The 53,655-nt window shown below is 64.8% G+C and carries 69 protein-coding genes (2 of these 69 cut by a window edge); 8 read left to right on the top strand and 61 right to left on the bottom strand.

Features of this window, described 5'->3' with window-relative positions:
* The 20 genes from AB0N75_RS02150 to AB0N75_RS02055 form a co-directional block, all read right to left on the bottom strand.
* Positions 1-266, bottom strand: the 5' end (the start) of a protein-coding gene (locus AB0N75_RS02150; RefSeq protein ID WP_364644373.1) for a MotA/TolQ/ExbB proton channel family protein. Its footprint begins 556 nt before the window's first position; 266 of the gene's 822 nt are visible here — the first part of the coding sequence; its start codon is at positions 264-266; its stop codon lies beyond the left edge, outside the window.
* Positions 267-584 carry a flagellar FlbD family protein gene (locus AB0N75_RS02145; RefSeq protein ID WP_364644370.1) on the bottom strand — a complete coding sequence of 106 codons (318 nt, stop codon included), beginning with the start codon at positions 582-584 and terminating at the stop codon, positions 267-269.
* 242 nt (positions 585-826) lie between these two features.
* Entirely contained in the window at positions 827-2,551 is a 1,725-nt protein-coding gene (locus AB0N75_RS02140; RefSeq protein ID WP_364644367.1) for a DUF222 domain-containing protein, read from the bottom strand.
* A 213-nt stretch (positions 2,552-2,764) separates the two neighbouring features.
* Positions 2,765-3,943 (bottom strand): flagellar hook protein FlgE, encoded by a 1,179-nt coding sequence (locus AB0N75_RS02135; RefSeq protein WP_364644364.1) that lies wholly within the window; start codon positions 3,941-3,943, stop codon positions 2,765-2,767.
* A 90-nt stretch (positions 3,944-4,033) separates the two neighbouring features.
* Positions 4,034-4,549 carry a flagellar hook capping FlgD N-terminal domain-containing protein gene (locus AB0N75_RS02130; RefSeq protein ID WP_364644362.1) on the bottom strand — a complete coding sequence of 172 codons (516 nt, stop codon included), beginning with the start codon at positions 4,547-4,549 and terminating at the stop codon, positions 4,034-4,036.
* A gap of 13 nt (positions 4,550-4,562) precedes the next feature.
* Positions 4,563-6,176 (bottom strand): flagellar hook-length control protein FliK, encoded by a 1,614-nt coding sequence (locus AB0N75_RS02125; RefSeq protein ID WP_364644359.1) that lies wholly within the window; start codon positions 6,174-6,176, stop codon positions 4,563-4,565.
* Complete coding sequence (locus AB0N75_RS02120; protein WP_364644356.1) at positions 6,173-7,078, bottom strand: C40 family peptidase; 906 nt, start codon at positions 7,076-7,078, stop codon at positions 6,173-6,175. Before AB0N75_RS02120 ends, AB0N75_RS02125 begins: the two co-directional genes overlap by 4 nt.
* A 2-nt stretch (positions 7,079-7,080) precedes the next feature.
* Positions 7,081-7,503: a flagellar FliJ family protein gene (locus AB0N75_RS02115; protein WP_364644353.1), complete on the bottom strand. Its 423-nt coding sequence runs from the start codon at positions 7,501-7,503 to the stop codon at positions 7,081-7,083.
* A gap of 2 nt (positions 7,504-7,505) precedes the next feature.
* Positions 7,506-8,834 (bottom strand): FliI/YscN family ATPase, encoded by a 1,329-nt coding sequence (locus tag AB0N75_RS02110; RefSeq protein ID WP_364644350.1) that lies wholly within the window; start codon positions 8,832-8,834, stop codon positions 7,506-7,508.
* A complete protein-coding gene (locus tag AB0N75_RS02105; protein WP_364644347.1) occupies positions 8,831-9,490 on the bottom strand; it encodes a FliH/SctL family protein in 660 nt (219 codons plus the stop codon). The genes AB0N75_RS02110 and AB0N75_RS02105 overlap by 4 nt, the downstream gene beginning before the upstream one ends.
* Positions 9,480-10,499, bottom strand: coding sequence for a flagellar motor switch protein FliG (fliG, locus tag AB0N75_RS02100; RefSeq protein WP_364644344.1), 1,020 nt, complete (start codon positions 10,497-10,499; stop codon positions 9,480-9,482). Before fliG ends, AB0N75_RS02105 begins: the two co-directional genes overlap by 11 nt.
* The gene (gene fliF, locus AB0N75_RS02095; RefSeq protein ID WP_364644341.1) at positions 10,496-12,127 is read right to left on the bottom strand and encodes a flagellar basal-body MS-ring/collar protein FliF; all 1,632 of its coding nucleotides are present in this window, start codon (positions 12,125-12,127) and stop codon (positions 10,496-10,498) included. Before fliF ends, fliG begins: the two co-directional genes overlap by 4 nt.
* On the bottom strand, positions 12,127-12,432 hold the full coding sequence (gene fliE, locus AB0N75_RS02090) for a flagellar hook-basal body complex protein FliE (protein WP_364644338.1): 306 nt from the start codon (positions 12,430-12,432) through the stop codon (positions 12,127-12,129). Before fliE ends, fliF begins: the two co-directional genes overlap by 1 nt.
* Complete coding sequence (locus AB0N75_RS02085) at positions 12,432-12,824, bottom strand: flagellar basal body rod C-terminal domain-containing protein (RefSeq protein ID WP_364644335.1); 393 nt, start codon at positions 12,822-12,824, stop codon at positions 12,432-12,434. The genes fliE and AB0N75_RS02085 overlap by 1 nt, the downstream gene beginning before the upstream one ends.
* On the bottom strand, positions 12,824-13,165 hold the full coding sequence (locus AB0N75_RS02080) for a flagellar basal body protein (RefSeq protein ID WP_364644332.1): 342 nt from the start codon (positions 13,163-13,165) through the stop codon (positions 12,824-12,826). Before AB0N75_RS02080 ends, AB0N75_RS02085 begins: the two co-directional genes overlap by 1 nt.
* A gap of 125 nt (positions 13,166-13,290) precedes the next feature.
* Complete coding sequence (locus AB0N75_RS02075; protein ID WP_364644330.1) at positions 13,291-13,680, bottom strand: hypothetical protein; 390 nt, start codon at positions 13,678-13,680, stop codon at positions 13,291-13,293.
* The gene (fliS, locus tag AB0N75_RS02070) at positions 13,673-14,137 is read right to left on the bottom strand and encodes a flagellar export chaperone FliS (protein WP_364644327.1); all 465 of its coding nucleotides are present in this window, start codon (positions 14,135-14,137) and stop codon (positions 13,673-13,675) included. The genes AB0N75_RS02075 and fliS overlap by 8 nt, the downstream gene beginning before the upstream one ends.
* On the bottom strand, positions 14,116-15,507 hold the full coding sequence (gene fliD / locus AB0N75_RS02065; protein WP_364644324.1) for a flagellar filament capping protein FliD: 1,392 nt from the start codon (positions 15,505-15,507) through the stop codon (positions 14,116-14,118). The genes fliS and fliD overlap by 22 nt, the downstream gene beginning before the upstream one ends.
* Positions 15,508-15,637: 130 nt before the next feature.
* A complete protein-coding gene (locus tag AB0N75_RS02060) occupies positions 15,638-16,795 on the bottom strand; it encodes a flagellin (protein ID WP_364644321.1) in 1,158 nt (385 codons plus the stop codon).
* 164 nt (positions 16,796-16,959) lie between these two features.
* Positions 16,960-17,775, bottom strand: a complete 816-nt coding sequence (locus AB0N75_RS02055; protein ID WP_364644318.1) for a sigma-70 family RNA polymerase sigma factor — start codon at positions 17,773-17,775, stop codon at positions 16,960-16,962.
* A 235-nt stretch (positions 17,776-18,010) separates the two neighbouring features.
* On the opposite strand from AB0N75_RS02055, the gene AB0N75_RS02050 reads away from it, so the two are divergent.
* Genes AB0N75_RS02050 through AB0N75_RS02035 form a run of 4 tightly spaced genes read left to right on the top strand, consistent with a single transcriptional unit; the run spans position 18,011 to position 21,244 of the window.
* The gene (locus AB0N75_RS02050) at positions 18,011-18,496 is read left to right on the top strand and encodes a flagellar protein FlgN (RefSeq protein WP_364644315.1); all 486 of its coding nucleotides are present in this window, start codon (positions 18,011-18,013) and stop codon (positions 18,494-18,496) included.
* 10 nt (positions 18,497-18,506) lie between these two features.
* Positions 18,507-19,940, top strand: coding sequence for a flagellar hook-associated protein FlgK (gene flgK / locus AB0N75_RS02045; RefSeq protein ID WP_364644312.1), 1,434 nt, complete (start codon positions 18,507-18,509; stop codon positions 19,938-19,940).
* Positions 19,941-19,943: 3 nt separating this feature from the next.
* A complete protein-coding gene (gene flgL, locus AB0N75_RS02040) occupies positions 19,944-20,864 on the top strand; it encodes a flagellar hook-associated protein FlgL (RefSeq protein WP_364644309.1) in 921 nt (306 codons plus the stop codon).
* Positions 20,861-21,244 carry a flagellar assembly protein FliW gene (locus AB0N75_RS02035; RefSeq protein WP_364644307.1) on the top strand — a complete coding sequence of 128 codons (384 nt, stop codon included), beginning with the start codon at positions 20,861-20,863 and terminating at the stop codon, positions 21,242-21,244. Before flgL ends, AB0N75_RS02035 begins: the two co-directional genes overlap by 4 nt.
* Positions 21,245-21,435: 191 nt before the next feature.
* Here AB0N75_RS02035 and AB0N75_RS02030 read toward each other — a convergent pair whose 3' ends face one another.
* Complete coding sequence (locus AB0N75_RS02030; RefSeq protein ID WP_364644304.1) at positions 21,436-22,368, bottom strand: tRNA pseudouridine synthase A; 933 nt, start codon at positions 22,366-22,368, stop codon at positions 21,436-21,438.
* A gap of 177 nt (positions 22,369-22,545) precedes the next feature.
* On the opposite strand from AB0N75_RS02030, the gene AB0N75_RS02025 reads away from it, so the two are divergent.
* Positions 22,546-23,130 (top strand): DUF2243 domain-containing protein, encoded by a 585-nt coding sequence (locus tag AB0N75_RS02025; protein ID WP_364644301.1) that lies wholly within the window; start codon positions 22,546-22,548, stop codon positions 23,128-23,130.
* Positions 23,127-23,954 carry a cytochrome c oxidase assembly protein gene (locus AB0N75_RS02020; protein ID WP_364644298.1) on the top strand — a complete coding sequence of 276 codons (828 nt, stop codon included), beginning with the start codon at positions 23,127-23,129 and terminating at the stop codon, positions 23,952-23,954. Before AB0N75_RS02025 ends, AB0N75_RS02020 begins: the two co-directional genes overlap by 4 nt.
* Positions 23,955-24,022: 68 nt before the next feature.
* Here the strand turns inward: AB0N75_RS02020 and rplQ are convergent, their stop codons facing one another.
* The 32 genes from rplQ to rpsJ form a co-directional block, all read right to left on the bottom strand.
* Positions 24,023-24,586, bottom strand: coding sequence for a 50S ribosomal protein L17 (rplQ, locus tag AB0N75_RS02015; RefSeq protein WP_364644296.1), 564 nt, complete (start codon positions 24,584-24,586; stop codon positions 24,023-24,025).
* A gap of 65 nt (positions 24,587-24,651) precedes the next feature.
* The gene (locus tag AB0N75_RS02010) at positions 24,652-25,656 is read right to left on the bottom strand and encodes a DNA-directed RNA polymerase subunit alpha (RefSeq protein ID WP_127511086.1); all 1,005 of its coding nucleotides are present in this window, start codon (positions 25,654-25,656) and stop codon (positions 24,652-24,654) included.
* 157 nt (positions 25,657-25,813) lie between these two features.
* On the bottom strand, positions 25,814-26,215 hold the full coding sequence (rpsK, locus tag AB0N75_RS02005) for a 30S ribosomal protein S11 (protein WP_005267760.1): 402 nt from the start codon (positions 26,213-26,215) through the stop codon (positions 25,814-25,816).
* 46 nt (positions 26,216-26,261) lie between these two features.
* On the bottom strand, positions 26,262-26,636 hold the full coding sequence (gene rpsM / locus AB0N75_RS02000) for a 30S ribosomal protein S13 (RefSeq protein WP_127511084.1): 375 nt from the start codon (positions 26,634-26,636) through the stop codon (positions 26,262-26,264).
* Between the two features lie 159 nt (positions 26,637-26,795).
* On the bottom strand, positions 26,796-26,909 hold the full coding sequence (gene rpmJ / locus AB0N75_RS01995) for a 50S ribosomal protein L36 (RefSeq protein ID WP_005267758.1): 114 nt from the start codon (positions 26,907-26,909) through the stop codon (positions 26,796-26,798).
* Positions 26,910-26,983: 74 nt separating this feature from the next.
* Positions 26,984-27,205, bottom strand: a complete 222-nt coding sequence (gene infA, locus AB0N75_RS01990) for a translation initiation factor IF-1 (protein WP_005267757.1) — start codon at positions 27,203-27,205, stop codon at positions 26,984-26,986.
* A gap of 258 nt (positions 27,206-27,463) precedes the next feature.
* On the bottom strand, positions 27,464-28,498 hold the full coding sequence (locus AB0N75_RS01985; RefSeq protein WP_364644290.1) for a P1 family peptidase: 1,035 nt from the start codon (positions 28,496-28,498) through the stop codon (positions 27,464-27,466).
* A gap of 117 nt (positions 28,499-28,615) precedes the next feature.
* Positions 28,616-28,873, bottom strand: coding sequence for a hypothetical protein (locus AB0N75_RS01980; RefSeq protein WP_364644288.1), 258 nt, complete (start codon positions 28,871-28,873; stop codon positions 28,616-28,618).
* Between the two features lie 61 nt (positions 28,874-28,934).
* On the bottom strand, positions 28,935-29,780 hold the full coding sequence (locus AB0N75_RS01975; protein WP_364644285.1) for a metal-dependent hydrolase: 846 nt from the start codon (positions 29,778-29,780) through the stop codon (positions 28,935-28,937).
* Positions 29,781-29,894: 114 nt separating this feature from the next.
* Positions 29,895-30,722 carry a type I methionyl aminopeptidase gene (map, locus tag AB0N75_RS01970; protein ID WP_127511080.1) on the bottom strand — a complete coding sequence of 276 codons (828 nt, stop codon included), beginning with the start codon at positions 30,720-30,722 and terminating at the stop codon, positions 29,895-29,897.
* Positions 30,723-30,748: 26 nt separating this feature from the next.
* The gene (locus tag AB0N75_RS01965; protein WP_364644282.1) at positions 30,749-31,324 is read right to left on the bottom strand and encodes an adenylate kinase; all 576 of its coding nucleotides are present in this window, start codon (positions 31,322-31,324) and stop codon (positions 30,749-30,751) included.
* Complete coding sequence (gene secY, locus AB0N75_RS01960) at positions 31,321-32,634, bottom strand: preprotein translocase subunit SecY (RefSeq protein ID WP_364644279.1); 1,314 nt, start codon at positions 32,632-32,634, stop codon at positions 31,321-31,323. The genes AB0N75_RS01965 and secY overlap by 4 nt, the downstream gene beginning before the upstream one ends.
* Positions 32,635-32,830: 196 nt before the next feature.
* A complete protein-coding gene (gene rplO, locus AB0N75_RS01955) occupies positions 32,831-33,286 on the bottom strand; it encodes a 50S ribosomal protein L15 (RefSeq protein ID WP_127511077.1) in 456 nt (151 codons plus the stop codon).
* 2 nt (positions 33,287-33,288) lie between these two features.
* Positions 33,289-33,501, bottom strand: a complete 213-nt coding sequence (gene rpmD / locus AB0N75_RS01950; RefSeq protein ID WP_127511076.1) for a 50S ribosomal protein L30 — start codon at positions 33,499-33,501, stop codon at positions 33,289-33,291.
* The gene (gene rpsE / locus AB0N75_RS01945) at positions 33,501-34,205 is read right to left on the bottom strand and encodes a 30S ribosomal protein S5 (RefSeq protein ID WP_364644276.1); all 705 of its coding nucleotides are present in this window, start codon (positions 34,203-34,205) and stop codon (positions 33,501-33,503) included. Before rpsE ends, rpmD begins: the two co-directional genes overlap by 1 nt.
* Complete coding sequence (gene rplR / locus AB0N75_RS01940; protein WP_127511074.1) at positions 34,202-34,585, bottom strand: 50S ribosomal protein L18; 384 nt, start codon at positions 34,583-34,585, stop codon at positions 34,202-34,204. Before rplR ends, rpsE begins: the two co-directional genes overlap by 4 nt.
* 3 nt (positions 34,586-34,588) lie before the next feature.
* Complete coding sequence (gene rplF, locus AB0N75_RS01935) at positions 34,589-35,125, bottom strand: 50S ribosomal protein L6 (protein WP_364644273.1); 537 nt, start codon at positions 35,123-35,125, stop codon at positions 34,589-34,591.
* A gap of 18 nt (positions 35,126-35,143) precedes the next feature.
* On the bottom strand, positions 35,144-35,542 hold the full coding sequence (rpsH, locus tag AB0N75_RS01930; protein ID WP_364644270.1) for a 30S ribosomal protein S8: 399 nt from the start codon (positions 35,540-35,542) through the stop codon (positions 35,144-35,146).
* Positions 35,543-35,625: 83 nt separating this feature from the next.
* On the bottom strand, positions 35,626-36,195 hold the full coding sequence (gene rplE, locus AB0N75_RS01925; RefSeq protein WP_127511071.1) for a 50S ribosomal protein L5: 570 nt from the start codon (positions 36,193-36,195) through the stop codon (positions 35,626-35,628).
* A complete protein-coding gene (rplX, locus tag AB0N75_RS01920; protein ID WP_136784915.1) occupies positions 36,195-36,560 on the bottom strand; it encodes a 50S ribosomal protein L24 in 366 nt (121 codons plus the stop codon). Before rplX ends, rplE begins: the two co-directional genes overlap by 1 nt.
* A gap of 3 nt (positions 36,561-36,563) precedes the next feature.
* The gene (gene rplN / locus AB0N75_RS01915) at positions 36,564-36,932 is read right to left on the bottom strand and encodes a 50S ribosomal protein L14 (RefSeq protein ID WP_127511069.1); all 369 of its coding nucleotides are present in this window, start codon (positions 36,930-36,932) and stop codon (positions 36,564-36,566) included.
* A gap of 389 nt (positions 36,933-37,321) precedes the next feature.
* Positions 37,322-37,621, bottom strand: a complete 300-nt coding sequence (rpsQ, locus tag AB0N75_RS01910) for a 30S ribosomal protein S17 (RefSeq protein WP_127511068.1) — start codon at positions 37,619-37,621, stop codon at positions 37,322-37,324.
* Positions 37,618-37,965, bottom strand: coding sequence for a 50S ribosomal protein L29 (gene rpmC / locus AB0N75_RS01905; protein ID WP_364644264.1), 348 nt, complete (start codon positions 37,963-37,965; stop codon positions 37,618-37,620). The genes rpsQ and rpmC overlap by 4 nt, the downstream gene beginning before the upstream one ends.
* 2 nt (positions 37,966-37,967) lie before the next feature.
* Positions 37,968-38,384, bottom strand: a complete 417-nt coding sequence (gene rplP / locus AB0N75_RS01900; protein ID WP_127511066.1) for a 50S ribosomal protein L16 — start codon at positions 38,382-38,384, stop codon at positions 37,968-37,970.
* The gene (gene rpsC, locus AB0N75_RS01895) at positions 38,385-39,221 is read right to left on the bottom strand and encodes a 30S ribosomal protein S3 (protein WP_364644262.1); all 837 of its coding nucleotides are present in this window, start codon (positions 39,219-39,221) and stop codon (positions 38,385-38,387) included. It abuts the gene before it with no gap.
* Positions 39,222-39,587, bottom strand: a complete 366-nt coding sequence (gene rplV, locus AB0N75_RS01890; RefSeq protein ID WP_364644260.1) for a 50S ribosomal protein L22 — start codon at positions 39,585-39,587, stop codon at positions 39,222-39,224.
* Positions 39,588-39,625: 38 nt separating this feature from the next.
* The gene (gene rpsS / locus AB0N75_RS01885) at positions 39,626-39,907 is read right to left on the bottom strand and encodes a 30S ribosomal protein S19 (RefSeq protein WP_074701289.1); all 282 of its coding nucleotides are present in this window, start codon (positions 39,905-39,907) and stop codon (positions 39,626-39,628) included.
* Between the two features lie 12 nt (positions 39,908-39,919).
* Positions 39,920-40,759, bottom strand: a complete 840-nt coding sequence (rplB, locus tag AB0N75_RS01880) for a 50S ribosomal protein L2 (RefSeq protein WP_127511064.1) — start codon at positions 40,757-40,759, stop codon at positions 39,920-39,922.
* A gap of 30 nt (positions 40,760-40,789) precedes the next feature.
* The gene (gene rplW / locus AB0N75_RS01875) at positions 40,790-41,095 is read right to left on the bottom strand and encodes a 50S ribosomal protein L23 (RefSeq protein ID WP_127511063.1); all 306 of its coding nucleotides are present in this window, start codon (positions 41,093-41,095) and stop codon (positions 40,790-40,792) included.
* The gene (rplD, locus tag AB0N75_RS01870) at positions 41,092-41,721 is read right to left on the bottom strand and encodes a 50S ribosomal protein L4 (RefSeq protein WP_364644257.1); all 630 of its coding nucleotides are present in this window, start codon (positions 41,719-41,721) and stop codon (positions 41,092-41,094) included. The genes rplW and rplD overlap by 4 nt, the downstream gene beginning before the upstream one ends.
* Before the next feature lie 4 nt (positions 41,722-41,725).
* Positions 41,726-42,379: a 50S ribosomal protein L3 gene (gene rplC / locus AB0N75_RS01865; RefSeq protein WP_364644255.1), complete on the bottom strand. Its 654-nt coding sequence runs from the start codon at positions 42,377-42,379 to the stop codon at positions 41,726-41,728.
* 16 nt (positions 42,380-42,395) lie between these two features.
* A complete protein-coding gene (rpsJ, locus tag AB0N75_RS01860) occupies positions 42,396-42,704 on the bottom strand; it encodes a 30S ribosomal protein S10 (RefSeq protein ID WP_003803825.1) in 309 nt (102 codons plus the stop codon).
* A 537-nt stretch (positions 42,705-43,241) separates the two neighbouring features.
* On the opposite strand from rpsJ, the gene AB0N75_RS01855 reads away from it, so the two are divergent.
* Positions 43,242-44,777, top strand: a complete 1,536-nt coding sequence (locus AB0N75_RS01855) for a family 1 glycosylhydrolase (RefSeq protein WP_364644253.1) — start codon at positions 43,242-43,244, stop codon at positions 44,775-44,777.
* A 7-nt stretch (positions 44,778-44,784) separates the two neighbouring features.
* On the opposite strand, the gene AB0N75_RS01850 is transcribed toward AB0N75_RS01855, so the two are convergent.
* Positions 44,785-44,922, bottom strand: a complete 138-nt coding sequence (locus AB0N75_RS01850; RefSeq protein WP_364644251.1) for a hypothetical protein — start codon at positions 44,920-44,922, stop codon at positions 44,785-44,787.
* A gap of 118 nt (positions 44,923-45,040) precedes the next feature.
* Here AB0N75_RS01850 and AB0N75_RS01845 point away from each other — a divergent pair, with 118 nt between their 5' ends.
* Positions 45,041-45,421, top strand: a complete 381-nt coding sequence (locus AB0N75_RS01845) for a VOC family protein (protein ID WP_364644249.1) — start codon at positions 45,041-45,043, stop codon at positions 45,419-45,421.
* A gap of 139 nt (positions 45,422-45,560) precedes the next feature.
* Here AB0N75_RS01845 and tuf read toward each other — a convergent pair whose 3' ends face one another.
* The 7 genes from tuf to AB0N75_RS01810 all read right to left on the bottom strand — a co-directional run.
* A complete protein-coding gene (tuf, locus tag AB0N75_RS01840; RefSeq protein ID WP_364644247.1) occupies positions 45,561-46,751 on the bottom strand; it encodes an elongation factor Tu in 1,191 nt (396 codons plus the stop codon).
* Positions 46,752-46,987: 236 nt separating this feature from the next.
* Complete coding sequence (fusA, locus tag AB0N75_RS01835) at positions 46,988-49,102, bottom strand: elongation factor G (RefSeq protein ID WP_364644245.1); 2,115 nt, start codon at positions 49,100-49,102, stop codon at positions 46,988-46,990.
* Positions 49,103-49,165: 63 nt separating this feature from the next.
* Positions 49,166-49,636, bottom strand: a complete 471-nt coding sequence (rpsG, locus tag AB0N75_RS01830) for a 30S ribosomal protein S7 (RefSeq protein WP_127511056.1) — start codon at positions 49,634-49,636, stop codon at positions 49,166-49,168.
* Position 49,637: 1 nt separating this feature from the next.
* Positions 49,638-50,012, bottom strand: coding sequence for a 30S ribosomal protein S12 (gene rpsL, locus AB0N75_RS01825; protein ID WP_127511055.1), 375 nt, complete (start codon positions 50,010-50,012; stop codon positions 49,638-49,640).
* A 276-nt stretch (positions 50,013-50,288) separates the two neighbouring features.
* Positions 50,289-52,385: an acyltransferase family protein gene (locus tag AB0N75_RS01820; protein ID WP_364644240.1), complete on the bottom strand. Its 2,097-nt coding sequence runs from the start codon at positions 52,383-52,385 to the stop codon at positions 50,289-50,291.
* 86 nt (positions 52,386-52,471) lie between these two features.
* Complete coding sequence (locus AB0N75_RS01815) at positions 52,472-53,263, bottom strand: IclR family transcriptional regulator C-terminal domain-containing protein (RefSeq protein WP_364644238.1); 792 nt, start codon at positions 53,261-53,263, stop codon at positions 52,472-52,474.
* Positions 53,264-53,289: 26 nt separating this feature from the next.
* Positions 53,290-53,655: the 3' portion of a 3-oxoacid CoA-transferase subunit B gene (locus AB0N75_RS01810; RefSeq protein WP_364644235.1), read on the bottom strand. It continues 279 nt past the right edge of the window; 366 of the gene's 645 nt are visible here — the last part of the coding sequence; the start codon falls outside the window, past its right edge; the stop codon is at positions 53,290-53,292.

Here is a 53,655-nt window from a genome sequence, read left to right as displayed (position 1 = left end):
CGAGCCTTCTCGGCCAATTCGACCACCCGGTCAATGACTACCTGCGGCTTCGCCACCTTGCCGGTAAAGGCCCGCGGCAGCGTCTTAAGCGCTTGGAGGCCGTCCTTGAGCGTGGTGCTGGCCAGACCCACGGCAATCGTGGCACCGAAGACCAAGATCATGGGGGCAGGGATGAGGAGCGCCTCAACGTGTGCACCCTCGAGGGTGATCATGGCGTAGAGCGAGCCGAAGGCCAGCAGGAGGCCAATAAGTGTTGCGGGATCCATTTACGTATTCCTAGGGCGCAGCGGCACAGTGTTATCGGAGTCCCCGGAGTCGTCGCCGGAGGCGGGTGCCGTAGGGGGCACAAGGCCGAGTTGGGGGTGGCTGTGCTGGTGGACTGAAGGCGGCAAATCGCGGGCCAGATGCAGCACGTAGGCGCGGTAACTGGCGATCATCTCGATGACCTGGCTCATCGTCTCGGTGACGATGTACTTTGCACCGTCCACCATCACCAGCGTGGTGTCCGGGTTGGCGTGGATGCGCTCAATCAGGTCAGGGTTGACCGCAAACTGGCTGTCATTCAGCCGCGTTACTACGATCATCAGCCCATCCCAGGTTTCTCGAGGGCTCCGGTGAGCCGCTACCTACTACCTTCGACCGCGCGCGCCCGACGGTTAGCTAAGCGGGCTGGTTGTCAGATGTGTCACTCTGCGCTGGCGGGCCAGAACACCCCGTTCCTGCCGTTGCTCGACACCTTGATTACCCGATAACAAGTGTTGCTCAAGCAGCGATGGCAGGGACCGCCCCTCCCCTTTTGCGCGGCGCCCGCATCGCACCAAAGGCATCAGGTACCGCAGGGACCAACTTCTCTGAGTGGGGTGTGGAGTGGTTGGGGCGGGATGTGGGTTTGCCAGTACGTGTTTCGTAGCGGTCTGCGGTCGGGGTCGATGTAGTCGGGAGGGGTGAACCACGGGATCCCGTCTGCAACGTTGATTTCCCAGTTGCCTTGCTCGATCAGGTCGTGGTGGAGGCCGCAGAGGCAGACTCCGTTGTTAACGTCGGTGCGGCCGCCGGCCCACCAGGGCACGATGTGGTGTGCTTCGGTCCAGACCGCGGGCATGGTGCATCCCGGAAAGGCACACCCTTTGTCCCGGATCAGGAGTGCACGGCGGATCGCGCGGTTGAAGAACCGCTGCGAGCGGCCCAGATCCAGGACCTCCCCCTTTGAGCCGAGAATGGCGGGGATGATTTCGGCATCGCAGGCCATCCGGCGCACCGTTTTCGCCGACACCGGCCCGTTGAACACCGCGCTGCCGCCGCCCGAGAGCAACCCAGCCAGCTGTTCATAGCCGGCCGTGACCATCACCTGCGTGCGGTGCCCGCCCGAGTCCGGGAGCTGGCCGGTGTTCAGCGCGATCCGGCAAGCACCGACCAAGCCGGCCAGCAGCTTTTGCGCCCTGGTGAAGTCGTCCATTCCCGCAACGACCGCCGGATCCGCCGCGCCGCCAGGTGACTCTGCTTCCACAAGGTCGCCACCTTCCGCTCGCAGCGGAGTGGACGAGGCGGAGCCTATCCCGGTGTAGTTGGCGTTTTCGCTTCCAGCTACCGCCGCAACGCCGGTCCCGGTCTCCGTGGTTCCGCTGTCGCGCGAGCTGTTGGCGGCGGTTTCGATGGCGTCGGATTGGATGCGTGGGTTCGCGGCGCTGTTCATCACCGTGGCGAGGGCTTCGTACTGGTCGTCGGTGGTGTTGATGACGAACTGGTGCAAGCCGCGCCGGCGTCCGCGGTAGAACATGCCCTGCCGGGACCGCAGTTCCTCGTCTGAGGGCGCGGCGCCGTCCTGATCGACAGCTGTTTCCCAGGTCTTCGCGACAATCGCCAGCGTGTCGGCGTCGCTCTCGGCAGCCTGTCGGACCAGCGATGACTCCATCGCTTCCAGCGTCGTGGGATCGGCGGCGTGGCGGGCACGGGCGATCGAATCGGTGACCAGGGCCGCGGCGTTGGCGCTGATCTCGCCGGCGGTCATCGCCTCAGCCAGCATCGGCAGCGCCGGGGCGCCGGGTTCACCGTCGAACCGCACCGGCGCGGTCACCACGGCTCCGACCCGCAGCCGTCGCCGCGCTTCGACGATGCCGATCCCCAGCCGGGAGCGCAGATATTCGGCGTTGTTCCGGAACTCGGTCTTCCGCCGGCTCTGCTTCTTCACTTCGGCGCTGCCGACTCCGTTGGCTTGGCTGACCTCGTTACCGTTGGCGGCGGTAGCCCCGGCCGGATTGGCCCACCCCGCAGCACCGGAGGCATCAGGCGCATCCGCAAGGGCACCGGTCCCGGCTGCGGTTTCCCCGTTCGCGGCGATGTCCGCCCGCTCCACCGCATAAGCGCCGGCGGCCTGCAAGAACTCCACGACCTTCGAAACGTCCTCGACCGCCGCCACCGTGCCTGCCAACTCCCGGGTGCTCAGCGAACCGGACCCGGCAGTGAAGCACGCGGCGACATCCTGCAGCACGGCGCGTACCCCGGCGAGAGATTCCTCCATCTCCCCGGTCCGGTCCAACGGTGCGAGTGCCATACCATAATTTTATTCGTACACACCTTCGAATCACCATCGAAACAGCCCAATGTGTAGGGATAGTGGGTGCCTAAACGGCAACCGGCGGTCGGAAGAATACAACGCGCTGGCAACGAAAAAGCGGCCGCCTGCGAACGGTGCAGACGGCCGCTGCAGCTGCCCGCGAACGGTCGGGCAGTTGCACTTCGGTGGTGGCTTATGGGCTCCGAAATATTAGCGCTTCAGGTTTGTCAGTTCCTGCAGCACTTCGTCGGAGGTGGTGATGATACGGGCGTTGGCCTGGAAGCCACGCTGCGCAACGATCAGGTTGGTGAACTCCTGGGACAGGTCCACGTTGGACATTTCCAGCGAGCCGCCGGCCAGCGTGCCGAGGCCGCCTGTGCCGGCAGTGCCCAACTCAACCTGGCCGGAGTTGGCCGTGACGCGGTACGACGACGAACCAGCCTTCTCCAGACCGCCCGGATTAGTGAAGTTGGCCAGCGCTATGCGTCCCACAGCGGCCTGTCGGCCATTGCTAAAGGACCCCATCAGGGTGCCGTCAGATGCCATCGTAAAGGACTCGAGCGCGCCAGCCGCGTAGCCGTTCTGGCTGTCAAGCTTCACGGTGGACATACCGGCGTAACCGGTCAATGTCGCAAGATCGACGGTGATGCCGCCTGAGACAATCGACGTATCGGACGCTGCAGCGAGTGCACCATTTGCGTCGAACGTGACAGTGGCAGTACCGCCTCCGCCTGTCACTACCCATTCTCCAGGGTTTGCCGTCTTATCGAACGTCAGCTGAAGCGTGCTCTTGGTGCCGTCCGCACCAAAAATCTCTATGTCGCGGACCAGCGGCGCGTCTGGGTCTGCAGCCTCCGACGGCAAGTTGCCGCTGACCTTGGCTGTAGTTGTTGCTGATGCCGCGGAGACGGTGGCCGGGGAGAGTTGGATGGTGTTGATCGGCCCACCTACTGGGATATTTCCAGCGGCGTCAGCCATCCAGCCCTGCAGGATCGCGCCATCCGGAGAAACGAGATTGCCGTTCGAGTCCAGTTCAAATGCGCCGGCGCGGGTGTAGAACTGTTCACCGCCCTTGCTGGTGACGAAGAAGCCGTCGCCGGAGATCATCATGTCGGTGGCTTTGCCGGTGGCCTGCGAGGAGCCCTGGGTGAAGTTGGTGGAGATGCCGGCAACCTGCACGCCGAGGCCCACCTGGGCCGGGTTGGTGCCGCCGGCCTGGGCCTGCGGGCCGCCTGCGCCCTGGGTCATCTGGGACAGGGTGTCCTGGAACTGGACCGAGGAGGCCTTGAAGCCGGTGGTGTTGACGTTGGCGATGTTGTTGCCGGTGACATCCAGCATGGTCTGGTGCGAGCGGAGACCGGAGATTCCGGAGTAGAGCGAGCGGAGCATGATCAGCGCCTTTCGGATCGTGGAACGGACGAGTGATTCAGTGACTGGAAAAATCTGTTGCTTGCAAAAGCTGGGTTAGGACACAACAAGTCAGGCGGCGCCCCCACTGGTCCCCGAGCCCTCGGTGCCGGAGCCAACCGAGGAGGCACCGGCGTCGTCAGCGCCTTGACCAGCGCCGGGGTCCCCCGGCGTTGCGGCGTTGATGCCGGCAACCAGATCCAGCGGGATCTCCTTGCCGTCCACGATCACCTGCGGGACCGGCCCGGCGTAGGACACCGAGCTGGCCGTGCCGGTGATCAGGGAGCCGTCCTGGCCGTAGTAGCTCACCTGCTGGCCGACCAGCGCCGCGGCAACGCCGCGCATCTGCAGCGAGAAGTTTTCCTCGCTGGTGGTGGTCATGGTCGCGATGCTCTCCATCATGGCCAGCTGGGTGCTCTGCGAGATCATCTGGTTGGTGTCCATCGGCGAGCTGGGGTCCTGGTTCTGCAGCTGGGTGACCAGCAGGTGCATGAACATCTCGCCGTCCATGGTCTGCTTCGGCGCGCGCGTCGGGGGCGCGGTATACATCCCGGTGGCCGCGACGGGCGTGACTGAGTCGGTGGGCATGGTTCTCCTTGTCTCAGGCCAGCACGTCGAGGCTGGTCGAAATCCCGTAGGGACGTCTCAGGGCTGATGGATCGGTGGTGTCAGCGGCGGCGCCGGCGGATGTTTCCGAGAGCCCGTGCTGGCCTTGCGAACCGCCGGCGGGCCGGCCGTCGGGGCCGAACTGCGTGCCGGGTCGGTCATCGTTCGGCCGGTTCTGGTTGGACAGATCCAGATTCGCGTTCATGCCGGTCGACGCGAGATCGCGCTTCAGGTCGGCCATGATGGCACGCAGGGCGTCGCGGCCCGCGTCGTTCGGCGCGAACAGCTCCACCCGCACACCCTCCCCCGTCACATGGGCGCGAACCGTGACCGGTCCCAGATTGTCCGGCGTGACGCTGATGGTCATCACGTGCTCACCCGGCTTGGCCTGCGCCAAGGTGAACAGCGGCCGGGCCACCTGCGCGGTGAAGGGCAACTGCTGGTGCGGCGGTACTGGAGCGGGCGCCGAGGCCGGAGCCGTCGCCGCGGGTTGGGACACCGGAGCGGGCTGGGCTGCGACCGGAACCTGGCCGTAGGCCGGCAGCTGTTCCGCCTCACCACGGGCACCGTTGGCCGAAGCCGTGGCTGCCACGGCCGCTGCGCTTGCCCCTGCGGTCGCAGCAGCTCCACCCTGAGCCGCGCTGCCCGGGAGCATTTGTCCGGGAAGTACGACGCCGGTGGGCAGCTGTGCAGCTGTGCTCGCCTGCGTGGGTGGCTGGGCGGGGGCGGTCTGCGCGAGCGAACCAGCCGACTGGTTCTGCGGTGCTTCCCCATCGACGGCTGCGGGCGCGGTGGCGGCTAGGGTTCCTGGGGCATCCGCGGCGGACGCGGCGGACGCAGTTGCAGCACCCGGAGAACCGGTTGCGTCCGTGAGGGTGGTGGCTCCGAGAGCATCCGGAGCTGTGCCAGCGCCGACCGGGGCTCCGGTTCCCGGTGCGGCCGGGCCAGTCCCGTCAACGGGGCCGGCAGCAGACTGGCCAGCAGCAACCGCCGTGCCGGCGGCCGCCTGCGGCGCAGCAGCAGTGACCGCGGTCGCCGCACCAGCGGCTGTCCCTGCGCTGCCGGCCGGAGCGGTAAGCGGGTCGGCCCAGTCGCCGGCGCCGCCGGTACCCGCCGTGCCCGCTGTGCCCGCCAACTGGGTGGCCAGCGCACCGGCGGAGGCAGCCGCCGTCGGCGTTCCAGCAGCTTCACCCATCGCGGGAGCACCAGTTGCGGCGTCGCCAGCCAACAGGGTTTGACCGCCAGCCAGCGGCCACACCGCAGGGACGCCGAGGTTCTGCATCGCAGCAGCGGTTCCGTCAACGGCTTTAGTGTCGCCAGCGGCGGCGGACGGCCCGGTCGTTGCCTGATCGCCGGCTCCAGGCTGCATCGCACCAGTGCCAGTCTGGGCCGCCGCAGATCCGGTCTGTCCAGCGGCCCCGGCGGCCGGGGCGCGGCCCCCGGTGGAGGCAGCGGCGTCGTGCTTGGAAGGCTTGTAGGCCGAACCATGCTGGAGCGCGTCCTGCATGGCGGAGTCAAAGCCGGGACCGGAGGAGCGCGAACCGGACGCGTTGGCGCGGGACGGCGAAGCGGAGGGGGCGATGGGAAGGGAGTTCACGGGGAGGCTCATGCTCTCTGTCCTGTCGCCATGGCCGCCTGCGCGGTGGCCAGCAAATCGGTCAGCTGTCCGGAACCGGAGGAGCCCTGGCCATTGAGCAGGGAGGCCAGGCCGGTGTTGCCTGCCTGGCCGGACAGCATGGCGCTGATCGCGCCGGCAGTGCCGTTCTGGCCCGTCAGCACCGAGCCCAGCCCGGTGGACGTGGAGAGCTGCGCGGCGCCGATCAGTTCGGTCAGCGCGCGCTGCTGGTCGGCGGTCGGTGCAGTTGAGCCGGAAGCAGCTCCGGCGGTGTCAACACCGCCAGCGGCCTGGACCGTTGGCTCATCGGGCAGGATGCGGCGGATGGTGGTGATGTTGGAGTCGTTCTCCCACGCGTCACGGACCTTGATGGTGTCGCCGGGCTGCGGGGCATCGATGGCCTTGCCGTTGCCCAGGTAGATGGACACGTGGCCGCCGTCGAAGCTGAAGAGGAGGTCGCCGGGCTTGGCGTCGGCCATCGAGGCTACCGGGGTTCCTTCCTTCATCTGGTCCCAGGTGACCCGCGGCAGGTCGATGCCGACGTCGCGGAAGGCGTGCTGCACGAAGGAGGAGCAGTCCAGCCCGACGGAGGCATCGTTGCCGCCCCAGACGTAGGGCAGGCCCACGTACTTCTCGGTGGCAGCGATCAGTTCGGCGGCGGTTCCGCTCGCGGCGGTTCCGCTCGCGGCGCCCGCAATCCCGGCCGTGCCGGCGGCACCGCCGACCGCCGAGCTGCCCGTGGCGGCGGTGAGCGCGTCGGCAAAGGTGCCGGCCGCGCTGCCGCCGGCGCTGCCGCTGCCGGACGTGCCGGAAGCGGCCTCAGCGGCAACGGCGGGCTGGGTGAGTTGGGTCAGGGTGGACTGGATCTGCTGGATCCGGCCCATCGTGTCGGTCATGCTCATCGTCCGTCACCGCCCCGGCCGCCGATGGACAGCTCGTCCAACACCAGCTGCTCGCGGCGGAGCTCTTCGACGGACTCGGCCTCAAGGTGCCGGGTCTCCAGCTTTTCCAGCCCCACGGACTGCTTGCGCACTGCGAGGAACTCCTGCTGCGCCTGGTGTGCCTCGTGCTGCCGGGTGCGGTCCAGGTTCTCCAGATCGGCCAGCATGCTGCGCGAGGCGGACCGGGCGGCGGCCACGGCGTGCAGCGTGGCGGCGTCGGAGACCTCGCTGATGATCTCGCCGAGCTCGTTCCGGGCAGCCACCACCCGGGCACCGGACTCGCGGGCCCGGTTGTTCGCGGCGGCGAGGTTGCCGGCGGCCTGGTCCTGCTGGAGCTGGCGCAGCCGCAGCAGTCCGGCCAGGGGGAAGGATCGAGCCATCTCTACATACCTCCGAGGGTGCGGGTCAGGCGGTTCAGCTGATCCCAGGACTGGGCGGCGGGCGTCTGGTCGTCCATCCGCTGCTGCAAGAACAGGTTGATGTCGTCTTCGTGCTGCACGGCCGCATCCACCATGGGGTTTGATCCGGCCTGGTAGGCGCCCACGTCCAGCAGGTCCTGCGCCGCCTTGCGGGCCGCGAGTACCTTGCGCAGGGCGCCGGCGGCGCGGGAGTTCTCCGGCGTGTTGACCTTGGATGCCACCCGGGAGATCGACCCCAGCGGGTCCACCGACGGGTAGTGCCCGGAGACCGCGAGCTTGCGGTCCAGCACCACGTGCCCGTCCAGGATGGAGCGGGCGGAGTCGGCGATCGGTTCGTTGTGGTCGTCGCCGTCCACCAGCACCGTGTACATGCCGGTGACCGAGCCGGTCTCCGCCGTGCCGGCGCGTTCCAGTAGCCGGGCAAGTACGGAGAAGGTCGACGGCGGGTAGCCGCGGGTGGCCGGAGGTTCGCCGACGGAGAGGCCGATTTCGCGCTGGGCCATGGCCACGCGGGTGAGCGAGTCCATCATCAGCATCACGTCGGCGCCGCGGTCGCGGAAGGACTCGGCGATCCGGGTTGCGGTGAAGGCGGCGCGCAGCCGCATCAGCGCGGGCTCGTCGGAGGTGGATACCACCACAATGGACCGGGCCAGCCCGGCTTCGCCCAGATCGTCCTCGAGGAACTCGCGGACTTCTCGGCCGCGCTCCCCCACCAGCGCGATCACGGAGACCTCGGCGTCGGTGCCGCGGGCGATCATGGACAGCAGCGAGGACTTGCCCACGCCGGAGCCGGCGAACAGGCCCATGCGCTGGCCCTTGCCCACCGTGGTCAGCGTGTCCAGCACGCGCACACCCAGCTGCAGCGGGGTCTCGATCCGTGCCCGGTGCATGGCGGACGGGGTGTCGTTGTCCAGCGGAACCAGTTGATCGAACACCAGCGGGCCCTTGCCGTCGATCGGCCGGCCCATACCGTCCAGCACCCGGCCGAACAGCCCGGCACCGGTCGGCACCAGCACCGGAACGCCCTTGGCCTTGGCCGGGGTGCCAGTGTTGATCCCGGTAAGCCGGCCCAGCGGCATGCAGCGGATGCTATCCCGGTTGGTGGCCACCACCTCGGCCTCCACGCCCTGGCCCTCGCCGATCACCACCAGATCCCCAATGGCGCAGTCCAGGCCAATGATTTCGACGCCGAGGCCCACCACAGAGGACACCATCCCGTAGCGCTGCGGCGCGGCAGCGGCCAGCGCGTCGGCGAACCGGTCGGCGCGCGGGCGCCAGGCCACGGCGGTCACTGCCGCACCTCCAGCAGCGCGGCCCTGGCGCGGCCAAGCGCGGTACCAATCCGCGCGTCCAGGAAGCCGTCGGCGAATTCGGTGACCGCGTCACCGGGGGCCAGCGAAGAGTCGGGGCTGAAACCCACGCCGGCCTGGCTGCGGGTCTCCGGCGCCAGCATGGTCAGGTCGGTCGGGTTCATCCGGACGGTGTGCACGCGGGAGGCATCCACTCCGGCCAAAGCCCGGGTGATGGCCGAGCGGGCGGAGGCATCGCCGTCGGATAATTCATGGCCCAGGATGGCCTCAGCCAGCTCGATGGCTGCCGCGGCCAGCGTGTTCTGCGCGGCGGCCAGCACCGGTGCCGCGCGTCCTTCCAAGGCGCGCGTGGCAGCACCTAGCGCGGCAACGGCCTGCTGCACGCGGTCACGGCCGTCGGCCATCATGGCCGCGTGGTCCTGCTCCATGGCCAACTGGCGTGCGCGCATCATCTCGGCGCCCTCGCGCATGCCGGCGGTGTAGCCGGCGGCGTGGCCGCGGACCTTGGCCTGCTCGAACGCCCGCTCCTGCGCCTCGTCGTCGCTGCGCAGCTCGGTGTAGGCCACCTTGGAGAAGTTCTTCGCCCCGGTGTTCAGCTCCGGGAAGCTCAGCCTGGAGAACGTCGCGTCAGTAGACATATTCGTCTTCCTCCACGCCGCGCTGGACCGTGATGATGCCGCTGGCTTCCAGCTCGCGGATGGACCGCACAATGTCCGCGCGCGCCTCTTCGATCTGCGACATGCGCAGCGGGCCGGTGGCGTTGATCTCGTCGTCGAGGATGTCGCGGTTGCGTTCGGAGACGTTCTTGCGGATCAGTTCGGTGACCGGTTCGCTGGCGCCCTTCATCGCCACCGCCAGCACCGCGATCTCGATGCCGCGCAGCACCTGCTGCACGTCGCGCGGTTCCAGCTTGGTGATGTCTTCGAAGGTGAGCATCCGCGAGCGGACTTCCTCCGCCAGCTCCGGGTCGCGTTCGTCCAGTGCCTCCAGCAGCGCGCGTTCGGTGGCGACGTCGGCCCGGTTGATGATGTCCACCAGCGGCTGCACGCCGCCCACCACCTCCACCTGCTGGCGGGGCACGACGGCGCCGGCCCGCACCTTGAGCGTCTCGGCCACGATGGTCACGGCCTCCGGCGTGGCGGTGCCCATGGTGGCGATGCACTGGGCCACCTCGGGCCGGACCGACTCGTCCAGACCCGCAATCACCGCGGAGGCCTGCTCCGGGCGCATGTGCGCCAGCACCAGGGCAATGGTCTGCGGGATCTCGCCGCTGAGCAGCGTGATCAGCTGGCTGGGATCGGCCTCGTCCATGAACTCGAACGGCTTGCCGGCCATCGAGGTGGCCAGCCGGTCCAGCACGCCGGCGGCTTTCTCCGCACCGAAGGAGGCCGCCAGCAGCCCGGCGGCGAACTCCTTGCCGCCGCGCGGCCGGCGCCGGCCCTTGACCGTCATGTCGTGGAATTCCTTGAACGCCTCTTCGGCGGTCTCGGGATCCACCCGGCCCATGCCCACCAACTCGGCGGTGATCAGTTCGGCCTCCGCCTCGCTGAAGCGCTTCATCACCTCGGCGGCCCGGGCCTGCTCCATCTGCATCAGCACCACCGCCACCTTCTGGGTGCCGGTCAGGGCGGTCAATAGCTCGCTCATGCGTTCTGCTTTTCATCCATCAAGGACCGCAGGAAGTCCGCGGTCTTGTCCGGTTCCTGGGCGGCCAGGGCATCGATCTCCGCGCGCTTGCGGTTCATGTCCTTCTGCTCGTCGGACAGTTCCGGCGGACCGGTGAGCTCCAGCGCCGTGGTCGACGGGGCGACCACCGGGATGGGCTCCACGATCACGGGCTTCGGCGCCGGCAGCTGCAGGTCCTGCGGGGCCTCGATTTCCGGCTGGAAGTCCTGCAGTTCGCCCAGGTCCACCGGCTCGCGGTTCTGGCGGCGGGACCAGCGGGCATAGACCAGCAGGGCTATGATCACCAGCAGCACAATGCCCGCGGTGATGATGGCGGTGCGGATCAGCTCGGCCTGGCGCGCGGCTTCCTCGGCGGCCTGTGCGGCGGCCAGGGCCTCGGCGGCATCCTGTGCACCGGCGGTGTTGAATGGCACCAGTTCCACGGTGACCTGGTCGCCGCGGTCGGCGTTGATGCCGGCGGCGGTGGTGACCAGTCCCTCGATGTTGGCCAGGTTCAGCGCACCGGCGGCGTCGGCATCCAGCGCCACCGAGACGGTCTGGCGGTTGATCGCGCCGGCCGGGATGGCCCGGGTCTCGGTGACCTTGTTCAGCGCGTTGTTCTTGGTCTCCGACTCGGATGTAAAGGTTCCGTCGCCGGCGGCGTCGCCGGGTACGGCGATGTTGTCCGGGCCCAGCACGCCGGCCGCTCCGCCGCCGGATCCCTCGTACTCTTCGGTCTCCGTGGACTCGTTCAGCGCGGGCGCGCCGTCCGGCGTCGTGAAGGTCTCTTCCACGCGTTCGGCGGACTCGTAGTTCATGTCCGCGGCCACCACCACGGAGGAATTGCCCGGTCCGACCACGCGGTCCAGCATGGTCTGCACGGAGGCGCGGACACGCTCTTCGTAGTCGGAGGCCTGCTTGTCCGCGGATCCGGTGGCGCCCACGCCGACGGCGGACAGCACGGTGCCGGCGGCGTCGATCACGGCCACGTTGTCCGGCTTCATCCCGTCGATGGACGCGGAGGTCAGGTGCACGATGGCCTGGACCTGGTCGGCACCCAGCGTGGTGCGCTCGGTGTCCACGAACACGGAGGCGGTCGGCTCGCCCTTTTCTGAGACGAACACCGTCTCCTCCGGGATGGCCAGCCGCACGGAGGCGGTCTTCACGCCGTCGACCGCTTCAATGGTGTTGGCCAGTTCGCCTTCCAGTGCGCGCTTGTAGGTCACCGACTGCTGGAACTCGGAGGAGGTCACGCCCATCTCGTCCAGCAGCGAATACCCGCCGGTGGAGGAGCTCGGCATTCCGGCCGCGGCGGCCTTGAGCCGCTGGTCGTAGACGTTCTCTTCCGGGACCAGGATGGTGCCGCCGCCGTTGGTCAGCTCGTACGGGACCCCGTCGGTGCGCAGCTGCTCAACGATGGTGTTGGCGTCGGCTGCGGCCAGCCCGGAAAACAGCGGTGTGTAGGAGGGCTTGGACGCCCACGCCGTCAGGGCGGCGATGCCCAGCACGACGACGGCGATGCCGATGATCGCGATGGTGCGCTGCGCGACGGTGAACTCGCGGATGGTTTTGCCCAACCGCGAGATCCAGGAGGAGACTGTGGCGGGCATTAGGCCTGCATCCTCATGATCTCGTTGAAGGCGTCAACGCCCTTGTTCCGGACCGCGGCCACCAGTTCCAGCGTTACCGCGGCGCGGGTGGAAGCCAGCGTCGCGTTGTGGATGTCGTTCAAGTCGCCGGTCACGGCCTGGATCGCCAGTTGGTTGGAGGTCGACTGCAGCTGCTGCAGGTTGTCGACGGCACCGGTGAGCGAGGTGGCGAAACCCACGCCGTTGGTGGACTGCTGCGCATCGGCGGTGGGCAGGTAGCCAGTGCCGGTCACGCCCTGGATCGGCGGAATGGAAGAGAGCGGCATCAGTTGCGTCCAATCTGCAGGGCGGCCTCGTAGGTGGACTTCGCCCGGTCAACCACGGCAGCGTTGGCCTGGTAACCGCGCTGGGCCATGATCAGGGCGCCCATCTGCTGGGACATATCAATGTCCGGGTAGCGGACGTAGCCGTCCTCGTCGGCCAGCGGGTGGTCCGGCTGGTGCACCATGGTGCCTTCGGCGTCACCGAACTCGGCGCCGGCCACATACACGCCGGAGACGCCCTGGCCTTCCTGCGCCACCACATAGCGGGCCTGGAAAGCGGCGCCATCGGTGCTGGTGGCGTTGTTGGCGTTGGCCAGGTTGTCGGAGACGGCGTCCAGCCACTTGCGGTGGACGGTCAGGCCGGTACCGGCGATTCCAATGGCATCGAAGGTCATTAGTTGGTCCTCATCGCCGTGCGGACGCCGCTGAACGGACTCTCCGCGGCCCGGGCTGCGAACTGGTAGCGCAGCACAGTTTCAATGTTGGAAAGGGTCTCGGTATCCAGGTTGACGTTGCTGCCGTCCAGCCGCGTAGGCTCCAGCGAGCGGTCCATGCTGGCGGTGGTGCTGCCGTCTCCGCGGGCTACCGACTTGGCCAGCGCTTCCTCGAACTGGACGCGCTGGGCATGGTAGCCGGGGGTATTTACGTTCGCGATGTTGTTGGCGATGGCACGCTGGCGCATGGCGAGGCCGTCCAGGGCGCTCTGCATGGCAGCCCCCGTCACAGATTCGAACACAGCAAGACCCGTCTTACTACTGGCATGTGGTCGGCCGATCCATGGCCTGTTCGGTGAGCTATCCGTGCTCACTATCCAGCTATCGGCACGCAGACGGGAGTGCGTTAGGTAAATCTTGAGATTGGTTAACCGTTTACATCTAGGTAGACGGAACGGCCCGAGGTGGCGCGGGTGGGAACCGCCTCCAGGAACGCCAGTTCCTGCCGGTTCTGCCGCATGTCGGCGCGCAGTTCGCGGATCGCTTCTTGCTGTGCCGCGGCCAGTTTGGTGGCGCGCTCCACCAGTTCATTCGGTATGGGGCCCAGCCCCTGCGGCGCCTTCCACAGCACGACGGCGGTGCGCCGGCTTGCTTCCGGATCCTCGCCTTCGCTGGTGGCTTCGGCAGCACTTGCCAGCGTCAGCTCCAGCTCATCGAGCACTTCGATCCAGCGGTGCAACGCCGCAATACCGCTCTCCGGCAGTTCAGACTCTCGAAGCTCCGACTTCGGGAGCGCCGGTTCTGAAAACTCAGGCAATTCCAAGTTCGCCACCCATACCGGCGCCGCGGGCACTCTGTGCCGGGAGCTGCTCGGCTGCCTCATGCCAGGCCTCGCGCAGCGGTTCCAGCAGCTCGATGCACTCGCGGGTCCGCGCGGCATCGCGGTGGATGTTCGCGTTCAGCATCGCGTTCAGCGTGTAGGTGTAGAGCGCCTTCAGACTCTCTCCCCCATCCCACACGTCGGTCTTCAGCGAGGACATCAGCTCGGACACGATGGCCTGCGCATGGATCAGGTTCTCCGATGCCACTGACCACTGCTGGTTCTGCTGTGCAGCGTCAGCCCTGTTCAAGTCCAACAGCAGTCGGTCGTACAACATGGTCAGCAACCGTGCCGGCGTGGCGGACATGATCGCGTCACGCTGGAACTGGTTCCGCTTTGCCTGGGCGCCGAACCCCGGCCCGTACGTCAGTGTCATTTCTTCGAGCTCCCCCATGCCGGCAGGGTGGCCAGCTGCGAACTCAGCCAGTCGCCCTGCGATTGAAGCTTTTGCAGCGTTACTTCCAAATTCGACCACGTCGCGGAGAGAGTCGATCGTCGCATTTCCAGACGTCGGTCCCACTCGTCCACTTGGGTATTCAGCGCCTTCACTTCGGATTGCTGGCTCTGAATCCGCAAGGTAATGGCGCCCTCGTACGGGTCCGAAGCCGCTTTGGCGGCTGTGGCAACTCGCGAGGAAATTTCCTGGACTACTTTCTCGGCCCATGCAGGATTCTCCTCCAAGGCAGCCGCGAACTTCTCCGCATCAAACTCGACAGTGCCATCCTTGGTGATGCTGATGCCGATTTCCGACGGCGATCTGCCCTCAACCGGCCCGGTGGCCGCCCGCATAATCCGCTGCTCGATGTCGCGCACGCTGCTGTCCGAGGTGAAGATGCCGCCCTTGGCAACCGTCGTTCCCGTGGAGGTCGAGGTCGACACCGACGAGTTCGTGGAGATATAGGAGAAGAGGCTGGCGAGCCCATCGACTAGATCGCTGGCCTTCTTGGCGATCCCGGCATTGTCACGGTTGATCGTAACCGTCACCGGCTCAGTGCTCACGGCGGAGACGATGACTTCCACGCCTGGAACGAGATTCTTGAACGTATTCGACGACGACGTGATCATCTCTTCCGCGTCAGTTATGCCCTTCCAAAGGACAACTTGCGCGTCTTGGGCCTTTCGGAATTCGAAAGCGCCATCAGCCGAAAGCAAATCGACGGACGTACCTTCTTGCATTGTCTGGTGAATCTTGAAGGCACCGTCAGACCCGGTGTCCGTCGCGCTGAACTGGACGCGGTACTGTTGCTTCCCGCCAGCGTCCGCCCCGGCTGCCACTTTCATGGCACTGACGCCAGCCCCGGAAGAGTTGATGGCCGCGACGACCTCATCGAGTGACTTGCCCGATGTATTGATCTCCACGCGGCTTTCATCCACCTGGCCGTCGCGAAGCGCAATCGTAAGCATGTTGGCCGTTTCTGGCCATTCACTCATCAAGGCGGAGACTGAGACCTGGGCTTGAGCAATCTGCTTGACGTCGAATTGGATAGCCCCGCTCGCGGCCGCCTCGCCAGCCTTGACTGACACCTTGTCCGAGCTGCTAGTGGCCTTGAACAAATTTAGAGCACCGGGCTTTGATGACTTCTCAGCAAGCGACCCAAGCGTGGAGACACGAGTATTGAGCTGCTGTAACGCTGACATCAGCGACTGAGTCGAGGACACTTTGCTCTTCAGAAGCAATTGTGGGCGCGACTCTAGTTGCATGAGCTGGTCGATCATGGTGGTGGTATCGATACCACTAATCAAACCGTCGATTGCAAACGCCATCTCGCTCCCACTGGGGTCTTGAATTACCTCGAAATAAGAATCAACGAATGCTGTTGCTTGGCGGTGATGGGTGTGAGGTCCAGTTCGTTCCCCTCACCGCCAAGCCGCATTCAGCCGTTAGCTAATCGAATTAGCCGAGGAGCTGCAGCACACCCTGGTTGATCTGGTTGGCCTGAGCCAGCATCGCGGTACCAGCCTGGGACATAATCTGGCTCTTGGTGAAGCTAGCCATCTCCAGTGCCATATCGGCATCGCGAATACGAGACTCCGAAGCGGACAGGTTCTCAGCCGAGATGTTGATGTGCTTAATGGAGTGTTCGAAGCGATTCTGCGATGCGCCCATCTCTGAGCGAGCGGTCGAGATCGCCTTGATCTGCTCGTCCAACAGGTTAACCGACGTTTGCGCGGCTGCGTTGGAAGTGAAGGAAAGTCCAGCGGCTTCGGTGCCATCTACGCCATCAGTCAACCCTGCACCAGCGGTCGTCGTTCCCTCAGTGATGGTGAAAGCTGTGACGACTCCGGTGTTGTCAGCGATGGTGAATCCATTGATGTTATCGCCATAGACCGAGTAGGAGTCGCCGGCCTTCGCCTGCAACTTTGCGAGAATCTGCTCAGACGAATCAGTCTTTGCGATGTCCACGTCGAACGTTGCAGGAGTGCCGCCCGCCGCCGCGAAGGTGTAGGTTTCGTCCTCCGCACCGAACTTGAAGCCATTGAAGTTCACGGCTCCCGTCAGAGCGGTGCCGGTTGAGTCAACCCCCTTGAGGGTGTCCGTCAGAGCGGCAACGTTGGCGGTGCTCAGATCTACACCGATACGACTGCTCGAGTTACCATCGGCGCCGACCTGGAAGCTGAGCACGCCGGCTGTTCCATCCAGAAGTTTCGTGCCGTTGAAGTTCGTCGACTCAGAAATGCGCCCCAGTTCTGAGACGAGGCCGTCAACTTCCGTCTGAATTGCCTTTCGCGCATCAGGATTGTTGGAATCGTTGCCGGCCTGAACTGCTAGATCCCGCATGCGCTGCAGAATGGAGTGGACCTCGGTAAGGGCACCTTCAGCAGTCTGGATAACGGAGATGCCATCCTGGGCGTTGCGGGCAGCAACGTTCAGGCCGTTGACCTGCGAACGCAGGCCCTCGGAGATGGACAGACCGGCTGCGTCATCGGCAGCGCGGTTGATGCGCAGGCCGGTGGACAGCTTCTCCAGGGACTTGGAAATGTCGTTCTGGGTGTTGGACAGGTTGCGGTACGAGTTCAGGGCCGCAACGTTGGTGTTAATGGCGAAAGCCATGATGAAACTCCTCCATGAGATGGTACAAATTCACCGGCCCGTCCATGGGCTGGCAACTGTAGCTATCGGAGGGAGTTGTGGGTTGGTTAGGAGAATTTCGAAAATTTTCCGGAACTCCGGATCTCCATGCGGCGCTGGCGCGCCTTAGTCGATCAACGACTGGTTTAGGAGAGGGCTGTTTGGTGCTGGCGGGCGAAGCGAGTGATGCCGCCGACCGTCTGATCGGCCAGAGCCGTCAGGTACGCATTCCTCCGGGAGGGCGCAATCCGCGACTCGGGCACATAGGAGGCACCGCCGTCGTCGGAATAGTGGGTATGGAGGCCGTCGCGGAGCAGGCGGATAGCCTCAGAGCGCTGCTGCGAGACGGCGGAGTGAGTGGCGCCGACTTCTCCGGCGATCTCTTTGACAGACCGATCCTCGAAGTAGATCTGCTCCACGATGTAGCGCATCTTCGGGGGAAGGTTGTGCACCGCCGCCTTGAGGAAGGTGAGGCGTTCCTCTGTGAGCAGAGAGCCTTCGGGGGACGCGGTTTCGGATACCAGGAGTTCAGCCGTGGTGTCATCCAGCGCGGAAACCGTCCGGGAAGCGTCGTCCAGTGCCGCCTCGGCGGTCTCGCGGTCAACTCCGAGGGCAGCGGCAACTTCGTCGACGCTCGGGTAGCGGCCCAACTCTGCGGTCAGTGTTTCGCGGACGGACAGAGTTTCTTTGATGCGCTTGCGTACCGAGCGGGGAGCCCAGTCGATGGCCCGCATCTCGTCCGCGAAGGCGCCGATGATCCGCCGTCGGGCGAAGGCGCCGAAGGGAACGCCCATGGTCGGGTCGAAGGCATCCGCTGCAGTTATGAGGGCGACTGAGCCGGCGGAGGCCAGGTCGTCGCGGGAAAGATGAGTGGCTTTGGCACACACTTCGGAGACCAAATATCCGACGAGCGGGAGGTTTTCAACCACCAGTTCGTTACGGTCAGCACGTTCCACTGACATGTCCCCCTCCGTGCCAAGACTCGTGATGCATCATTCTGTACCACCGAGGGGTGCGGCCCCGGAAGAACGATTCATCTCTCGGTGAAACCTATCATCAAATGTTTCTAACGCACAGGGTATTTGGGCCGATAGATAGGAATGTAGCCGTGCCGTTACTTTCAGTTCATCTAGTGGCGGCTTTTTGATGCGGAGCGTGGGGGCGTGACCGCAAAATCAACCAGGGGAGGTGCCTGCCATGGGAGCCCATGAACTGTCCGCCATGCTGTGGCACGAACGCGAGTTTCTTGAATTGTTGGTGTTCAAACTCGAGGAGGAGCAGTTGCTCCTGACCGCCGGCAAGTCCCGCTGGCTGCAGCACGCCACCCGCGAGGTGGAACAGGTGCTGGAACGGCTGCGCGACGCCGGCCTGGCCCGCACGGTTGAAGTGGCTTTACTGGCCAGAGAGTGGGGCATGCAGGAAGGTGCCACGCTGCGTGAGCTCACCGACCAGGCTCCGGAAGGCCCTTGGGGAGAAATCTTCAAAGGTCACTTGCAGGCACTGACGCAGCTGACCCTGCAGATCCGCGAGCTGCGCGACGTGAACGAGAAGTTCCTTCGCGCCGCGGCCCGTTCCACTCAGGAAACGCTGGCTAATTTGAATCCCGACGCCGGGACCTACGACTCCCACGGAACGGCAGGTGTTTCGGGTAACCGATCCCAGCTGTTCGACACAACGATCTGAGGTTTTCGCAGTGAGCACCTTCAGCGGCCTGAACACCGCATACACGGGACTGGTGGCCGCCCGCCAGGGCTTGAACGTCGCGGGCCAGAACATTGCCAATGCCAACACCGAGGGCTACACCCGTCAACGGATCAGCACGTCGTCGATCGGCGCGCTGGAACGCACCGGATTGCTGACCGGCGGAGTGCAGATCGGCCAGGGAGTATCGGTCGACGCGATCGCGCGACTGGGCGATATGCATCTGGATACGCGGGTACGGTTCTCCGTGGGTGTTGCCGGGTATTCGTCGGTCCGCGCGTCAGCGGTGTCCGATTTGGAGGCGTCCCTCCGTGAGCCTGGCAAGAATGGCATCTCCACACAGCTCCAGGAATTCTGGGCCTCTTGGCAGGACCTGTCCAACCGTCCTAACGATCCTGCGGCTGGCAGCGTCGTCTTGGAGGAAGCCAACATCCTGGCTGGCCAGATCAAAAGCGGTTACCAGGAAGTCCGCGAGCAGTGGTCGCGTGTGCGGGCCAATGTCGACACCATGGCCAGCCAAGTCAACAGCGCAGCCGCCCAGGTTGCAGGTCTGAACGAGAAGATTCGCTTCGCTGTCGCCAATGGTGGTTCGGCGAACGAATTGATCGACCAGCGCAACCTGCTGACGACGGAACTGGCGTCGTTGACTGGGGCCACCGTTCGCCAGAGCAGCGACGGGCAGGTGGATGTGCTGATCGGCGGTAATGCACTTGTCGCGGGCTCAAGCGCCCACAGCATCAAGGTCTCCGAGGGCTCTGCCCGGGACATTAGCGACGGGACAGGCGTCGTCCTCGAATGGAAAACTCGAGACGCCAGCACTCCAGTAGTGCTCGGCGGAGGAGAGCTCGCCGGAGCCATCAGCATCTTGGGTAGCGACTCCGACAAAGGACCGCTGAAGAAAGCTGCGGATGAATACAATCGTTTTGCTGCTGAGCTGACTGCAACTGTCAATTCCGTTCATTCCACTGGTTCTACCTCAACCGGCGATCCCGCTGGGGCCTTCTTCGCTCACGACGTCGATCCTGCCGGCAAACCGACCAATGCCGCAGCCACGCTACGAGTGATCCCGGTGAGAACTGCTGAACTCGCGACTGCCGCTCCCGGGGCAGGCAACCTGGATGGCTCGATCGCAGACAAAATCTCTCAGCTGGGTGTCGGACCCGAATCTCCCGACCGAACCTGGGAGGGCATCGTTACGAGGATCGGCGTCGAGGCCAAGACCGAGCTTCAGCAGTCCAATCTCGCCAACCTTGCCGCACAGTCTGCCTTCACCCTGCAGCTGTCCAACGCATCTGTTGACTTGGATGAAGAGAACGTGAACTTGCTGTCCTACCAGCACGCGTACCAAGGCGCCGCTCGGGTCATGACGGCGATCGATGAAATGCTGGATACGTTGATCAATCGCACCGGATTGGTGGGGAGGTAGCCCATGATTTCACGAGTCACTAACCAAACGATGAGCAGCTTTGCGCAGCGCAACCTGCAGGACAACATGGCGCGCATGGCCAAGTTGCAGGAGCTGGCAAGCGGCGGACCGCTCATTGCGCGCCCGTCGGATGATCCGGTCGGCACCGCCGACTCAATGCGCACCCGGGCAGACGTGCGCGCGAACGAACAGTACAAGCGCAACATCGACGACGCCAACGGCTGGCTCACCACGATCGATTCGGCCTTGGGCACAGTCACTGGTCTATTGAACAAGGCCCGTGATCTGACCATCCAGGCGTCCAACAGCTCTCTGTCCCAGACGGCACGTGAAGCGATCGGCCTTGAGCTCGCAAGCATCAAGGAAAGCCTCCTTGATGCGACGCAAACGAAATATCTGGGCCGCAGCGTCTTCGCCGGGAACTCCGACGCCCAAAAAGTTTTCACCGATACCGTCACCGCGGGTGGGTCCACCGAATACACACTTATGGCCCCAGGAACGAGCGGCGTGGAACGTCGTATCGGGGCCGCAGAGGGCCAAACAGTGCGGGTGGATGTCGACGCCGCCAAAATCTTCGGCGAAGACGCTTCCGGAGACACCTCGGTATTCGCGCTGTTGGATTCAATGGTCGCGAAGCTCAATGGCACTGGAGATATCAGTGCTGATCTGAACTCTATAGATTCCCGACTCAATGCCGTGATCAACGGCCGCGCCGAGGTCGGCACCCGCCATGCCCAGATCATGAAAGCCCAGGAGACGAACTTGGACGAAGCAGTTTCGCTGGAAGCCCGCCGCTCCGGGATCGAGGATCCCGACATCGGCAAGGTGGTCCTGGACCTCAAGATGCAGGAAGTGGCCTATCAGGCCGCCCTGCAGGTCACTGCCCGCGTGCTGCAGCCGACGCTGATGGACTTCCTGCGATGAGCGCTTCGCTGACCTTTGTTGCTCCTCCCCCGGGCCTGGCTCCGCTGGTGAACTTCACCTTGGACGAGATCGATGGCGCGGCCGGCTTGTATTCTTTGCAACCGGTGGCCGAACCTGCCAAGCGGCTGTTCGTACTGGACGCCGCGACTTACCTGAACCAGTACACGCCCGTGATTTCCGACGACGACCGAGCCGCGTTGGACCTCAACGCCTCCGAGGACGCCATGGTGCTGGTCGTCGCCAACCCGGCCGAAGCCGGCACTACCGTGAACCTGATGGCTCCGATCGTGGTCAACGTCCACACCGGCCTCAGCGCCCAGGTCATCTTGGAGGGCCAGGACTGGCCGCTCCGTGCAGAACTGACGCCGAAGGCAGCCTAGCAACAGCTGTGTCTTCTGCTGCCTACCCGCATAGTGGTGGGAGAAGTCAGACGTCTCAAACTATTGAGCTTTACGCATTTGCCGTGCAAGCTTTATCCAGCACGGTCCAACGGACGTGCAGGGGGATCCGGGATTACACCCGTTGAATGGCTTCCGGCGGCTCATGGGGGAACCGCCGGAAGCAATCCACCTCAGCCCTCGTCAGGGTCCGAGCGCTTGGCCCTGGTTTGCTCGGCGCGGCGAAGCAGTTCGCCACCGTCGGGATAGAGGACTTCTTCCAGCACCAGCGGATGCGGCGGGGCCAGCTTGGTCTTCGAATCGCGGACCTTTGCCAGCATCCGGTCCCGCAGCCATTCCGCCGGATGCTCGCCGGTGCCGACCATCAGCGAAGCTCCGATCAGGGAACGGACCATGTTGTGGCAGAACGCGTCGGCTTGCACCGCCGCGACCACCACGCCGTCGGCATCGCGCTTGAATTCAAACTTCTGCAGTTCCCGGATAGTGGTGGCGCCTTCGCGCGGCTTGCAGAAGGCCAGGAAGTCGCCGATGCCTAGGAGTTTGGCGGCGGCCTCGTTCAGCAGGTCGACGCCGAGAGCCTTTTTGTGCCAGAGCGTGGTGTTACGGGAGAGCGGATCCCAGAGCTCCGCGTCGTCAGCAATCCGGTAGCTGTAGCGGCGCCACAAGGCCGAGAACCGGGCGTCAAAGCCCGCCGGGGCAATGACCGCCCGCCTGACCTCAATAGCCCCGGCGAGGTCCCGGTAGGGCACCGGTGCGCCCACGCGGCCGCCCAGCACCTTGGCCAGCACGCCGCGCAGCCTCCGTACCAGAGCGAGACCGGGGTCTATCTCCTGGCCGCGGGCGAGTCCGTCCCACTCCCCTGCTGTCAGGTCGAAATGCACCACCTGCCCACGGGCGTGTACGCCGGCGTCGGTGCGGCCAGCGACGGTGAGACGGACCGGCCGGCGGATCATCGTCTCTAGCGCTTCCTCAATGGCCCCCTGGACGGTCAGCCTGCCTGGCTGCATTGCCCACCCGCTGAACGGGCCGCCGTCGTACGCCACATCCATCCGGACGCGCAAAAGATCGCCGCCCCGGTCAGGGACGGCGGAGGTGTTCAGGTGCATGGCTTCAATGCTACGGGAGCCATACGCAGTATCCGGAAGCTGAAGCACGTCCGGAAGAGTTTGCAGGCGACCACAGGTGCAGCGATCCATTGACTGTCGACGCCCGGGGCCATCCGGTCTATGTTGCTGGGAACAGTGCCCGTGCCGCGGGCGGGACTGCCGAAGTTGGGAGGAGCCATGGCTGGAAGCACTGGAGCCGGGACGTCCACGGATCACAACCGCAGGATCGCCCTGCCCGGCATCGTTCTGGGGGTTGGGCTGGGCGGTTTCGTGGACGGAATCCTGCTGCACCAGATTCTGCAGTGGCATCACATGCTCACGAGCGCGGACACTGCCAACATTGACGTCGGATCCTACCCCGCAACCACAGTCCACGGCCTGCAGATGAACACGCTGTGGGACGGCTTGTTCCACACGGTGACTTGGCTGGCGGTGCTGATCGGGCTGGGACTGCTGTATTCGCGCGTCACGTCCTCGCGTGGACGGGTATGGACGTCACGGACACTCTGGGGCTGGATGTTGGTCGGCTGGGGACTGTTCAACCTCGTGGAGGGGATCATCGACCACCACGTCCTGGCCATCCACCATGTCATCAGCGGCCAGTACCAGACCGTGGCGGATATTCTCTTCCTGGTCTTCGGCGCGCTGCTGATGCTCGGCGGCTGGCTGCTGCAACGTTCTGGCTGGACTGTGGACCTCACTGAGCCCAGGGCTGGAAACGGTCCCGGGACGCCCAGCCGTGGAGACAGGGGACTGGAATGATCCCTGCGCATTCAGGCCATGCGGCCGCTGCACACCACGCTTCAATGTTCGACGGCGTGCTCCCACTGGCGCTCGTGGCGGCGGTAGGTGTGGCCTATCTGGTCTTGGCCTGGCTGCGGAGCCGGGAGGACCGTGGATGGAGCGGCCGGCGCACGGTATCCTTCCTCGGTGGCGCGCTGGTCTTGGCCTTGGGTCTCACCCCGCAGCTCCTGCCCCTGCCGCCGGAGGGCCTGCCGGTCCACATGGTCCAGCATCTGCTGATCGGCATGTATGCGCCCCTCGGTCTGGTGCTCGGCGCACCGGTGACCTTGCTGTTGAGGTCGGTACCGCACCGCTACGGCAAGAAAATTGGAAAGCTCCTGCGCTCACGGCCCCTGCATCTAGTTGCCAATCCGGCGACTGCGCTGCTGCTCACCCTGGGCGGTTTGGCCGCGCTGTACTTCACGCCGCTGTACAGCCTGGCCACGGGCAACCCCCTGCTGCACCACGCTATCCATCTGCACTTCCTGGCTGCCGGTTACCTCTTCGCCTGGGTGATCGCCGGTCCCGACCCGGCACCCCGCAGGCCCTCCGTGCCGATGCGGCTGGTGGTGCTCGGCGTGGCCATCGCCGGTCATGCCGTGCTGTCGCAGCTGCTGTATGCCGGGCTATTCACACCCATCCCCGCACCGTCCGGCGAACTTCGGCTCGCCGGCGAACTCATGTACTACGGCGGTGACGTCGCTGGGCTGCTGCTGGCCTTCGCCCTCGTCACCACATGGAGGCCGGTCCGGAAACCTGCAAGCAGCTCGCCCAAGGCGAGCACCGCCGTCGTGATCAACTAACCCCGGGCACGCAGAAGCCCGCCGTTCCTGAGCAGGAACAGCGGGCTTCAGACGGTGAAGGTGAAGAACTACTTCTTCTCTTCGGTGGCTTCCTCAGCGGACTCGGCCGACGGAGCGGACTCCGCGGAATCAGCCGACTCGGCCGAATCGCCGGACTGAGCCGACTCGGGCGACTCAGCAGACTCGGCCGAAGCGGTCTCTTCCTCGACCGGAGCCGGGGCAGCCTTGGCAGTGGCCTTCTCTGCCTCGTTCACCACGGCCTGCTTCGGCGATACGGGCTCCAGCACCAGTTCGATGACGGCCATGGGGGCGTTGTCGCCCTTGCGGTTGCCGATCTTGGTGATGCGGGTGTAGCCGCCGTCGCGGTTGGACATGACCGGAGCGATGTCGGTGAACAGCTCGTGGACGATGCCTTTGTTGCTGATCACGGCCAGCACGCGGCGGCGCGAGGACAGGTCTCCGCGCTTGGCGAAGGTGATCAGGCGCTCTGCGAACGGGCGCAGACGCTTGGCCTTGGTGACCGTGGTGGTGATCCGCTTGTGCTCGAAGAGCGCGGCGGACAGGTTAGCGAGCATCAGGCGCTCGTGGGCAGGACCGCCTCCGAGGCGCGGACCCTTAGTGGGGGTAGGCATTATGTTTTCTCCTCAATGGTGCCGCTGTGCGCTCCCGAGCGCCAAGGCGGCAGAATTCTTGCGATTTAGAGCTCGTCCTCGAAGGTTTCGTCCTCGTCGATGGCTGCAGCGCGGGCAGCCAGATCGAACCCAGGAGGCGAATCCTTCAGCGACAGACCCAGTTCCACCAGCTTTGCCTTGACCTCGTCGATGGACTTGGCACCGAAGTTGCGGATGTCCATCAGATCGGCCTCGGAGCGGGCAACGAGCTCACCCACGGAGTGGATGCCCTCACGCTTAAGGCAGTTGTAGGAACGGACCGTCAGCTCCAGGTCCTCGATCGGCAGGGCCATGTCGGCAGCCAGGGCGGCGTCCGTGGGGCTCGGGCCAATCTCGATGCCTTCGGCGGCGGTGTTCAGCTCGCGGGCCAGGCCGAACAGTTCAACCAGGGTGGTTCCGGCAGAGGCGACGGCGTCGCGCGGTGCAATGGAGTCCTTGGTTTCGACGTCGACAATCAGGCGGTCGAAGTCGGTGCGCTGCTCAACACGGGTTGCCTCAACCTTGAAGGTCACCTTCAGCACCGGCGAGTAGATGGAGTCAACCGGGATGCGGCCGATCTCCTGGTCGCCGGACTTGTTCTGGGCTGCCGACACGTAGCCACGGCCGCGTTCGATGGTCAGTTCGAGTTCGAACTTGCCCTTCTCGTTCAGCGTGGCGATGTGCAGGTCCGGGTTGTGGAATTCCACGCCGGCCGGCGGAGCAATGTCTGCTGCGGTGACGACGCCGGGTCCCTGCTTGCGCAGGTAGGCAACCACGGGCTCGTCGTGCTCGGAGGAGACGGCCAGGTTCTTGATGTTCAGGATGATCTCGGTGACATCTTCCTTCACACCCGGCACGGTGGTGAACTCATGCAGCACGCCGTCGATGCGGATGCTGGTTACGGCAGCACCCGGGATCGAGGACAGCAGCGTGCGGCGGAGAGAGTTTCCGAGGGTGTAGCCAAAGCCCGGCTCCAACGGTTCGATGACGAACCGGGACCGGTTATCGGCCACTACTTCTTCAGTAAGGGTGGGGCGCTGTGCAATGAGCACTTAGTTTCCTTTCAGCGAGCATCCGCTATATGACGCAGCACGAATTGGTGGAAATGGGCGGCTGGTCAGCCTCCAGCATGGAACTTTCGGCCGCCGACAGGATCTCCCGCAAACGTGCGAGGACTCTGTTGGGCGGCCAAAAGTATCCTTGGGCTGATTAGACGCGGCGGCGCTTCGGCGGACGGCATCCGTTGTGGGCGCTGGGGGTGACGTCCTGGATGGAGCCAACCTCGAGGCCAGCGGCCTGCAGCGAACGGATGGCGGTCTCGCGTCCCGACCCCGGGCCCTTCACGAAGACGTCGACCTTCTTCAGTCCGTGCTCCTGGGCACGCTTGGCAGCCGATTCGGCAGCCATCTGCGCGGCGAACGGAGTGGACTTGCGGGAGCCCTTGAAGCCAACCTCGCCGGCCGAGGCCCACGAGATGACGGCACCGGTCGGGTCCGTGATGGACACGATGGTGTTGTTGAAGGTGCTCTTGATGTGCGCCTGGCCCAGCGCGATGTTCTTTTTGTCCTTGCGACGCGGCTTGCGGACCGCTCCACGAGTCTTGGGGGGCATTTCTTCTCCTACAAAGTTGGTTGGTAGCTAGCTGACCGGCTGGAAATTAGCGGGTCTTCTTCTTACCGGCGACGGTACGCTTCGGGCCCTTGCGGGTACGGGCGTTGGTCTTGGTGCGCTGTCCGCGGACGGGCAGGCCGCGGCGGTGGCGGATGCCTTCGTAGCTGCCGATTTCAACCTTGCGGCGGATGTCGGCTGCAACTTCGCGGCGGAGGTCGCCTTCAACCTTGTAGTTGCCCTCGATGAAGTCACGCAGCTGAACGAGCTCAGCGTCGGTGAGGTCCTTGACACGGGTGTCCGGGCTGATGCCGGTCTCCGCGATAACCTGCTCTGCACGGGTCTTGCCCACGCCGTAGATGTAAGTCAGGGCGATAATTACCCGCTTTTCGCGGGGAATGTCTACGCCAGCGAGACGAGCCATATTGGCGGTTCTCCTTGTTGTATCCGGAGGTCTGAAGCAGCACATCCCCGAATACCTCGGGTCCCCGGCCTCCGTGCCGGGGGTATGCAGGTTGCCCTGCTGCGCTGCCTTTATTGAGTTACTACGCGTGGGCGTGCGGCCCCTGCTAAAGCAGGAGTCTTAGCCCTGGCGCTGCTTGTGGCGCGGGTTCTCGCAGATCACAATGACGTTGCCCTTGCGACGAATCACCTGGCACTTGTCACAAATCCGCTTGACGCTCGGCTGGACCTTCATGGTTTTCCTTTGCGTTGTTAGCTGATGCTGTCGTAACTACTTACGTTCCCCGCAGTTGCCCGCGGCATAAGTCTTTACTTGTAGCGGTAGACGATACGGCCCCGTGAGAGGTCGTACGGGCTGAGTTCCACCACAACGCGGTCCTCTGGGAGGATCCTGATGTAGTGCTGACGCATCTTTCCTGAGATATGAGCCAGCACAACGTGCCCGTTGGTCAGCTCAACGCGGAACATCGCATTGGGCAGAGCCTCCTGCACAGTGCCTTCAATCTCAATGACACCGTCTTTCTTAGCCATATCCTCCGCTAACGTCAGTAACCATCGCTGACGCGGTGGCTAGTTGTTGGGTTTTGCTTGCCGCTACACCCCACTGACGCCGTACGAATCCAAACGGCTTTCGCGGGCGCCATGCACCCGAAGATGGGCATGAAAGTAGAGACAACCAACAGACAACTGTACTCCGGATGCGGGATAAAGTTAAATCCGGATAACGGTGGGGCATGTGCACGCGATGGCCGCGTGCAATGCGCTAGCGAGCTGCCGCGGCGTGATCCCTCAGCCCGGGTACGGGTACTTTTCCAGTACGACGCCGGAGCCCTCCACCCGTTCGGCGCTCACCACCGCGTCCCTAATGGCAGCAGTGACCGCATCCGCGGCTAGCACGTGGAGTTCCACCCGGACATCCATCGGACCGTCCTGGACCAGCTGCTGCTGCCCAGTGGCCAGGGTGAAGACCACGTCCCCGTCCATCAAGGTGTGCGACGGGCTGAGCGCCCGGGCCAGCCCGGCGTGCGCGGCGGACGCGGTCCGCTTGGCTTGGGCCGGGTCCAGCACCGCATTGGTCGCCACGACACAGAGAGTCGTGTTCAGCGGAGCACCCTCCCCCCGCCGCCCGGGCACATCCGCCCCCTCCGGTCGTCGACCAGGGCGCGCAGCGCCCTCCTCCGGTGGTCGACCAGGGCGCGCAGCGCCCGTGTGGAGACCCTCCGCTCCACTCCCTGCACCGTGGAACGGCATGCCGACGGCGTTCACCACCGCCAGCGCGCCCACCACCACGCCTTCGTTCGCGCCGCTCATCCGCAGCGAGGCGGTCCCCACTCCCCCCTTGTACTGCTGGAAGCCCAGGGCCGCCCCGGTGCCGGCGCCGACGTTGCCGCGCGGCACCGCACCGAAGTCTGGCATCGCGCCCGCGGAGGCAGCGGCGTCGTACCCCATCTGCTCATCGGGGCGGGCGGTGATGTCCCCGCCCCGGCCCAGGTCATAGATGGCTGCCGCCGGGACAATCGGCACCACTGCGTTCGCCGTGCGGTAGCCGAGTCCTTGTTCCTCCAGCCAGCGCTGTGCCCCGTGCGCGGCGATCAGCCCAAAGGCGCTGCCGCCGCTGAGCACCACCGCGTCCACGGTCGGCACCAGGGTGGTGGGGTCCAGCGCGTCGGTCTCGTGCGTGGCCGGCCCTCCGCCGCGAACGTCCACGGCGCCCACGCTGCCCGGCGGCGGCAGCACCACGGTGACGCCGGTGAGCCAGCCGTCGCCGGTTTTTTGGACCTGGCCCACGCGGATGCCGGGCACATCGGTGATGGAAGAAGTCATGGCCTCATCCTCGCCCGGCAGAAGCAGCCGGGCAAGGATGAGGCCATTCAGTGTGTTGTCTGGGCGGGCCACTCCGCGCGGTCGGTGGACGACGCCTTCAGCCGGGGAGGTGAAGGCTCAGGGTATGTTCCGTTGCTGACGCCGGCGGCGCCGGAGCCATGCGGCCACACCGATCCCGGCGAAGGCGGCGGTCAGCACGCCGATGACCCCGGCCAGGACAACGCCCAGCCCACTCGGCTCGGTACCAGCCGCAGCGCCGGAGATGAGGGCGAAGCCGGCGTTCACTGCCGGGAGCAGAATGGTTGCGAAGAGCACCACAACGACCACCACCAGCACCACCGCTTTCCCATCGATGCGCTTCGGATTCCGGCTCATGCAGTCTCTCCTCTGGTTCTTCCCGATACGTCCCGTACTGTCGGCCGGAGGGCCGCGGGGGTCAGCCGGCGCCGAGCGCCGTCAGGCCCTGGTGCCCAACGTCAAGGCATGCGCCCACGAACAGTATGACGACGTAGGCGCTGACCGGCACCAGCAGCGCCCATTCGCGCACGGAGCCGGCATTTCCCAGCAGCGGCAGGGCGAAGTAGCCGTTCCGCCGCCAGATGGTGTTCAGTACCGGGACCCGGCGCCAGACCTTGGGAGGCTTGATCCGCAGCGGCCAGAGCAGGTTCACTCCCCCGGTGGTCAGCATGTCCCCGAGCACGTGCATGACCACGCCGATGCCCATGGCCAGCGGGAACCAGTTCTGCTGCTCCGGGGCGTACACGGCGATGAACGCGGCCATCGACAGGCCTACGGCCCACGGAATCTTCTGCAGCCCGTCGGGCAGGAACTTGAGGGCCTTGGCCGCGAAGGCCACCAGCAGCACGCACAATATGCCCGCGCCCGGATAGACGGTGCCGAACCATTCGGTTTCAACGGTCCAGAGCCCGGCGACCCACGCCGTGGCCACGAAAGCGGCCAATCCGATCAACGAATGTGTTCCCCTGCGGTGCCCGCCGGCCAGCGCCCCCACGCCGGCGCAGACCGAATTGGAGAGCGGCGGCAGCGAGTGGGCGATGGTGGCGTTGTGGTGGTCAGCGTCCGGCACCAGCGCGGCGCCTGCAGTCACCATGGCTCCGGTGATCAGGCCCAGCGGCCCGACATCCAGCAGCCCCCAGCCCAAGGTGAGGCTCTGCGCGCCCCAGCCCATCGGCGTCGTGATGGCATCCAGCGGCACGTGCACCTGGCTGGTGAGGGCGATCCAGGCGGCGGCGCCGGAGAGGGCGTGGTGGGATCCCATCATGGTGCGGGACGTCCTTTCGGGGATGGTCTTTAAACGCCCGAAGGCCGGTCCGGCTGGACGATCTATCCAGCGGGACCGGCCTTCGGGCGATGAAGTCGGGCCGGCAGCCGGCAGCTAGTCCAGCGGCACCGGGGTAACCCCCAGCGGGGCCAGCCTCGCCGCTCCCCCGTCTTCGGCCGTCAGAACCCAGATGCCGCCGTCGTGCACGGCCACGGTGTGCTCCCACTGGCAGGAACGGGACCCGTCCGTGGTCACCACCGTCCAGTCGTCGTCCAGCACCTTGGTCTCGATGTCCCCGCGGACCAACATCGGTTCGATGGCCAGGCACAGCCCGGGGCGGATCTTCGCCCCGCGGTGGTTGGTCCGGTAGTTCAGCACATCCGGAGCCTGGTGCATGGCGGTGCCGATGCCGTGGCCCACGTAGTCCTCCAGGATGCCCAGCGGCTTGCCGGGGACCGAGGAGACGTAGTCGTCGATGGCGTTGCCGATGTCGCCCACGCGGTGACCGTTGGCGAGGGCGGCAATCCCCCGCCACATGGCTTCCTCGGTGACATCGGAGAGCCGCTGGTCTTCCGGATCTGCGGTGCCTACGATCACGCCGCGGGCGGAGTCGCCGTGCCAGCCGTCCACGCTGCAGCCGCCGTCCACCGAGATGATGTCTCCGTCCTGGAGCACCTTGCCGCCGGGGATGCCGTGGACCACTTCCTCATTGACGGACACGCAGACCGTGGCCGGGAAGCCGTGATAGCCCTTGAAGTTGCTCTTGGCGCCGGCTTCGTCCAGCACCGCTTCGAAGGCCGCGTCCACGTCCGCCGTGGTAGCACCGGGAACGGCGGCGGCAACCGCAGCGTCAAGCGCGCGGCTGACCACCAGACCGGCGGTACGCATTTTGCGGATCTGGTCGTTGGTCTTGTATTCGATGCTGGGCTGGCGGAACGCCATGGGCTGTCTCTAACTCTCTCGGGCTGTCAGGCCGTGACGGACTTGAGCGCGGTCATGATGCGCTCGGTAACCTCGTCGATGTCGCCGATGCCGTCGACGGTGGCCACAATGCCGCGCTCCGCGTAGCGGTTGACGACGACGGCGGTTTCCTCGTGGTAGAGGGCGAGCCGGCGGCGGATCACAGCCTCGTTGTCGTCGCTGCGGCCTTCCTGCGCGGCGCGGCCGAGCAGGCGCTTGACCAGTTCCTCGTCGTCGGCGGTCAGCTGCAGGACGATGTCCAGCTGCGTGTCGGCCTCGGCCAAGATGTTGTCCAGTTCGTCCACCTGGCCGCTGGTGCGGGGGTAGCCGTCCAGCAGGAAGCCGTCGGCGGCGTCGGGCTGCTTCAACCGGTCACGCACCATGTTGTTGGTGACGCTGTCCGGCACGAACTCGCCCTTGTCGATGTACTTCTTGGCTTCGACGCCGAGCGGCGTCTCTTCCTTGACGTTGGCGCGGAAGATGTCTCCGGTGGAGATCGCGACGATGCCCAACCGGTCGGAGATGCGGGAGGCCTGGGTGCCCTTGCCGGATCCGGGCGGGCCGATAATGAGCATTTGAGTCATCGCAGGAGTCCTTCGTAGTGGCGTTGCTGTAGTTGTGCGTTGATTTGTTTGACGGTCTCCAGTCCCACACCAACCATGATGAGGATGGAAACGCCGCCGAACGGGAAGTTCTGGTTTGCGTTGATGAGCACCAGTGCGATCAGCGGGATCAGCGAGATGATGCCCAGGTAGAGCGCGCCGGGCAGCGTGATTCTGGCCAGCACGTACTGCAGGTACTCCGCGGTCGGGCGGCCGGCCCGGATGCCCGGGATGAAGCCGCCGTACTTCTTCATGTTCTCTGCGACTTCCTCCGGGTTGAAGGTGATGGCCACGTAGAAGTAGGTGAAGAAGACGATCAGGGAGAAGTAGACCGCCATGTAGAACGGCGAGTCCCCGCTGACCAGGTAGGTGTTAATCCAGTTGACCCACTCTGGCGGCGCGGTGGTGCCGTCGGTCGGAGTGTTGAACTGCGCGATCAGCGACGGCAGGTACAGCATCGACGACGCGAAGATCACCGGGATGACGCCGGCCATGTTGACCTTGATCGGGATGTAGGTGCTGGTGCCACCGACGGTGCGGCGTCCCACCATGCGCTTGGCATACTGCACCGGGATGCGCCGCTGCGACTGTTCCACAAAGACCACCGCGGCCACGGTCAGCAGGCCCACGATCAGCACGCCGAGGAAGACGTTCACGCCCTGGGTGTTCCAGATCTCGCCCAGCGAGCTCGGGAATCCGGCGGCAATCGAGATGAAGATCAGCAAGGACATGCCGTTGCCGACGCCCTTCTCGGTGATCAGTTCGCCCATCCACATGATCAGGCCGGTGCCCGCGGTCAGGGTCAGGATGATCAGGCTGATCTCCACGAGGTTGTCCTCGGGGATGATCGGAACCGGGCAGTCGCCCAGCAGGGCTCCGGTCCGCGCCAGCGACACCAGCGTCGTAGCGTTGAGCAGGCCCAGGGCGATGGTGAGGTAACGGGTGTACTGCGTCAGCTTGGACTGGCCCTGCGGACCTTCCTGGTGCAGTTCCTGGAAACGCGGGATGACCACGCGGAGCAGCTGCACGATGATGCTGGCGGTGATGTACGGCATGATGCCGAGGGCGAAGATGGACACCTGCAGCAGCGCGCCGCCGCTGAACAGATTGACGAACTGATACAGCCCGCCGCTGGTATTGCCCAGCGCCAGACACTGCTGCACGTTGCCGTAGTCCACGCCCGGTGCCGGGATGAATACGCCCAGGCGGTAGACCGTCATGATCCCCAGCGTGAACAACAACTTGCGCCGCAGGTCCGGCGTCCGGAATGCCCGGCCAATTGCGCTAAGCAAGCGTCCTCCCAAAAGTTTCTGATGCCGCTGCGCGGCAAGTCACAAGATCCGAGTCTATCGGCTCGGCCCGTTCGCATTAAACGGGTTAAGAATACGTCGTCTGCCCTTAAAGCGGCTGAACTCGTGGCGACCGGAATATACCGGCCGCCACGAGTTCAGTCAGGGGCTGCTAATAGATTGCACCCGGCACGGGCTGCTAGAGCGCCGTCACGGTGCCGCCAGCGGCGGCAATCTTCTCAGCGGCACTGGCGGAGAAGGCGTCAACCTTCACATCGACCTTGACGGTGATGTCGCCGGTGCCCAGGACCTTCACGGGCTGGTTCTTGCGAACCGCACCCTTGGCCACGAGGGCCTCCACGGTCACGTCGCCGCCCTCGGGGAACAGCTCATTGAGCTTGTCCAGGTTCACAACCTGGAATTCCACCTTGAACGGGTTCTTGAAGCCGCGCAGCTTCGGCAGGCGCATATGCAGCGGCAGCTGGCCGCCGGCAAAGCCAGCCTTGACCTGGTAACGGGCCTTTGTACCCTTGGTACCGCGACCGGCGGTCTTACCCTTGGAGCCTTCACCACGACCAACACGGGTCTTGGCGGTCTTGGCACCGGGGGCAGGACGCAGGTGGTGGACCTTGAGAGTCTTGTTCTCTTCTGCCATCTTTACTTCGCCTCCTCAACCTTCACCAGGTGAGAAACAGTGTTGACCATGCCGACGGTCACTGCATCGGCGCTACGGACAACGGTGTGTCCGATGCGCTTCAGGCCCAGTGAACGCAGCGTGTCGCGCTGGTTCTGCTTGCCGCCAATGACGGACTTGATCTGCGTGATTTCCAACTGTGCATCCGACGGAGTCAGATTCTTGGGAGTGGTCATTACGCACCTGCCTTCTGCATGTTGCGCAGCAGGATCGCCGGAGCAACCTCATCCAACGGCAGGCCACGGCGGGCTGCCACGGAGCGGGGCTCTTCCAGGCGACGCAGCGCGTCGACGGTAGCGTGCACGATGTTGATCGCGTTGGAAGAACCAAGCGACTTGGAGAGCACATCGTGGATGCCGGCGCACTCGAGTACGGCGCGGACCGGACCACCGGCGATCACACCGGTACCGGCAGCAGCCGGACGCAGCATGACAACGCCTGCAGCGGCTTCGCCCTGCACCTGGTGCGGAACGGTGCCGGCGATGATCGGCACGCGGAAGAAGGACTTCTTGGCCTCTTCCACGCCCTTGGCGATCGCTGCCGGGACTTCCTTGGCCTTGCCGTAGCCCACGCCGACCATGCCGTTGCCGTCGCCGACAACTACCAGAGCCGTGAAGCTAAAGCGGCGGCCGCCCTTGACGACCTTGGACACGCGGTTGATGGTGACGACGCGCTCAAGGAACTTGTCCTTCTCGGCATCGCGTGCGTTGTCGCGGCCACGTCCGCGGCCACCACGGTCGCCGCCGCCGCTACGTTCGCCACGACGTCCGCCGCGGCGGTCGTCCTGGCCGGAAGCAGCGGTGGTCTCAGCGGATCCCGCGGCAGCGGTCTCAGTTGCTTCAGTCACCTGAGTTTCCTTTTCGTTGTTCTCAGCGGTCACAGTGCCAGCCCACCTTCACGTGCGCCGTCGGCAACCGCTGCGATGCGGCCGTGGTACCGGTTGCCACCGCGGTCGAAGACCACGGCCTCAACACCGGCAGCCTTGGCACGCTCAGCCACGAGCTCGCCGACGCGCTTTGCCTTGGCGGACTTGTCGCCGTCGAGGGCCCGCAGATCGGCTTCCATGGTGGAAGCCGAAGCCACGGTGATGCCCTTGCTGTCATCGACAACCTGGACAAAGATGTGGCGTGCGGAACGGTTGACCACCAGGCGCGGACGGACCGCGGTACCGGTGATGCGCTTGCGGACGCGCAGATGGCGGCGGCCGCGTGCTGCGGACTTGGACTTCGAGGTCCGCTTCTTATTAATGCTGATCGCCATGGTTTACTTACCAGCCTTTCCGACCTTGCGGCGGATTTGCTCGCCGGCGTAGCGAACGCCCTTGCCCTTGTAGGGGTCAGGCTTACGCAGCTTGCGGATGTTGGCAGCAACTTCGCCGACCTGCTGCTTGTTGATGCCGGAGACGGAGAGCTTGGTGGGGCCCTCCACGGCGAAGGTGATGCCGTCGGGGGCATTCACGATTACCGGGTGGCTGAAGCCCAGCGCGAACTCGAGGTTCGAGCCCTTGGCCTGCACGCGGTAACCGGTGCCGACGATCTCGAGGTCCTTCTTGTAGCCCTCGGTCACGCCAACGATCATGTTGTTGATCAGCGTGCGGGTCAGGCCGTGCAGGGACCGGGATTCGCGCTCGTCGTTCGGGCGGGCAACGGTGAGGGTGCTCTCTTCCAGGGAAACCGTGATGGGCGAAGCCAGAGTGTGGCTCAGCTCGCCCTTGGCGCCCTTGACGGAGACGACGTTGCCGTCGACCTTGACCTCAACGCCGGCGGGAACGGTGATGGGGAGACGTCCAATACGTGACATTTAATCTCTTCCTTTCCGTTACCAGACGTAAGCGAGGACTTCGCCGCCCACGCCCTTCTTGCCGGCCTGACGATCAGTCATCAGTCCGGAAGAGGTGGACAGGATTGCGATGCCCAGGCCACCGAGCACGTGCGGCAGGTTGGTGGACTTCGCGTAAACGCGCAGACCGGGCTTGGAGATGCGGCGGATGCCGGCGATGGAACGCTCGCGGTTCGGACCGAACTTGAGTTCCAGGGTCAGCTTCTTGCCGACCTCGGCCTCTTCTTCCTTCCAACCGGCGATGTAGCCCTCGGCCTTCAGGATGTCGGCGACGCGAGCCTTGAGCTTGCTGTACGGCATCGACACCGTGTCGTGGTAAGCCGAGTTGGCGTTGCGCAGACGCGTGAGCATGTCTGCGACAGGATCTGTCATAGTCATTGTGGGCTCTTGCCCTTCCTCGTAACGGTTTCCTCGCTCCGGACAGCGCTGGGCGCCGGGGCGGGACCTTTCACGTAGCTAGATTAATCTTCGGTCTTGAACGGGAAACCAAGCGCCTTCAACAGCGCACGGCCCTCGTCATCGGTCTTGGCGGTGGTCACTACGGTGATGTCCATGCCGCGCACGCGGTCGATCTTGTCCTGATCGATCTCGTGGAACATCGACTGCTCGGTCAGACCGAAGGTGTAGTTACCGTTTCCGTCGAACTGCTTGCCGTTGAGGCCGCGGAAGTCGCGGATACGGGGCAGAGCCAGCGAAACCAGGCGGTCCACGAATTCCCACATGCGGTCGCCGCGCAGCGTCGCGTGGGCGCCGATCGGCATGCCTTCGCGCAGCTTGAACTGGGCGATGGACTTGCGGGCCTTGGTGACCTGCGGCTTCTGGCCGGTGATCTGGGTCAGGTCGCGGACGGCGCCGTCGATGAGCTTGGAGTCCTTGGCGGCATCTCCCACACCCATGTTGACAACGACCTTGACCAGGCGCGGAACCTGGTTCACGTTCTCGTACTTGAACTCGTCCCGCAGAGCCTGCTTGATCTCGCCGGCGTAGCGAGTCTTCAGACGGGGAACGATCTTGGTGACAGTCTCAGTCATTAGAGGTCCTTCCCGGAGGCCTTGGACACGCGGATGCGCACAGTGCGCTCACGGCCATCACGCTCGACGGTTTCGGTGCGGTAGCCAACCCGGGTCGGCTTCTTGGTCTCGGGATCGACGATCGCCACGTTCGAGATGTGGATCGGTGCCTCAACGGTCTCGATGCCACCGGTCTTCGTGCCGCGTTCCGATTGTCCGGCCTTGGTGTGCTTGGTGACGCGGTTGACGCCTTCAACCAGCACACGGTTGGTCTCCGTGAACACCTTCAGGACCTTGCCCTGCTTGCCGCGGTCGCCGCCGCGCTCAGCCTTGGCACCGGTGATGACCTGAACCAGGTCACCCTTCTTGATCTTGTACTTAGCCATGGACTACAGCACCTCCGGAGCCAGCGAAATGATCTTCATGAACTTCTTGTCGCGAAGCTCACGGCCGACCGGACCGAAGATACGGGTGCCGCGGGGATCGCCGTCGTTCTTGAGGATCACGGCTGCGTTCTCATCGAACTTGATGTAGGAACCGTCCGCGCGGCGGCGTTCCTTCTTGGTGCGAACGATGACAGCCTTGACGATGTCACCCTTCTTGACGTTGCCGCCCGGAATTGCGTCCTTGACGGTGGCAACAATGGTGTCGCCAATGCCTGCGTAGCGACGGCCGGATCCACCGAGAACGCGGATGGTCAAGATTTCCTTGGCACCCGTGTTGTCGGCGACCTTCAGTCGCGACTCCTGCTGAATCACTTATTACTCCTGTCGTCGCGCTGGTTCTCATAGCTGAGCCTTGCGGAACGGATATGGGTAGCCCGCACCGTAACTCCCCCTGGCCACACGTGTGCGCGGTCCGAAGGCGGTTGCGGGAATTTGCCTATTCTGTCCATGCGGAAGGATGGATGGTCTTTCCAAACGGCACAGGCAAGATTACTAGTTTATGACCAAGACACCCCGGACGTGAAATTACGGCCAGGGGCTTGAACTTTTCAAGGGGTCCGGGGCCAAGACTTCAGCAACCGCGTTCCCCCTCAAACCCTTCCGACTGCTCCGGCGAACCGGGATCCATGGCGCCGGAAGGGAAACTTAAAGGGTGCGGGGCCCGCCCGCTCTGCAGGCGGGCCCCGCGCAGGACCTGGGTCCTACTTGGCCTTTTCGATGATCTCGACCAGGCGCCACCGCTTGGTGGCGGACAGCGGCCGGGTCTCGGCGATCAGAACCAGGTCGCCGATGCCGGCGGAGTTCTGCTCGTCGTGGGCCTTGCGCTTCTCGGTCCGGCGAATCACCTTGCCGTACAGCGCGTGCTTCACGCGGTCCTCAACCTCGACCACGATGGTCTTGTCCATCTTGTCCGAGACGACGTAGCCGCGGGCGGTCTTACGGTAACCGCGAGCCTGAGTGGCTTCTTCCACAGTTGCATCCTTGTTCGTGTTTTCGCTCACTTGGCCTCATCCTCCGAAGCGGGGGCTGCGGTCTCAGCGGTGTCGGCTTCTGCAGCCTTTTCAGACTTCTTAGCCTTCTTGGCCTTCTTCTCCTCGGCCGGGGCTTCAGCTGAAACCTCAACCTCGGGGCGAATGCCCAGCTCGCGCTCGCGCAGCACAGTGTAGATGCGTGCGATGTCGCGCTTGACTGCCTTCAGGCGGCCATGGTTTTCCAGCTGACCGGTGGCGGACTGGAAACGGAGGTTGAACAGCTCCTCCTTGGCCTTGCGCAGCTCCTCTGCGAGACGGTCCTTATCGAATGTCTCGAGCTGATCGGTTGCCAGTTCCTTTGAACCAACTGCCATTTCTATTCACCACCTTCGCGACGCACAATGCGTGCCTTCAACGGCAGCTTGTGGATCGCCAGGCGCAGTGCCTCGCGAGCTACCTCTTCATTGACACCGGAGAGTTCGAACAGAACCCGACCCGGCTTGACGTTTGCGACCCACCATTCCGGCGAGCCCTTACCGGAACCCATGCGGGTTTCGGCGGGCTTCTTGGTCAGCGGGCGGTCCGGATAAATGTTGATCCAGACCTTGCCGCCACGCTTGATGTGGCGGGTCATCGCAATACGGGCCGCTTCAATCTGGCGGTTGGTGACGTATGCCGGCGTCAGAGCCTGGATACCCCACTCGCCGAAGCTGACCTCGGTGCCGCCGGTAGCAGCGCCGGAACGACCCGGGTGGTGCTGCTTGCGGAACTTAACTCGACGTGGGATAAGCATTTAAGCTTCTCCTCCTTCTGCCGCGGGCGCTGCTGCCTCAGCGGCAGGGGCCTCGGCCTTGGCTGCGCCCTCGCCTGCGGCGGGAGCGGCAGGACGGTCATTACGACGACGGCGCTCGCCACCGGCGGCGGGACGGCCCGGACGGTCGCCACGGCCGCGCGAGGACGGAGCGGCAGCCTGCTGGGCAGCCAGTTCCTTCGCGGTCACGTCGCCCTTGTAGATCCAGACCTTGACGCCGATGCGGCCGAACGTGGTCTTGGCCTCGAAGAAGCCGTAGTCGATGTTCGCACGCAGGGTGTGCAGGGGCACACGTCCTTCGCGGTAGAACTCCGAACGGCTCATTTCAGCGCCGCCGAGGCGACCGGAGCACTGGACACGGATGCCCTTGGCGCCGGCGCGGGTGGCGGACTGCATGGCCTTCTTCATGGCGCGGCGGAAAGCCACGCGCGAGGTCAGCTGCTCGGCGATGCCCTGGGCAACCAGCTGAGCTTCGATCTCCGGGTTCTTGACCTCGAGGATGTTCAGCTGAACCTGCTTGCCGGTGAGCTTCTCCAGCTCGCCGCGGATGCGGTCTGCTTCGGCGCCGCGGCGGCCAATGACAATGCCGGGGCGTGCGGTGTGGATGTCCACACGAACACGGTCACGGGTACGCTCGATCTCAACCTTCGCGATGCCCGCGCGGTCCATGCCCGTGGACATCAGCTGGCGGATCTTCACGTCCTCGCGGACGAAGTCCTTGTAGCGCTGGCCGGCCTTGTTGCTGTCAGCGAACCAGTGGGAGACATGGTCGGTGGTGATACCGAGTCGGAATCCGTGCGGGTTTACTTTCTGTCCCACTTACTGGTCCTCCTCTTTCTCCGGGGTAGCGACAACAACCGTGATGTGGCTGGTCCGCTTATTGATGCGGTAGGCACGCCCCTGGGCGCGCGGCTGGAACCGCTTCATAGTGGGGCCTTCATCGACGAATGCTTCGCTGATGTAGAGGTCGCTCTCGTCAAAGGCGATGCCGTCACGGTCCGCGAGAACGCGGGCGTTGGCGACGGCCGACGCGAGTACCTTGCTGACCGGCTCCGAAGCTGCCTGGGGGGCAAACTTCAAGATTGCCAGAGCCTCATTCGCCTGCTTGCCACGAACAAGGTTGACGACGCGCCGGGCCTTCATAGGCGTCACGCGGATATGGCGCGCAATAGCCTTGGCTTCCATTGCTTTCCTTCTCTCGTCTTCTGCCGTAAGAGCAGCGCCTAGCGGCGCTTGCCCTTGCGGTCGTCCTTCACATGGCCGCGGAAAGTCCGCGTCGGGGCGAATTCGCCGAGCTTGTGCCCGACCATCGACTCAGTGACAAACACCGGGATGTGCTTGCGTCCGTCGTGTACGGCGATCGTGTGCCCGAGCATGTCGGGGACGATCATCGAACGGCGGGACCACGTCTTGATGACGTTCTTGGTGCCCTTTTCGTTCTCTGCAGCTACCTTCACGAAGAGGTGCTGATCGACGAAGGGGCCTTTCTTCAGGCTGCGTGGCATGTTCCCAGGCTCCTATCGCTTGTTCTTGCCAGTACGACGGCGACGCACAATCAGGCGGTCGCTTTCCTTGTTCGGGCGGCGGGTGCGGCCCTCGGGCTTGCCGTTCGGGTTGACCGGGTGACGGCCACCGGAGGTCTTGCCCTCGCCACCACCGTGCGGGTGGTCGACCGGGTTCATGGCTACACCGCGGACGGTCGGGCGGACGCCCTTCCAGCGCATGCGGCCGGCCTTGCCCCAGTTGATGTTGGACTGCTCGGCGTTGCCGACCTCGCCGACGGTTGCGCGGCAGCGCACGTCAACGTTGCGGATTTCGCCGGAGGGCAGACGGAGCTGGCCGTACTTGCCTTCCTTGGCTACCAGCTGCACGGAGGCACCGGCGGAGCGGGCCATCTTGGCACCGCCGCCCGGACGCAGCTCCACAGCGTGGATCACAGTACCGACGGGGATGTTGCGCAGCGGCAGGTTGTTGCCCGGCTTGATGTCGGCGCTGGCGCCGGCTTCAACGGTGTCTCCCTGCTTCAGCTTGGCCGGAGCCAGGATGTAGCGCTTGGTGCCATCAACGTAGTGCAGCAGAGCGATCCGCGCGGTGCGGTTCGGGTCATACTCGATGTGAGCGACCTTGGCGGGCACGCCGTCCTTGTCGTGGCGACGGAAGTCGATCAGACGGTACTGGCGCTTGTGTCCGCCGCCCTTGTGGCGGGTGGTGATCTTACCGGAGTTGTTACGGCCGCCGGACTTGGTCAGCGGACGCAGCAACGACTTTTCCGGTGTCGACCGCGTGATTTCGGCAAAGTCGGCTACGCTCGAGCCGCGACGGCCCGGTGTAGTCGGCTTGTATTTACGGATTCCCATAGTTCAATTCCTCGTTAAAGTGGTCTCCGCTTAAGAAAGCGGACCGCCGAAGATGTCAATTGTGCCTTCCTTCAGGGTGACAATGGCGCGCTTGGTGTCCTTGCGCTGTCCCCATCCGAACTTGGTCCGCTTGCGCTTACCGGCACGGTTGATGGTGTTGATCGAGTCGACCTTGACGGAGAAAATCTTCTCCACGGCCAGCTTGATCTCGGTCTTGTTAGAGCGCGGGTCGACGAAGAAGGTGTACTTACCTTCGTCGATCAGGCCGTAGCTCTTCTCCGAAACGACGGGAGCAATGATCACGTCGCGGGGATCTTTTGTGGTGGTCGCGCTCACTTGGCGTCCTCCTTGGCAGTTGCGTTAGCTGCAGTCTTGGCTGCGACGAATGCCTCGTAGGCGGCCTGGGTGAAGACCACGTCGTCGGAAACCAGCACGTCGTAGGTGTTCAGCTGATCCACGTAGATGGTGTGAACACCCTCGATGTTGCGCAGGCTCAGGGCCGCCACATCGTTGGCGCGCTCGATGGCTACGAGCAGGTTCTTGCGGTCGGTGATGGAGCGCAGGGTCTCGGTAACAGCCTTGGTGGACGGCTTGTCGCCGGCAACCAGTGCGTCCACAACGTGGATGCGGCCGTTGCGTGCCCGGTCAGACAGGGCGCCGCGCAGGGCAGCAGCCTTCATCTTCTTGGGGGTGCGCTGGCTGTAGTCGCGCGGGGTCGGGCCGTGCACCACGCCGCCGCCGGTCATGTGCGGAGCGCGGATCGAACCCTGGCGGGCGCGGCCGGTGCCCTTCTGCTTGAACGGCTTGCGGCCGGCACCGGAAACCTCGGCGCGGGTCTTGGTCTTGTGGGTTCCCTGACGGGCAGCAGCGAGCTGTGCGACGACGACCTGGTGCAGCAGCGGCACGTTGGTCTGGACGTCGAAGATCTCTGCAGGCAGGTCAACCTTGAGCGTTTTAGCCATTGAACTAGGCTCCCTTCACAGCGGAACGGACGAGAACGACCGAGCCGCGGGCACCGGGAACGGCACCCTTGATCAAGAGCAGCGAGTTCTCGGTGTCCACAGCATGAACGGTCAGGTTCAGCGTGGTGTGGCGGACGGCACCCATGCGGCCGGCCATGCGCAGGCCCTTGAAAACGCGGCCCGGAGTGGACGCGCCACCGATGGAACCGGGCTTGCGGTGGTTCTTGTGTGCACCGTGCGAGGCGCCCACGCCGGAGAAGCCGTGACGCTTCATGACACCGGCGAAGCCCTTACCCTTGCTGGTTCCGACGACGTCGACCTTCTGGCCGGTCTCGAACAGCTCAACGGAGAGTTCCTGACCCAGCTCGTAGGAGTCGGCATCGGCGGTGCGCAGCTCGACCACGTGGCGGCGCGGGGTAACCCCGGCCTTCTCGAAGTGGCCGGCCAGCGGCTTGGTCACCTTGCGCGGGTCGATCTGGCCGAAGCCGATCTGGACGGCGGTGTAGCCGTCGACGTCCGCAGAGCGCAGCTGGGTGATGACGTTGGAGTCAGCCTTGACGACGGTCACCGGGATCAGACGGTTGTCCTCGTCCCAGACCTGGGTCATGCCGAGCTTGGTGCCCAGCAGGCCTTTTACTTGGCGTGTAGTGGTAGACATCTGAATCCGCACTCCCCTACAGCTTGATTTCGATGTTCACGTCCGCCGGCAGGTCGAGCCGCATCAGCGAGTCGACGGCCTTCGGCGTGGGATCGATAATGTCGATCAGCCGTTTGTGGGTGCGCATTTCAAAGTGCTCCCGGCTGTCCTTGTACTTGTGCGGCGACCGGATAACGCAGTACACGTTCTTCTCGGTGGGCAGCGGCACGGGGCCGACTACCGTTGCGCCTGCACGCGTGACCGTCTCAACGATCTTCCGTGCTGAAACATCAATGACCTCATGGTCATATGACTTCAGACGGATGCGGATTTTCTGTCCCGCCATGGCGTCTCCGCTCTCTTTCTCAGTGCTGCTCTGTGGACTTTCTTCCTGTGCGCCCCACTGGCCGGATCTCCCCGTGCCTGGCGCTCCTCCAACAGACTGAATCCGGATGAATCCGGGTTCCTCACCCTGCTGAGGCTCCGACCCCCGCGGTCGGGCGTGTCGCGAACATTCTGCGCACTCCGCCCGCTCAAAATGGAGGGTGGGTTATATTTGGGCTTTCAAGACTGTGGAGCCTGACCCTGCCCCGGGCATTATCCCGGGCGGGACACAGCTTCGCACATAGACATGCAAAAGCGCTTGAACAACTCGTCTAGTGTGGCAGACTTTGGCCGCGATTGCGAATCGGCGCCTGCGGCACCGGGCCCCGGCCGTTGGCGCGCAGCGGCTCTGTTGCGCAGCGGCTCTGTTGCGCAGCGGCTCTGTTGCGCAGCGGCTCTGGCGCGCGCCGGCCGGCGGTGGAATGCTGGTGCCTACCCCGCCCCGCCGGGACCCTGCCTGCGGGATCGGGAGTTGTGGTTAAAAGGAGGATAGGCGCGAATGGCATTGGGCACCGATCATCTGGCGGCCCTGCTACCGCCCGACTTTACCCTGGGTGTAGCCACCGCGGCGTTCCAGATCGAGGGCGCGGCGGCCGAAGACGGCCGCGGGCCCTCCGGCTGGGACGCCTTTACCCACGAGCCGGGCCGGGTGGCCGGCGGCGCCACGGCGGATACCGCCTGCGACCACTACCACCGGATGCCGCAGGACGTGGCGCTGCTCGCCGAGCTGGGCGTGGACTCATACCGGTTTTCGTTGTCCTGGCCCCGGATCCAGCCCGGCGGCAAGGGGCCGGTCAACCAGAAGGGCATCGACTTCTATGACCGGCTGCTGGACGAGTTGCTGGCACGGGGTATTTCCCCGATGTGCACGCTGTTCCACTGGGACACCCCGCTGCCGCTGGAGCAGGCCGGCGGCTGGCTGAACCGGGATACCGCCTTTCGGCTGGCCGACTTCGCCGCCATCGCCGCCGAACGGTTCGGCGACCGGGTGGACCGCTGGGTGACCATCAACGAGCCGACCACCGTCACCCTCAACGGCTACGGCTTGGGCGTTCATGCGCCCGGCGAGGCCGGGCTGTTCGATGCCCTTCCCGCGGCGCACCATCTGATCTTGGCGCACGGGCTCAGCCTCTCGGCTCTGCGGGCTGGCGGCATCGCCGGAGAGGCCGGCATCACCAACGTCTACTCCCCCGTGATCGGGGCGAAGCACGGACTCGCGCACGATGTGCTGGTGGAACTCTTCGATGTGCTGCACAACAGGATGTTCTCCGATCCGGTGCTGCTGGGCCGCTACCCCAGCTTCAGTCCTGTGCTCAACCCCTTCCTGCAGTACCTGCGGGAAATCCCGGACGAAGACCTGGCGGTGATGGGCCAGCCGCTGGATTTCTACGGACTGAACTACTACTTCCCCACCCGGATTGGCCTCGGCCCGGGCCCGTCAACCGGGCCGGACGCGGTCCCCGACGGGCTGCCCGAGCCGCTGATGCAGCAGGGCGCGGACCTGCCGTTCCATCTGGCCGGCTGGCCCGGCTATGCGCGGACCGAGTTCGGCTGGCCGGTGGCGCCGGACTACCTGGCCGTGGCACTGGCCCAGATGGCGGAGCGTTATCCGGACCTGCCGCCGGTTTACATCACCGAAGGCGGTGCCAGCTTCAAGGACGTGGTGGTCCCGGATGCGCTCACCAACGCACCGTCCGTGGCCGACGTCCGGCGGATCGACTATCTGGCCCGACATCTCGAGTCCGCCCTGACCGCCACCGCACCCGGAGGACCCGCCGCAGTCATCGACCTGCGCGGCTACTACGTCTGGACTTTGATGGACAACTTCGAATGGGCCGCCGGGTACAGCCAGCGGTTCGGGCTGGTCTACGTGGATTTCGCCACCCAGCAGCGAATCCGCAAGTCCTCATTCCATTGGCTGAAGGACCTCACCGCGCGCCGCCCTCGCGATGCCGGGGCTCAAACCGCCGCAGTCCGGGCGCACGCCGTCTCGGCCGACAGTTCGCCCGGGGAAGGCGCAGAGCCGCAGACCTGACACGCTGCTACTGTTTGCCGCCGTTCGCACGCCGGATGCGACGGACACGGTCCAGTTCGTGACGGAAATACCGCCTGCCCCAGAAAACTGCCCCGATCACAGCGGCGATCAGGCCTATGATGATCCACACGATGAGCCATTCCATGGTTCCGATCCTAGTGGCCGGCGTACAAATTTCGTGCTGTTCCACAGGTTCCACGGGCGGCGCTCAGGGCTATTCTGGAAAATGTCCACAGCATTTGTTCCCAGGAGGCTGAATTGCCATGCTCAGCACCACCACCATGACGACGGTCCTGCCCGTGAAGGACATGGACCGGGCGCGCGCGTTCTATCAGGAGGCCCTCGGCTTGAAGCCGGCCGGCTCCAATGGAGACGATTCGATGATGTTTTCCAGCGGCGGGTCCAACGCCGTGGAACTGATCGTCCGGCCGGACGCCGATACCTCGGACCACACCTCGGTCAGCTTCGAAGTGGCCGATCTTGAATCCGAAATGTCCGACCTCGCTGGCAAGGGCATCCAATTCGCCGATTACGACCTGCCGGGGCTGAAGACAGAAAACCACATCGCAGTGAACGAGCACCAGCGCTGCGCCTGGTTCCCGGATTCGGAAGGCAACATTCTCTGCCTGCACCAGAACATCTGAGTCCACCGGGACGGCGCCCGCGCGCAGGCAACCCGCGGCACGCTGCACCGCCGTCGTTAAAAGGAGAACCCCCGCCGTCGTGAGACGGCAGGGGTTCTCCTGATTCTGGCCGGAGTGCTCCGGTCAGCAGATCACAAAGTTACTTGATGATCTTGGTGACGCGGCCCGAACCAACGGTGCGGCCGCCTTCACGGATAGCGAAGCCGAGGCCCTCTTCCATAGCGATCGGCTGGATGAGCTCAACGGTCATCTCAGTGTTGTCGCCCGGCATGACCATTTCGGTGCCTTCCGGCAGCGTGATAACGCCGGTCACGTCGGTGGTGCGGAAGTAGAACTGCGGACGGTAGTTCGAGTAGAACGGGTTGTGGCGGCCGCCTTCATCCTTGGACAGGATGTAGACGTTGGCCTCGAAGTCGGTGTGCGGGGTGATCGAACCCGGCTTCACAACAACCTGGCCGCGCTCCACGTCTTCGCGCTTGATACCGCGCAGCAGCAGACCACAGTTCTCGCCTGCCCATGCTTCGTCGAGCTGCTTGTGGAACATCTCGATACCGGTAACCGTGGTCTTCTGGACCGGACGGATGCCGACGATCTCGACCTCGGAGTTGATGGCGAGGGTACCGCGCTCGGCGCGGCCGGTCACCACGGTGCCGCGACCGGTGATGGTGAAGACGTCTTCAACCGGCATCAGGAACGGCTTGTCCTTGTCGCGGACCGGGTCCGGGATGTACTCGTCAACAGCTGCCATCAGGTCCTCGACGGACTTGACCCACTGGGCGTCGCCTTCCAGGGCCTTCAGGCCGGAAGTGCGGATGACCGGTGCGTTGTCGCCATCGAATTCCTGCGAGCTGAGCAGCTCACGGACTTCCATTTCGACCAGGTCGAGCAGTTCCTCGTCATCAACCATGTCCGACTTGTTCAGGGCCACCAGCAGCGTCGGAACGCCAACCTGGCGGGCCAGCAGAACGTGCTCGCGGGTCTGGGCCATCGGGCCGTCAGTCGCGGCAACCACCAGGATTGCGCCGTCCATCTGGGCGGCACCGGTGATCATGTTCTTGATGTAGTCGGCGTGGCCGGGGGCGTCCACGTGTGCGTAGTGACGCTTCTCGGTCTGGTACTCGATGTGCGAGATGTTGATGGTGATACCGCGCTGGCGCTCTTCCGGGGCAGAGTCGATAGCTGCGAAGTCACGCTGCTCGTTGAGATCGGGGTACTTGTCAGCAAGCACCTTGGAAATGGCAGCGGTCAACGTGGTCTTACCGTGGTCAACGTGACCGATGGTGCCAATGTTGACGTGCGGCTTAGTCCGCTCGAACTTTGCCTTCGCCACGGGTTCCTCCTAGAACGTTTTGAGAAGAATTGCTCTCCGGACGCGATTGTCACGGCCGAAACTTGAACAAGTCTACTTCGGGCTTTTGTATTTGGTGAAATTACTGGTTCCGTCAGGTACCGGCACAAGGATTGTGCGGTGCTGTCGGAGGGTTGTGCCGGCGGCCGGCTGCTTACGTGGCCGGCCGCCTGCACGGTGTGCCGGGCCCTTGCGAAGAAGGACCCGCCACCATCGTTTTACTCGCCGCGCGTCTTCTGGATGATCTCGTCGGCAACAGCCTTCGGGACCTCAGCGTAGCTTTCGAACTGCATCGAATACACCGCACGGCCCTGCGTCTTGGAACGCAGGTCACCGATGTAGCCGAACATCTCGGAAAGCGGAACGTTAGCGCGCACAACCTTCACGCCGCTAGCGTCCTCCATGGACTGGATCTGTCCACGGCGGGAGTTCAGGTCGCCGATCACGTCGCCCATGTATTCCTCAGGGGTACGTACTTCGACGGCCATCAGCGGCTCGAGCAGGACCGGGTTGGCGCGGCGTGCGCCTTCCTTGAAGACCTGGGAACCAGCGATCTTGAACGCCATTTCCGAAGAGTCGACGTCGTGGTAGGCGCCGTCAATCAGAATGGCCTTGACGCCGACCAGCGGGTAGCCGGCCAGCACACCGAGCTGCATGGCATTCTGGATGCCAGCGTCAATCGAGGGGATGTATTCGCGCGGAATACGCCCGCCGGTGACCTTGTTCTCGAACTCGTAGAAGGTGCCGTCCGAGGTGTCCAGCGGTTCGAAGGAAACCTGGACCTTCGCGAACTGGCCGGATCCACCCGTCTGCTTCTTGTGGGTGTAGTCGACCTTTTCGACAGCCTTCTTGATGGTTTCACGGTAGGCAACCTGGGGCTTGCCCACGTTGGCCTCGACGTTGAACTCGCGGCGCATGCGGTCCACCAGGATGTCCAGATGGAGCTCGCCCATGCCGCCGATCTCGGTCTGTCCGGTGTCCTCGTTCAGCGACACGGTGAAGGTCGGGTCCTCGGCCGAAAGCTTCTGTATGGCCGTGGAGAGCTTCTCCTGGTCACCCTTGGTCTTCGGCTCGATGGCCACGAAGATCACCGGTTCGGGGAAGGACATCGATTCGAGCACGATCGGCGCTTCCATGGCGGAGAGGGTGTCACCGGTAGTGGTGTCCTTCAGGCCAATGGCTGCGTAGATGTGGCCGGCGTGGGCCTCATCGACCGGGTTCTCCTTGTTGGCGTGCATCTGGAAAAGCTTTCCGATGCGCTCCTTCTTGCCCTTGGTGGTGTTGAGCACCTGCAGGCCGGAGGATGCCTTGCCCGAGTAAACCCGGATGAAGGTCAGCTGGCCGAAGAACGGGTGGGTCGCGATCTTGAACGCCAGCGCGGAGAACGGCTCGTCCTCGCTCGGCTTGCGGACCAGTTCGACTTCCTCGTCCTTGGGATCGTGGCCGACCATCGGCGGAACGTCCAGCGGCGACGGCAGGTAGGCTACCACGGCGTCCAGCATCGGCTGCACACCGCGGTTCTTGAAGGCCGAACCACAGAACACCGGGTAGGCCTCGGAGTTGATGGTCATCTTGCGGATGCCGGCAACCAGTTCCTCGTTGGTGATTTCCTCACCCTCGAGGTACTTCTCCATGAGCTCGTCCGAGGACTCGGACACGGACTCGATGAGCTGCGCACGGTATTCCTCGGCCTTGGCCTGGAGGTCCGCGGGGATCTCGCGGGTCTCGTAGGCGGCACCCATGGTCACATCGCCCTTGGCGTCGCCCGGCCACACCATGGCCTTCATGGTGATCAGGTCAACGACACCGATGAAATCGGACTCGGAACCGATCGGCAGCTGCATGACCAGCGGCTTGGCACCAAGGCGGTTGATGATGGTGTCGACGGTGAAGTAGAAGTCGGCGCCCAGCTTGTCCATCTTGTTGACGAAGCAGATGCGCGGGACGTTGTACTTGTCCGCCTGGCGCCACACGGTCTCCGACTGCGGCTCCACGCCTTCCTTGCCGTCAAAGACGGCTACGGCGCCGTCGAGCACGCGCAGGGAGCGCTCGACCTCGACCGTGAAGTCCACGTGGCCCGGGGTGTCGATGATATTGACCTGGTTGTTGTTCCAGAAGGAGGTCACGGCGGCAGACGTGATCGTGATGCCGCGTTCCTTCTCCTGCTCCATCCAGTCAGTCGTCGACGCGCCGTCGTGCGTTTCGCCGATCTTGTGGTTCACACCCGTGTAGAACAGGATGCGTTCCGTAGTAGTGGTCTTACCGGCATCGATGTGGGCCATGATGCCGATGTTGCGGACCTTCGTGAGGTCGGTGAGCACGTCCTGTGCCACAATGTCTCCCTTTGTAGGTGAGGGGTACGACGACGGCGGTTGGCCGCCGTCGTACCGTCTCTGTTACCAGCGGTAGTGGGCGAAGGCCTTGTTGGATTCGGCCATTTTGTGGGTGTCTTCGCGACGCTTCACAGCGGCACCGAGACCGTTCGACGCATCCAGAATCTCGTTCATGAGACGCTCGGTCATCGTCTTCTCGCGGCGGGCCTTCGAGTAGCCGACCAGCCAGCGCAGGGCCAAAGCCGTGGCGCGGCCCGGCTTGACCTCAACCGGAACCTGGTAGGTGGCACCGCCGACTCGGCGGGAGCGGACCTCCAGGGTCGGGCGGACGTTGTCCATGGCCTTCTTCAGGGCAGCGACGGGATCGCCGCCGCTCTTGGCCTTCACACCGTCAAGGGCACCGTAAACGATGCGCTCTGCGGTGGACTTCTTTCCGTCAACGAGAACCTTGTTGATCAGCTGGGTCACCAGCGGGGAACCGTGGACGGGATCTACAACTAGCGGCCGCTTGGGGGCCGGACCCTTGCGAGGCATATTACTTCTTCTCCATCTTCGCGCCGTAGCGGCTGCGAGCCTGCTTGCGGTTCTTGACACCCTGGGTGTCAAGGGCGCCGCGGACGATCTTGTAGCGCACACCGGGCAGGTCCTTCACACGGCCGCCGCGCACCAGCACGATGGAGTGTTCCTGCAGGTTGTGGCCTACACCGGGGATGTAGGCAGTCACTTCGATGCCGCCGGCGAGCTTGACGCGGGCTACCTTGCGGAGCGCGGAGTTCGGCTTCTTCGGGGTGGTGGTGTAAACGCGGGTGCAAACGCCGCGCTTCATCGGGCTGCCCTTAAGGGCAGGCGCCTTGGTCTTATTGACCTTAGGTGAGCGGCCCTTGCGGACCAGCTGGTTAATCGTAGGCACTTTCGTGATCTCCGTTTTTCGTGAGCTTTGCCCCGCCACACAAGCAGGGCCAGGCACTGTCGGTCGTCTTCGCACCCGCTGCCGAATTGAAGCGACCGTAGGCGTGCAAAAGTGTGGCATCCTCCGCGCAAGAACCCCGCGGACCGGAAACAGGCCCCGCCCCGGTTTGAACCGGAACGGCCTTCATCCACTGCCACACAAAACAATCGAAGAAAAGTCTATCAGAGAATCGCGGCACCGGAGAACGGAGCCCGTCGGGAGCCGCCTGCACGGCGCTCATTTCCGCATCGCCTGCAGCAGTGCGGCTTCCAGCGGCGCGGACAGCGTCTTCATGTAAGTGCCGCTCACATGGTTCAGATCCCGGTACACCAGGACGTTGCCGATCACCGCCGGGCAGGTATCCCGGTCGCAGAAACGGGAGGACAGGTCCACCACCTCGGTCCGCGGAGCGAGCGCCGCGGCCTCGTCCGTGCGGTCCTTGCCGTCCAGCCCCTCGTTGCGGGGCTGCCCGCAACCGGAGGGGTCCTCATAGTTCGCCGCGGCGCAGTCCCGGGCCAGCGCTCCCTCGCGCGGGCGGGGCGTGTCCTTCAGCGCGTAGACGTCGACGCCAGCGTCGGCGAGCTTGTTCCAGTACTCGGCGAAGCCCGCGACTCCGGGCCGGTGCCCAGTCCCGGAGTCAACGAACGCAGACTCCGCGTAATAGGACGTGAGGACCGCGTTCGCCCCGCCGTCGGCGGTCAAGCGCTTCAGCGTCTGTTCGTTGGGTGCGCCGCACACGGATTCGCCGTTGGCCTCGATCTGGCGCTGCTCTGCATTGAACGGGCAGGAATTGTGGATGTAGGTGAGCAGCCGCCAGCCTTGGCGCTGGGCAATCGGCTCCAAGGCCTTGAACCATTGGCCGGCATGCGAGTCCCCCACCAGCGCAAGGGTGAAGTCCGCGTCAGGGTCGCCGTACGTGCACTCCTTGGTTTCGGCGGCCATCGGCTTGACGGCGCAGTCGCCGAGGCCCGATTGGTCATCTCCGGCCCGGGCGGGATCCGGGACAATCAGCGGGTTCTGGGTGGCGAACGCCTGGTACCCGCTGTCCTTGAGGGAGGCCACACCGAACCCCGGCGGCGGTGCATCCAGCAACGCGGCAGTCGCCTCATCGCGTTGCTCCAGGATGCGTTCCTGCTGGTTCCCGGGCACGAATGCCAGCGTGCCGACCAGCGCGGTGGCGGCGGCGCCGGCGGCAAGCGGTCGCCAGGCGCTGGCACTGAACCAACCAAAGCGGCGCACCGGAGTCTCCACAAGGTAATAGCTGAGCGCAGCCAGCCCAAAGGAACCGGCCAGCAGCAACGGACTGGTGGCGGGTCCGGGTTCCCTGCCGGCCAGCATCGTGAAGAACACGATCAGGGGCCAGTGCCAGAGGTAGAGCGAGTAGGACACGTTGCCTGTCCATTGGATGGGCCGCCAGTCCACCAGCCGGTGGAGGGACAGCGGGCCGCTGGTCCGGCCGGCGGCGATCACGGCGACGGTGCCCAGCACCGGCAGCAGGGCAGCCGTCCCGGGGAACGGGGTGCCGCCGTCGAAGAGGAAGGCCGAGGCCACAATGGCGGCCAGCCCGGCCGCCGCCAGCAGGCTGCGCAGGTGGGGCCAGCGCAGCGGGTCGTGGTGCAGCGCCGCCAGCAGCCCGCCCAGCCCCAGTTCCCAGATCCGGGTGGGCGTGATGAAGTATGCGTCCGGGCTGCCGCCCGCCGTCGCCCAGATGCCATACGCCAGCGAGGCGGCGACCACCACGGCAAAGATCGCGGCGGTCCGCTCCACCGTCCACTCCCCGGACCTGGTGCCGCTCCCCCACCCGCCCGGCCGGCTGCTGCGTCGCCTGACACGCAAGACCAAGACGGCCAGCAAGACCAGCAGAGGCCAGAGCAGGTAGAACTGCTCCTCCACGGCCAGCGACCAGAAGTGCTGGAGCGGCGTGGGCGTCTCGGTCGCCGCCAGGTAGTCCACCGACGATGCGGCCAGCACCCAGTTCTGCACGTAGAACGTGGACGCGAGGGCCGATGAGCCAATGCGCTCCCACTGGCTCATCGGCAGCAGCGCCAGTGTTGCCGCCAGCACCACGGCGATGACCAGCAACGCCGCCGGCAGGATGCGCCGGGCACGGGCCGCCCAGAACGACCGCAGCGAGAGCGTTCCGGTGGCAGCCGCTTCGCGCAGCATGTGGCCGGTGATCAGGAAGCCGGAAATGACAAAGAAGACGTCCACTCCCACGAAGCCGCCGGGCAGCCAGCGCGGCTCCAGATGGTAGGCCACCACCAGCAGCACCGCTAGGGCGCGCAGGGCTTGAATTTCCGGCAGGAACTTCCGCCGCGGGGTCACAGTTTCCATCACGGACATTCATCCATGCCGAAGTCAACGACAGTTGGCCGCGGGGTAAACGTCCGGGGATCGCCCTAGTGCGTCCGGGGATTGCCCTACTGCTGAGCGCGCAGGGCGTCGGTGATCTTGGCCGAGGCGGCCCGAAGCTTGGGCAGCGCCTCGGCGACTACGGCATCCACGTCGCGGGTGCCGTCCGCCAGCGAGGCCTGCATGGACATGTTCAGCGCGGCGGCCACGGAGCCGTCCGGATGCAGCACCGGCACCGCCACGGAGCGCAGTCCGATCTCCAGCTCCTGGTCCACCAGGGACCAGCCTTGGCTGCGCACCGTATCCAGCTCCGCCCGCAGCTTCAGCGGGTCGGCGATGGTCCGCGGCGTCAGTTGCTTCAGCGTGGTGGAGGCCAACCTCTGCTCCAGTTCCTCGATCGGCAAGCCGGCCAGCAGCACCCGGCCCATCGAGGTGGCGTAGGCCGGGAACCGGGTGCCCACCATGATCCCTACGGTCATGATCCGTCGGGTGTGGATGCGGGCGATGTAGACAATCTCGTCGCCGTCGAGGATCGAGGCGGAGGTGGATTCGTGCAGCTCGGCGGAAAGCTCCTCCAGCAATGGCTGCACCAGCTGGGGCAGACTCTGCCCGGCAAGGTAGGAATACCCCAGCTGGAGCACCAATGCGGTGAGCTCGAATACGCGGCCGTCGGTGCGCACATACCCCAGATCCACCAGGGTATGCAGGAACCGCCGCGCCGTAGCGCGGGTCAGGCCGGTCCGCTTGGAGACCTCACTGAGCGTCATGGTGACGTTGTCGGCGTCGAAAGCCCGGATCACGGTCAATCCGCGGGCCAGTGACTGGACGAACTGATCGCCAGGCGTTTTGGTCTCGGTCATGGTTCCTTCGAGCTTTACGGGGGGCTTTACTCGGTGGGCGGGAGCAGCTTGATGTCCATCTTGGACTGCAGCTCCTCAAGCGTGGTCCCGAAGGTTTCGCGCACCCGCACGCCTTCCGGCGTCAACAGGAAGACCGCGTCATTAGTGTATACGCGGGTGACGCAGCCCACGCCCGTGAGCGGGTAGCTGCAGTCGGGCACCAGCTTGGGCGTGCCGTCCTTGGCGAACAGCGACATCATCACGTAGACGTCCTTGGCGCCGGTGGCCAGGTCCATCGCGCCGCCGACGGCGGGGATGGCATCCGGGGCGCCGGTGTGCCAGTTCGCCAGATCGCCGGTGGCCGAGACCTGGAAGGCGCCGAGCACACAGACGTCCAGATGGCCGCCGCGCAT

Origin of the sequence: Arthrobacter sp. NPDC089319 (genome assembly GCF_040684925.1) — a bacterium.
Taxonomy (GTDB): Bacteria; Actinomycetota; Actinomycetes; order Actinomycetales; family Micrococcaceae; genus Crystallibacter.
This window is presented reverse-complemented; position numbering and strand designations above follow the sequence as displayed.

Bases quoted from the DNA above. Each gene is read 5' to 3' on its own strand.
- AB0N75_RS02145 (WP_364644370.1), bottom strand. From the start codon at position 584: ATGATCGTAGTAACGCGGCTGAATGACAGCCAGTTTGCGGTCAACCCT.
- AB0N75_RS02140 (WP_364644367.1), bottom strand. From the start codon at position 2,551: ATGGCACTCGCACCGTTGGACCGGACCGGGGAGATGGAGGAATCTCTC.
- AB0N75_RS02135 (WP_364644364.1), bottom strand. From the start codon at position 3,943: ATGCTCCGCTCGCTCTACTCCGGAATCTCCGGTCTCCGCTCGCACCAG.
- AB0N75_RS02130 (WP_364644362.1), bottom strand. From the start codon at position 4,549: ATGCCCACCGACTCAGTCACGCCCGTCGCGGCCACCGGGATGTATACC.
- AB0N75_RS02125 (WP_364644359.1), bottom strand. From the start codon at position 6,176: ATGAGCCTCCCCGTGAACTCCCTTCCCATCGCCCCCTCCGCTTCGCCG.
- AB0N75_RS02120 (WP_364644356.1), bottom strand. From the start codon at position 7,078: ATGACCGACACGATGGGCCGGATCCAGCAGATCCAGTCCACCCTGACC.
- AB0N75_RS02115 (WP_364644353.1), bottom strand. From the start codon at position 7,503: ATGGCTCGATCCTTCCCCCTGGCCGGACTGCTGCGGCTGCGCCAGCTC.
- AB0N75_RS02105 (WP_364644347.1), bottom strand. From the start codon at position 9,490: ATGTCTACTGACGCGACGTTCTCCAGGCTGAGCTTCCCGGAGCTGAAC.
- fliG (WP_364644344.1), bottom strand. From the start codon at position 10,499: ATGAGCGAGCTATTGACCGCCCTGACCGGCACCCAGAAGGTGGCGGTG.
- fliF (WP_364644341.1), bottom strand. From the start codon at position 12,127: ATGCCCGCCACAGTCTCCTCCTGGATCTCGCGGTTGGGCAAAACCATC.
- fliE (WP_364644338.1), bottom strand. From the start codon at position 12,432: ATGCCGCTCTCTTCCATTCCGCCGATCCAGGGCGTGACCGGCACTGGC.
- AB0N75_RS02085 (WP_364644335.1), bottom strand. From the start codon at position 12,824: ATGACCTTCGATGCCATTGGAATCGCCGGTACCGGCCTGACCGTCCAC.
- fliS (WP_364644327.1), bottom strand. From the start codon at position 14,137: ATGGGGGAGCTCGAAGAAATGACACTGACGTACGGGCCGGGGTTCGGC.
- fliD (WP_364644324.1), bottom strand. From the start codon at position 15,507: ATGGCGTTTGCAATCGACGGTTTGATTAGTGGTATCGATACCACCACC.
- AB0N75_RS02060 (WP_364644321.1), bottom strand. From the start codon at position 16,795: ATGGCTTTCGCCATTAACACCAACGTTGCGGCCCTGAACTCGTACCGC.
- AB0N75_RS02055 (WP_364644318.1), bottom strand. From the start codon at position 17,775: ATGTCAGTGGAACGTGCTGACCGTAACGAACTGGTGGTTGAAAACCTC.
- AB0N75_RS02050 (WP_364644315.1), top strand. From the start codon at position 18,011: ATGGGAGCCCATGAACTGTCCGCCATGCTGTGGCACGAACGCGAGTTT.
- flgL (WP_364644309.1), top strand. From the start codon at position 19,944: ATGATTTCACGAGTCACTAACCAAACGATGAGCAGCTTTGCGCAGCGC.
- AB0N75_RS02035 (WP_364644307.1), top strand. From the start codon at position 20,861: ATGAGCGCTTCGCTGACCTTTGTTGCTCCTCCCCCGGGCCTGGCTCCG.
- AB0N75_RS02030 (WP_364644304.1), bottom strand. From the start codon at position 22,368: ATGCACCTGAACACCTCCGCCGTCCCTGACCGGGGCGGCGATCTTTTG.
- AB0N75_RS02025 (WP_364644301.1), top strand. From the start codon at position 22,546: ATGGCTGGAAGCACTGGAGCCGGGACGTCCACGGATCACAACCGCAGG.
- AB0N75_RS02020 (WP_364644298.1), top strand. From the start codon at position 23,127: ATGATCCCTGCGCATTCAGGCCATGCGGCCGCTGCACACCACGCTTCA.
- rplQ (WP_364644296.1), bottom strand. From the start codon at position 24,586: ATGCCTACCCCCACTAAGGGTCCGCGCCTCGGAGGCGGTCCTGCCCAC.
- rpsK (WP_005267760.1), bottom strand. From the start codon at position 26,215: ATGCCCCCCAAGACTCGTGGAGCGGTCCGCAAGCCGCGTCGCAAGGAC.
- rpsM (WP_127511084.1), bottom strand. From the start codon at position 26,636: ATGGCTCGTCTCGCTGGCGTAGACATTCCCCGCGAAAAGCGGGTAATT.
- rpmJ (WP_005267758.1), bottom strand. From the start codon at position 26,909: ATGAAGGTCCAGCCGAGCGTCAAGCGGATTTGTGACAAGTGCCAGGTG.
- infA (WP_005267757.1), bottom strand. From the start codon at position 27,205: ATGGCTAAGAAAGACGGTGTCATTGAGATTGAAGGCACTGTGCAGGAG.
- AB0N75_RS01985 (WP_364644290.1), bottom strand. From the start codon at position 28,498: ATGACTTCTTCCATCACCGATGTGCCCGGCATCCGCGTGGGCCAGGTC.
- AB0N75_RS01980 (WP_364644288.1), bottom strand. From the start codon at position 28,873: ATGAGCCGGAATCCGAAGCGCATCGATGGGAAAGCGGTGGTGCTGGTG.
- AB0N75_RS01975 (WP_364644285.1), bottom strand. From the start codon at position 29,780: ATGATGGGATCCCACCACGCCCTCTCCGGCGCCGCCGCCTGGATCGCC.
- map (WP_127511080.1), bottom strand. From the start codon at position 30,722: ATGGCGTTCCGCCAGCCCAGCATCGAATACAAGACCAACGACCAGATC.
- AB0N75_RS01965 (WP_364644282.1), bottom strand. From the start codon at position 31,324: ATGACTCAAATGCTCATTATCGGCCCGCCCGGATCCGGCAAGGGCACC.
- rplO (WP_127511077.1), bottom strand. From the start codon at position 33,286: ATGGCAGAAGAGAACAAGACTCTCAAGGTCCACCACCTGCGTCCTGCC.
- rpmD (WP_127511076.1), bottom strand. From the start codon at position 33,501: ATGACCACTCCCAAGAATCTGACTCCGTCGGATGCACAGTTGGAAATC.
- rplR (WP_127511074.1), bottom strand. From the start codon at position 34,585: ATGGCGATCAGCATTAATAAGAAGCGGACCTCGAAGTCCAAGTCCGCA.
- rplF (WP_364644273.1), bottom strand. From the start codon at position 35,125: ATGTCACGTATTGGACGTCTCCCCATCACCGTTCCCGCCGGCGTTGAG.
- rpsH (WP_364644270.1), bottom strand. From the start codon at position 35,542: ATGACTATGACAGATCCTGTCGCAGACATGCTCACGCGTCTGCGCAAC.
- rplE (WP_127511071.1), bottom strand. From the start codon at position 36,195: ATGACTGAGACTGTCACCAAGATCGTTCCCCGTCTGAAGACTCGCTAC.
- rplX (WP_136784915.1), bottom strand. From the start codon at position 36,560: ATGGCTAAGTACAAGATCAAGAAGGGTGACCTGGTTCAGGTCATCACC.
- rpmC (WP_364644264.1), bottom strand. From the start codon at position 37,965: ATGGCAGTTGGTTCAAAGGAACTGGCAACCGATCAGCTCGAGACATTC.
- rplP (WP_127511066.1), bottom strand. From the start codon at position 38,384: ATGCTTATCCCACGTCGAGTTAAGTTCCGCAAGCAGCACCACCCGGGT.
- rplV (WP_364644260.1), bottom strand. From the start codon at position 39,587: ATGGAAGCCAAGGCTATTGCGCGCCATATCCGCGTGACGCCTATGAAG.
- rpsS (WP_074701289.1), bottom strand. From the start codon at position 39,907: ATGCCACGCAGCCTGAAGAAAGGCCCCTTCGTCGATCAGCACCTCTTC.
- rplB (WP_127511064.1), bottom strand. From the start codon at position 40,759: ATGGGAATCCGTAAATACAAGCCGACTACACCGGGCCGTCGCGGCTCG.
- rplD (WP_364644257.1), bottom strand. From the start codon at position 41,721: ATGGCTAAAACGCTCAAGGTTGACCTGCCTGCAGAGATCTTCGACGTC.
- rplC (WP_364644255.1), bottom strand. From the start codon at position 42,379: ATGTCTACCACTACACGCCAAGTAAAAGGCCTGCTGGGCACCAAGCTC.
- rpsJ (WP_003803825.1), bottom strand. From the start codon at position 42,704: ATGGCGGGACAGAAAATCCGCATCCGTCTGAAGTCATATGACCATGAG.
- AB0N75_RS01855 (WP_364644253.1), top strand. From the start codon at position 43,242: ATGGCATTGGGCACCGATCATCTGGCGGCCCTGCTACCGCCCGACTTT.
- AB0N75_RS01850 (WP_364644251.1), bottom strand. From the start codon at position 44,922: ATGGAATGGCTCATCGTGTGGATCATCATAGGCCTGATCGCCGCTGTG.
- AB0N75_RS01845 (WP_364644249.1), top strand. From the start codon at position 45,041: ATGCTCAGCACCACCACCATGACGACGGTCCTGCCCGTGAAGGACATG.
- rpsG (WP_127511056.1), bottom strand. From the start codon at position 49,636: ATGCCTCGCAAGGGTCCGGCCCCCAAGCGGCCGCTAGTTGTAGATCCC.
- AB0N75_RS01820 (WP_364644240.1), bottom strand. From the start codon at position 52,385: ATGGAAACTGTGACCCCGCGGCGGAAGTTCCTGCCGGAAATTCAAGCC.
- AB0N75_RS01815 (WP_364644238.1), bottom strand. From the start codon at position 53,263: ATGACCGAGACCAAAACGCCTGGCGATCAGTTCGTCCAGTCACTGGCC.